This window comes from Actinoplanes sp. NPDC051851, assembly GCF_040681165.1.
GTDB lineage: Bacteria > Actinomycetota > Actinomycetes > Mycobacteriales > Micromonosporaceae > Actinoplanes.
Genome location: NZ_JBFAYF010000009.1, coordinates 115343 through 171552, shown reverse-complemented (window position 1 = coordinate 171552; position 56210 = coordinate 115343). Strand labels below are relative to the sequence as shown.

Annotated in this window: 52 protein-coding genes (2 of these 52 running past the window's edge); 30 read left to right on the top strand and 22 right to left on the bottom strand. The window is 71.7% G+C overall.

Translation table 11 applies throughout. The annotated features are described in order from the left end of the window. On the top strand, positions 1 to 103 hold the end of the coding sequence (locus tag AB0M08_RS12120) for a hypothetical protein (RefSeq protein WP_364491931.1). The gene continues 104 nt to the left of window position 1, outside the view; only the last 103 of its 207 coding nucleotides appear in the window; its start codon lies off the left edge, out of view; the stop codon is at positions 101 to 103. 221 nt (positions 104 to 324) lie between these two features. Further along, entirely contained in the window at positions 325 to 630 is a 306-nt protein-coding gene (locus AB0M08_RS12115) for a hypothetical protein (RefSeq protein WP_364491929.1), read from the top strand. 576 nt (positions 631 to 1206) lie between these two features. Here the strand turns inward: AB0M08_RS12115 and AB0M08_RS12110 are convergent. Then, the gene (locus tag AB0M08_RS12110) at positions 1207 to 2130 is read right to left on the bottom strand and encodes a glycoside hydrolase family 43 protein (protein ID WP_364491927.1); all 924 of its coding nucleotides are present in this window, start codon (positions 2128 to 2130) and stop codon (positions 1207 to 1209) included. Next, entirely contained in the window at positions 2127 to 2999 is an 873-nt protein-coding gene (locus AB0M08_RS12105; RefSeq protein WP_364491925.1) for a hypothetical protein, read from the bottom strand. The genes AB0M08_RS12110 and AB0M08_RS12105 overlap by 4 nt, the downstream gene beginning before the upstream one ends. Positions 3000 to 3340: 341 nt before the next feature. On the opposite strand from AB0M08_RS12105, the gene AB0M08_RS12100 reads away from it, so the two are divergent. The 4 genes from AB0M08_RS12100 (at position 3341) to AB0M08_RS12085 (ending at position 10523) form a co-directional block, all read left to right on the top strand. Beyond that, entirely contained in the window at positions 3341 to 6178 is a 2838-nt protein-coding gene (locus tag AB0M08_RS12100) for a GH92 family glycosyl hydrolase (protein WP_364491923.1), read from the top strand. 875 nt (positions 6179 to 7053) lie between these two features. Then, a complete protein-coding gene (locus tag AB0M08_RS12095; protein WP_364492122.1) occupies positions 7054 to 7419 on the top strand; it encodes a helix-turn-helix transcriptional regulator in 366 nt (121 codons plus the stop codon). Further along, the gene (locus tag AB0M08_RS12090) at positions 7416 to 8573 is read left to right on the top strand and encodes a hypothetical protein (protein ID WP_364491921.1); all 1158 of its coding nucleotides are present in this window, start codon (positions 7416 to 7418) and stop codon (positions 8571 to 8573) included. The genes AB0M08_RS12095 and AB0M08_RS12090 overlap by 4 nt, the downstream gene beginning before the upstream one ends. A gap of 543 nt (positions 8574 to 9116) precedes the next feature. Beyond that, complete coding sequence (locus AB0M08_RS12085) at positions 9117 to 10523, top strand: glucose-6-phosphate dehydrogenase (RefSeq protein ID WP_364491919.1); 1407 nt, start codon at positions 9117 to 9119, stop codon at positions 10521 to 10523. Between the two features lie 48 nt (positions 10524 to 10571). Here AB0M08_RS12085 and AB0M08_RS12080 read toward each other — a convergent pair whose 3' ends face one another. Further along, complete coding sequence (locus tag AB0M08_RS12080; RefSeq protein WP_364491917.1) at positions 10572 to 11189, bottom strand: class I SAM-dependent methyltransferase; 618 nt, start codon at positions 11187 to 11189, stop codon at positions 10572 to 10574. 122 nt (positions 11190 to 11311) lie between these two features. Between AB0M08_RS12080 and AB0M08_RS12075 the strand changes: the two genes are divergently transcribed. Continuing rightward, entirely contained in the window at positions 11312 to 12223 is a 912-nt protein-coding gene (locus AB0M08_RS12075; protein ID WP_364491915.1) for an ATP-binding protein, read from the top strand. On the opposite strand, the gene AB0M08_RS12070 is transcribed toward AB0M08_RS12075, so the two are convergent. Then, positions 12211 to 12690 (bottom strand): phosphoribosyltransferase, encoded by a 480-nt coding sequence (locus tag AB0M08_RS12070; RefSeq protein WP_364491913.1) that lies wholly within the window; start codon positions 12688 to 12690, stop codon positions 12211 to 12213. The two genes, AB0M08_RS12075 and AB0M08_RS12070, sit on opposite strands and share 13 nt — an antisense overlap. A gap of 63 nt (positions 12691 to 12753) precedes the next feature. On the opposite strand from AB0M08_RS12070, the gene AB0M08_RS12065 reads away from it, so the two are divergent. The 3 genes from AB0M08_RS12065 (at position 12754) to AB0M08_RS12055 (ending at position 15315) form a co-directional block, all read left to right on the top strand. Further along, positions 12754 to 13356, top strand: a complete 603-nt coding sequence (locus AB0M08_RS12065) for a hypothetical protein (RefSeq protein ID WP_364491911.1) — start codon at positions 12754 to 12756, stop codon at positions 13354 to 13356. Positions 13357 to 13437: 81 nt separating this feature from the next. Beyond that, positions 13438 to 14859: a WGR domain-containing protein gene (locus AB0M08_RS12060; RefSeq protein WP_364491909.1), complete on the top strand. Its 1422-nt coding sequence runs from the start codon at positions 13438 to 13440 to the stop codon at positions 14857 to 14859. A 150-nt stretch (positions 14860 to 15009) separates the two neighbouring features. Continuing rightward, positions 15010 to 15315, top strand: a complete 306-nt coding sequence (locus tag AB0M08_RS12055; RefSeq protein WP_364491907.1) for a hypothetical protein — start codon at positions 15010 to 15012, stop codon at positions 15313 to 15315. Between the two features lie 7 nt (positions 15316 to 15322). Here the strand turns inward: AB0M08_RS12055 and AB0M08_RS12050 are convergent, their stop codons facing one another. Continuing rightward, positions 15323 to 16093, bottom strand: coding sequence for an NYN domain-containing protein (locus tag AB0M08_RS12050; protein ID WP_364491905.1), 771 nt, complete (start codon positions 16091 to 16093; stop codon positions 15323 to 15325). A gap of 89 nt (positions 16094 to 16182) precedes the next feature. On the opposite strand from AB0M08_RS12050, the gene AB0M08_RS12045 reads away from it, so the two are divergent. Next, entirely contained in the window at positions 16183 to 17652 is a 1470-nt protein-coding gene (locus AB0M08_RS12045) for a GGDEF domain-containing protein (RefSeq protein WP_364491903.1), read from the top strand. A gap of 58 nt (positions 17653 to 17710) precedes the next feature. On the opposite strand, the gene AB0M08_RS12040 is transcribed toward AB0M08_RS12045, so the two are convergent. Then, a complete protein-coding gene (locus AB0M08_RS12040) occupies positions 17711 to 19432 on the bottom strand; it encodes a glycerol-3-phosphate dehydrogenase/oxidase (RefSeq protein ID WP_364491901.1) in 1722 nt (573 codons plus the stop codon). Between the two features lie 12 nt (positions 19433 to 19444). Beyond that, positions 19445 to 20905 (bottom strand): glycerol kinase GlpK, encoded by a 1461-nt coding sequence (gene glpK / locus AB0M08_RS12035; protein ID WP_364491899.1) that lies wholly within the window; start codon positions 20903 to 20905, stop codon positions 19445 to 19447. 83 nt (positions 20906 to 20988) lie between these two features. Here glpK (AB0M08_RS12035) and AB0M08_RS12030 point away from each other — a divergent pair, with 83 nt between their 5' ends. After that, complete coding sequence (locus AB0M08_RS12030; RefSeq protein ID WP_364491897.1) at positions 20989 to 21750, top strand: IclR family transcriptional regulator; 762 nt, start codon at positions 20989 to 20991, stop codon at positions 21748 to 21750. Next, positions 21747 to 23222, top strand: a complete 1476-nt coding sequence (gene glpK, locus AB0M08_RS12025; RefSeq protein WP_364491895.1) for a glycerol kinase GlpK — start codon at positions 21747 to 21749, stop codon at positions 23220 to 23222. The genes AB0M08_RS12030 and glpK (AB0M08_RS12025) overlap by 4 nt, the downstream gene beginning before the upstream one ends. Before the next feature lie 591 nt (positions 23223 to 23813). Here the strand turns inward: glpK (AB0M08_RS12025) and AB0M08_RS12020 are convergent. Then, positions 23814 to 25082, bottom strand: a complete 1269-nt coding sequence (locus AB0M08_RS12020; RefSeq protein ID WP_364491893.1) for a GDSL-type esterase/lipase family protein — start codon at positions 25080 to 25082, stop codon at positions 23814 to 23816. Positions 25083 to 25164: 82 nt separating this feature from the next. Between AB0M08_RS12020 and AB0M08_RS12015 the strand changes: the two genes are divergently transcribed. Next, positions 25165 to 25713, top strand: coding sequence for a hypothetical protein (locus AB0M08_RS12015; protein WP_364491891.1), 549 nt, complete (start codon positions 25165 to 25167; stop codon positions 25711 to 25713). 1034 nt (positions 25714 to 26747) lie between these two features. On the opposite strand, the gene AB0M08_RS12010 is transcribed toward AB0M08_RS12015, so the two are convergent. Together AB0M08_RS12010 and AB0M08_RS12005 are read right to left on the bottom strand one after the other, a co-directional pair. Next, positions 26748 to 28316, bottom strand: coding sequence for an AMP-binding protein (locus AB0M08_RS12010; protein ID WP_364491889.1), 1569 nt, complete (start codon positions 28314 to 28316; stop codon positions 26748 to 26750). Next, positions 28313 to 30418: an SRPBCC family protein gene (locus AB0M08_RS12005; RefSeq protein WP_364491887.1), complete on the bottom strand. Its 2106-nt coding sequence runs from the start codon at positions 30416 to 30418 to the stop codon at positions 28313 to 28315. The genes AB0M08_RS12010 and AB0M08_RS12005 overlap by 4 nt, the downstream gene beginning before the upstream one ends. 263 nt (positions 30419 to 30681) lie before the next feature. Here AB0M08_RS12005 and AB0M08_RS12000 point away from each other — a divergent pair, with 263 nt between their 5' ends. Further along, positions 30682 to 30909, top strand: a complete 228-nt coding sequence (locus AB0M08_RS12000; protein ID WP_364491886.1) for a hypothetical protein — start codon at positions 30682 to 30684, stop codon at positions 30907 to 30909. On the opposite strand, the gene AB0M08_RS11995 is transcribed toward AB0M08_RS12000, so the two are convergent. Beyond that, positions 30829 to 31926, bottom strand: a complete 1098-nt coding sequence (locus AB0M08_RS11995) for a hypothetical protein (RefSeq protein ID WP_364491884.1) — start codon at positions 31924 to 31926, stop codon at positions 30829 to 30831. The two genes, AB0M08_RS12000 and AB0M08_RS11995, sit on opposite strands and share 81 nt — an antisense overlap. 120 nt (positions 31927 to 32046) lie before the next feature. Here AB0M08_RS11995 and AB0M08_RS11990 point away from each other — a divergent pair, with 120 nt between their 5' ends. Beyond that, positions 32047 to 33327 carry a hypothetical protein gene (locus AB0M08_RS11990; protein WP_364491882.1) on the top strand — a complete coding sequence of 427 codons (1281 nt, stop codon included), beginning with the start codon at positions 32047 to 32049 and terminating at the stop codon, positions 33325 to 33327. A 3-nt stretch (positions 33328 to 33330) separates the two neighbouring features. Here AB0M08_RS11990 and AB0M08_RS11985 read toward each other — a convergent pair whose 3' ends face one another. Together AB0M08_RS11985 and AB0M08_RS11980 are read right to left on the bottom strand one after the other, a co-directional pair. Then, positions 33331 to 34029, bottom strand: coding sequence for a Crp/Fnr family transcriptional regulator (locus AB0M08_RS11985; protein WP_364491880.1), 699 nt, complete (start codon positions 34027 to 34029; stop codon positions 33331 to 33333). A 57-nt stretch (positions 34030 to 34086) separates the two neighbouring features. After that, entirely contained in the window at positions 34087 to 35226 is a 1140-nt protein-coding gene (locus AB0M08_RS11980; protein WP_364491878.1) for a hypothetical protein, read from the bottom strand. Between the two features lie 303 nt (positions 35227 to 35529). Here AB0M08_RS11980 and AB0M08_RS11975 point away from each other — a divergent pair, with 303 nt between their 5' ends. The 6 genes from AB0M08_RS11975 (at position 35530) to AB0M08_RS11950 (ending at position 41841) form a co-directional block, all read left to right on the top strand. Then, positions 35530 to 37455, top strand: coding sequence for a caspase family protein (locus AB0M08_RS11975; protein WP_364491876.1), 1926 nt, complete (start codon positions 35530 to 35532; stop codon positions 37453 to 37455). 110 nt (positions 37456 to 37565) lie between these two features. After that, a complete protein-coding gene (locus tag AB0M08_RS11970; RefSeq protein ID WP_364491874.1) occupies positions 37566 to 38801 on the top strand; it encodes a saccharopine dehydrogenase C-terminal domain-containing protein in 1236 nt (411 codons plus the stop codon). A gap of 76 nt (positions 38802 to 38877) precedes the next feature. Beyond that, positions 38878 to 39231: a hypothetical protein gene (locus AB0M08_RS11965; RefSeq protein ID WP_364491872.1), complete on the top strand. Its 354-nt coding sequence runs from the start codon at positions 38878 to 38880 to the stop codon at positions 39229 to 39231. A 77-nt stretch (positions 39232 to 39308) separates the two neighbouring features. After that, entirely contained in the window at positions 39309 to 40391 is a 1083-nt protein-coding gene (locus tag AB0M08_RS11960; RefSeq protein ID WP_364491870.1) for a DUF1996 domain-containing protein, read from the top strand. Positions 40392 to 40404: 13 nt separating this feature from the next. Next, on the top strand, positions 40405 to 40956 hold the full coding sequence (locus AB0M08_RS11955) for a DUF305 domain-containing protein (RefSeq protein ID WP_364491868.1): 552 nt from the start codon (positions 40405 to 40407) through the stop codon (positions 40954 to 40956). Positions 40957 to 41058: 102 nt separating this feature from the next. Continuing rightward, on the top strand, positions 41059 to 41841 hold the full coding sequence (locus AB0M08_RS11950; protein ID WP_364491866.1) for an enoyl-CoA hydratase-related protein: 783 nt from the start codon (positions 41059 to 41061) through the stop codon (positions 41839 to 41841). Between the two features lie 52 nt (positions 41842 to 41893). Here the strand turns inward: AB0M08_RS11950 and AB0M08_RS11945 are convergent, their stop codons facing one another. Then, positions 41894 to 42547, bottom strand: coding sequence for a hypothetical protein (locus AB0M08_RS11945; RefSeq protein ID WP_364491864.1), 654 nt, complete (start codon positions 42545 to 42547; stop codon positions 41894 to 41896). Between the two features lie 181 nt (positions 42548 to 42728). Between AB0M08_RS11945 and AB0M08_RS11940 the strand changes: the two genes are divergently transcribed. Together AB0M08_RS11940 and AB0M08_RS11935 are read left to right on the top strand one after the other, a co-directional pair. Further along, entirely contained in the window at positions 42729 to 43316 is a 588-nt protein-coding gene (locus AB0M08_RS11940) for a hypothetical protein (RefSeq protein WP_364491862.1), read from the top strand. Between the two features lie 153 nt (positions 43317 to 43469). Continuing rightward, complete coding sequence (locus AB0M08_RS11935) at positions 43470 to 44588, top strand: M15 family metallopeptidase (protein ID WP_364491860.1); 1119 nt, start codon at positions 43470 to 43472, stop codon at positions 44586 to 44588. Between the two features lie 49 nt (positions 44589 to 44637). On the opposite strand, the gene AB0M08_RS11930 is transcribed toward AB0M08_RS11935, so the two are convergent. Together AB0M08_RS11930 and AB0M08_RS11925 are read right to left on the bottom strand one after the other, a co-directional pair. Next, on the bottom strand, positions 44638 to 45561 hold the full coding sequence (locus AB0M08_RS11930; protein WP_364491858.1) for a serine hydrolase domain-containing protein: 924 nt from the start codon (positions 45559 to 45561) through the stop codon (positions 44638 to 44640). A 23-nt stretch (positions 45562 to 45584) separates the two neighbouring features. After that, positions 45585 to 46103: a hypothetical protein gene (locus tag AB0M08_RS11925; RefSeq protein WP_364491856.1), complete on the bottom strand. Its 519-nt coding sequence runs from the start codon at positions 46101 to 46103 to the stop codon at positions 45585 to 45587. Between the two features lie 154 nt (positions 46104 to 46257). Between AB0M08_RS11925 and AB0M08_RS11920 the strand changes: the two genes are divergently transcribed. After that, positions 46258 to 47283, top strand: a complete 1026-nt coding sequence (locus AB0M08_RS11920; RefSeq protein ID WP_364491854.1) for an LCP family protein — start codon at positions 46258 to 46260, stop codon at positions 47281 to 47283. A gap of 97 nt (positions 47284 to 47380) precedes the next feature. Continuing rightward, the gene (locus AB0M08_RS11915) at positions 47381 to 47845 is read left to right on the top strand and encodes an Asp23/Gls24 family envelope stress response protein (RefSeq protein ID WP_364491852.1); all 465 of its coding nucleotides are present in this window, start codon (positions 47381 to 47383) and stop codon (positions 47843 to 47845) included. A gap of 7 nt (positions 47846 to 47852) precedes the next feature. Here the strand turns inward: AB0M08_RS11915 and AB0M08_RS11910 are convergent, their stop codons facing one another. After that, on the bottom strand, positions 47853 to 48206 hold the full coding sequence (locus AB0M08_RS11910; RefSeq protein ID WP_364491850.1) for a DoxX family protein: 354 nt from the start codon (positions 48204 to 48206) through the stop codon (positions 47853 to 47855). A 73-nt stretch (positions 48207 to 48279) separates the two neighbouring features. On the opposite strand from AB0M08_RS11910, the gene AB0M08_RS11905 reads away from it, so the two are divergent. The 3 genes from AB0M08_RS11905 to AB0M08_RS11895 all read left to right on the top strand — a co-directional run bounded on the left by AB0M08_RS11905 (position 48280) and on the right by AB0M08_RS11895 (position 50134). Next, positions 48280 to 48651, top strand: coding sequence for a helix-turn-helix domain-containing protein (locus tag AB0M08_RS11905; RefSeq protein WP_364491848.1), 372 nt, complete (start codon positions 48280 to 48282; stop codon positions 48649 to 48651). Positions 48652 to 48674: 23 nt separating this feature from the next. Then, on the top strand, positions 48675 to 48977 hold the full coding sequence (locus AB0M08_RS11900; protein ID WP_364491846.1) for a hypothetical protein: 303 nt from the start codon (positions 48675 to 48677) through the stop codon (positions 48975 to 48977). A gap of 65 nt (positions 48978 to 49042) precedes the next feature. Next, entirely contained in the window at positions 49043 to 50134 is a 1092-nt protein-coding gene (locus AB0M08_RS11895) for a nucleotide disphospho-sugar-binding domain-containing protein (protein WP_364491844.1), read from the top strand. Here the strand turns inward: AB0M08_RS11895 and sigJ are convergent. Genes sigJ through AB0M08_RS11880 form a run of 3 tightly spaced genes read right to left on the bottom strand, consistent with a single transcriptional unit; the run spans position 50042 to position 52334 of the window. Next, positions 50042 to 50974 carry an RNA polymerase sigma factor SigJ gene (gene sigJ / locus AB0M08_RS11890; RefSeq protein WP_364491842.1) on the bottom strand — a complete coding sequence of 311 codons (933 nt, stop codon included), beginning with the start codon at positions 50972 to 50974 and terminating at the stop codon, positions 50042 to 50044. The genes AB0M08_RS11895 and sigJ overlap by 93 nt on opposite strands. Then, positions 50971 to 51411 (bottom strand): carboxymuconolactone decarboxylase family protein, encoded by a 441-nt coding sequence (locus AB0M08_RS11885; protein ID WP_364491840.1) that lies wholly within the window; start codon positions 51409 to 51411, stop codon positions 50971 to 50973. Before AB0M08_RS11885 ends, sigJ begins: the two co-directional genes overlap by 4 nt. A 38-nt stretch (positions 51412 to 51449) precedes the next feature. Further along, entirely contained in the window at positions 51450 to 52334 is an 885-nt protein-coding gene (locus AB0M08_RS11880) for a M20/M25/M40 family metallo-hydrolase (protein ID WP_364491838.1), read from the bottom strand. Positions 52335 to 52847: 513 nt separating this feature from the next. Here AB0M08_RS11880 and AB0M08_RS11875 point away from each other — a divergent pair. Beyond that, a complete protein-coding gene (locus AB0M08_RS11875) occupies positions 52848 to 54911 on the top strand; it encodes a serine/threonine-protein kinase (RefSeq protein ID WP_364491836.1) in 2064 nt (687 codons plus the stop codon). Here AB0M08_RS11875 and eutC read toward each other — a convergent pair. Both eutC and AB0M08_RS11865 read right to left on the bottom strand, forming a co-directional pair. Beyond that, entirely contained in the window at positions 54834 to 55613 is a 780-nt protein-coding gene (eutC, locus tag AB0M08_RS11870) for an ethanolamine ammonia-lyase subunit EutC (protein ID WP_364491834.1), read from the bottom strand. The two genes, AB0M08_RS11875 and eutC, sit on opposite strands and share 78 nt — an antisense overlap. Further along, positions 55610 to 56210: the 3' end of an ethanolamine ammonia-lyase subunit EutB gene (locus AB0M08_RS11865; protein WP_364491832.1), read on the bottom strand. The gene runs 812 nt beyond the window's last position; 601 of the gene's 1413 nt are visible here — the last part of the coding sequence; its start codon lies beyond the right edge, outside the window; the stop codon is at positions 55610 to 55612. Before AB0M08_RS11865 ends, eutC begins: the two co-directional genes overlap by 4 nt.

Sequence of the window (56210 nt, the reverse complement as noted above, 5' to 3'; positions counted from 1 at the left end):
GGGCGAAGAGGGCGACGGGTGGCGACACAAGCCGCTGGCCGAGCGGAAGATCTACCAGCTGCGCCGCGCTCGCGTACTACGAAAGGCCGGCCAGGGCGAATAGCGGCCCTTTTCGTCGCATTCGGAGGGCGTCGGCCCGTTTCGCATTCATCGCGCCTAGATCATTCGGTGGATCCGACCTCGGATTTTTCGTGGGTTAAGGGAGTCGATCGCCGGGGGTCCTTTTTAGTGATCCCCCCACTACAGTAGTGGGGGGATCGACGTAGATCCCCCCACTACAGTTGCCGGAGTCGCCGGTGTAGTGGGACCCCTTACGATCGCGGAATGGAGAACCCGATGGCCGGCATCGACGAGGTCGAACAGATCCAAGACCCGACCGAACGCGCCATCGAGGTCGGGAAGCGGATGGCCGCGATCCCCGAATTCCATGCCCGCCTCAAGCAGATCCGCCGGGACGCCGTCGTTCAGATGAAAGACGAGCACGGCATGAGCTTCGGCGAGATCGCCACTGCGCTCGGCCTCCACCGGGGCCGGGCCCAGCAGATCTACGAGGGGCGCAGCGGCGGTCGGCGCCGGAGCAAACCCGCCATCGGGGATGCCCCTGCGGACGATGATCAGCTGGCCGACTAGCCCAACACCACCTCATACCATCGGCTCACCTTTCGCGAAAGACTCAGTTCAGCCACGGTCCGCCAGAAGGTATCTAGAGATACCTGCGGGACCACCGGGGCATCAGGGGGCGTCGGTGACGCTGTCCGGCGACACCACCCGCCGCCGGTAGCCCCCTAGCGCAGATGGACGGCCACGGGAAGGATTCCCTGCACAGGCCCGTTCGGGTCGGCGAGATTCGTACGTATGTACTAACTACCGACGGATCTTGAATCGATACGATTTCGGTCACGGCCAGGGCACGGAAAGCAACAAAGGAGGCACCGACTCTCACTCCACGGAGAGCTGGAGCCGCAACACACGGAGGAACCATGACTCAGTCCGTTGGCCGCTCCAGCGCAGGGGCGACCACGATGTCACCGACCGACAAGCGTCAAGCTGGTCGCTTCGACCGGTTGCTCCAGGCCACCCATCTCGGCACCTTCCTCTCGGCAGTGTTCGGGGTGATCTGCCTTGCCGTTTCGTTCTGGCTCAGCGAGTGGCGTGCAGCCATCATCGGCTCCACGCTCATCATCGTCGCCTCCGTGGGAGCGTCGATCAGCCTCGCCGAACGGATGATCGCCGACCGGAGCGCCTACTACCTCCAGGGCGAACTCGACGGCTGGATGCGCGGCCAGCGAGGACAAAGCCCCCGGGTCGACGATCCGCTCGCACGCCGGCGCTGACCGCGCCACACGCCAGCGCCCCGGCGCCCCGCCCTACGATGAGGGCGGGGCGCTTTTTTATGCGTCCAGCAGGGCTGGATATCACCGTGCGTAGTCCGGTTATATTTGCCAAGACGCTCTCTACGCCACCGCGCCTGACCTGCATGGGAACAGTGCTCACGTTTCGAATATTCTTGTAGTACATGTAGTTGACGCCGCTGACCGTGACGAAGCTGCCGTCGATCGCGTCGTACCCCGGGTCGTAGAAGACCTGCGGGTCCCCGGCGCTGACGAAGTCGCTGGTGTAGTTGACCAGCAGCACGTTGTGCCCGCTGTCGTTCACCGCGGAGTAGACGATCGCGTACTTCCCGCGCCCCGCGTCCCAGTACGCCTCCGGCGCCCAGGCGTGGGTGGCCAGCGAGTGCACCTTGAGCAGGCGGTACCCGGTGAAGGTCCGCAGGTCGGTGGAGTCCCAGACGTGCAGGTACTGGCTCTGGTACGACCAGTCCGTCCCGTACAGGTCGGTCGCCAGCACCACGAACGTCCCGTCCTGCTTGCGCAGGATGAACGGGTCGCGCAGCCCGAGGCTCCCGCTGGTCGGGGTGGCCACCGCGGCGTTCTGGTTCAGCGGCGTCCAGTTCAGCCCGTCGGCGCTGACGGCCAGATGCAGTCCGTAGTTCGCCGCGGTCATCGACGGGGACTCGGTGAAGTACGCCATCGCGTACCCGGAATAGGTCGCCGCCCGGGCCGCCTCCGGAAGCAGGAACGCACCGGCGGCCGCGCCACCCGCAGCGATGATCAGATCACGTCTCTTCATTTGGCGATCGCCGTCCCGTGTCGGCAGCCCGAGCAGGTGATCGGGCTGAGGCTGGTCCAGGTGTTCAGGTCCGTGCTGGTCGCGGTGTAGATGCCGTCGCCCACGCTGTAGTGGTCCACGTACATCCGCCACGATCCGTCGTCGAGCTTGACCAGCGACGGCCCCTCGTACCCGGAAGCGAAGAGGGTGCCCTGGTTGACCCAGCCCTCGGTCAGGTTCGCCGTGGTGGTCCAGTGCTCGATGTACTTGGTCGTCTCGTTCTTGGTGAACGCGTGCCAGGTACTGCCGGACTTCACCACGAACGTGTCGATGTGGTTGGTGCCCAGACCCCACATCTGCGCCGGACCGCTCCAGCTGGTCAGCGAGCTGTTCTGCGCGGTGTAGACGTACGGCCGGAAGATGTAGGAGGCGGAGCTCGTCGCGACGCTGGTGATCAGCTTGACCGTGCCGTCACCGGTGTAGAACTCCGGCGCCCAGCTGTAGTTCGCGTTGGTGACCCCGGCCGGGATGCTCGCGATATTGGTCCAGCTGGTCAGATTCGTACTGGAAGCGATGTTGAAGTAGGTGGAGTTCGTGGTCCACGACTGCACGGTGTACGCCGCGTAGTAGACGCCGTTGTACTTCAGGATGCTCGGGTCGCGCAGCACCCCGGTCGGCCCGTGGAAGTTCGTGTCGACCAGCGTGCTGTAGCTGGTGCCGCCGTTGGTCGACTGGTAGATCCAGAGCTCCTCGTCGGCGGCCGAGTCACCCTTGAAGGTCGCGTAGATCAGTGTGGTGGCGGCCGACGCCGGTTGCGGCAGCACCAGCACGCCGGCGAGCACGGCCAGGACGGTGGCCAGCGCCCCCACCAGGCGGGAACGGGGTCTCATGCGGTCTCCAAGCACTGTGAGCGTTAACAACAACCCCCGTGCAGAAGGCGTTGATCACCGCAAAACACGAGATTGACAGGGATCAACGCCTCGAAGTTTCTGAATGATTGCGCTCAAGTTGCCACCCTGTCAAGAGCGCCGCGAGCCACCCCGGAGAGGCCGTGTCCCACGGTCGGATCGACATGGCCGGAACGCCACCGACGGGCGGGGTGGGTGTCGGTAGTGCCGGGTTCACCTTCGACACTCACCCCAGCGCTACTGCGCCGGCGGAAATGGACCCGCCAGTCCGGCTTTGATTCACGTCTACCCATGCGTCCCCTTCGGACACGAGGATTCACGGAATGATTGACCTTCCTTCCTTAAGCGCGGCTCTGCTGCTGATGGGGAGCCTGGTGGCGCCGGCCACGACCCTCACCCCCTACGACGCGGTCGACCAGTTCATCGGCACCGAGCTGGACACCACCCAGAACAAGAGCAACGACGCGTACGGGAACACGTACCCGGGCGCGGCGGTGCCGTTCGGGATGGTGCAGCCGAGCCCGACCACGTACGCGGAGGGGAACGAGAAGGGCGGCTACGAGTACACAGCCGGCCGGATCCGGGGTTTCGGGATGACCCGGTACTCGGGCACCGGGTGCACCGGGCGGTACGGCGGTTACGAGTTCCCGACCATCCCGTACCCGGGCGACACCCTGCCGGTGAACCCGTCCGCCGACGTCAAGGGCTACTTCCTGAGCTTCAGCCACGACAACGAGGTGTCCGAGCCGGGGTACTACCGGGTCGGACTGGACGACGGGATCACCGTGTCGTTGACCGCGACGGCGCGCACCGCCGTCGCGACATACGGCTTCACCGATGAATCCACCCTGATCCTCGACGTCTCCGGGCCGAACAACCGCACGTTCGGCAGCGAGGTGACCATCGATCCGGCCACCCGCACGGTGAGCGGCTGGATGTACGGCGTGGACGTCTGCGACAACGGCAACTACTACAGGGCGTACTTCTCCACCACCTACGACCAGCCGTTCGCGTCGTACGGGACCTGGAACGACGCCGACATGACGACCGGCTCGACGCACGCGATCAAGAGCGGCACCGACGTGGGCGTGGACTACCGCCACGACACCGGCGCGTGGATCACCTTCGCCGACGGTGCCACGGTGACCGCGAAGACCGGTTTCAGCTACACCAGCGTGACGAACGCCGCCGTGAACCGGGATCTCGAAGTCGGCACGGCGAGCTTCGACACCGTACGGAAGAGGGCTGCGAGGCTCTGGAGGGCCGCGCTCGGCACCATCGACGCCGGTGGCGGGACGGATGAGCAGCGCACGACGTTCTACACGGCGCTCTATCGCGCGTTCCTGCACCCGAACGTGCGCGACGACGTGAACGGCGAGTACCTCGGCTACGACGGCACCGTGCACACCGTGGCGAAGGGGCGGCACTTCTACAAGAACATCAATTTCGCGGGTACGGGCTGGGACGCGTACCGGAGCCAGGTGCAGTTGATCGCGCTGACCTTCCCCGAGGTGGCGAACGACATCAACCGGTCGATCGTGGCGCTGACCGAGCAGACCGGCGGATGGGCGCCCGGCGCGTCCCGGATGCAGGGCGACAATCTGCAGGTCATCCTCGCGACCCTGGACGACATGGGCGCGACCGATTACGACCGCCGGGCGGCGCTCGCCTCGATGGTCGCCACCCAGAGGCTCCCGGCGACCGCGTCGAAGCGGACCGACGCCTACCAGTTCGCGGCGACCGGCATGATCGAGAACCGCAAGGGCGACTTCGCCACATCCCGCACCCTCGAGTACTCGATCGACGACTTCGCGATCGCGCAGCTCGCCGGGCGGCTCGGCGCGACGGCCGAGCACGACTTCTTCATGGCACGGGCGCAGAGCTGGATGAACGTCTTCGACCCGGTCACCGGGCACATCCGGCCGCGCGAACGGACCGGTTTCGACCGCACGTTCGACCTGCGCGTCCGCGACGACGGCTCCGGGCGCGGCCAGTTCAACCAGTCCACCGGCTACCAGTACGGCTGGCTCGTCCCGCACAACCTCGGCACGCTGATCGCGAAGCGCGGCGGTGCCGAGACGGCGACCGCCCAGCTCGACACGCTGATGGCGCAGCTGGACGCGGGCGCGTACACGCAGACCGGCAACTACCTCTCCAACCAGCCGGCCTTCGGTACGCCGTGGGTCTACCACTGGCTGCGGGCGCCGTCGAAGACCACCGACGTGCTCTACCGCGCGGTCGCCGAGATGTACGACGCCACCCCGTCCGGCCTGCCCGGCAACGACGACCAGGGTTCGCTGAGCGCCTGGTACGTCTTCGCGAACATCGGCCTCTACCCGGCGATCTACGGCACCGGCGACCTGCTCGTGAGCAGCCCGATGTTCCGCACGATCACGATCGACCCGGTGGGCGGCCACTCCAAGATCAAGATCAAGGCGAGCCCGGGCCGGTACGTCACCGGCCTGCGCGTCAACGGCACCCGGCAGACCGCGAGCTGGATCGACGCGTCGTTCCTCGCCCGGGGCGGCACCCTCGGCCTCACCATGTCGGACACCCCGGGCACGTGGGGTACCGCCGCGACGGACGTACCGCCGTCCTACACCGGGGGCGCGGACGCGCGGAACAACACCGGCACCACCCCGGACGGTCAGGGCGACCTCGGATCGATGGACCTCAGCGACTGGTCACTCTCACGTACCCGGCTGGCGGCCGCCGGAGCCGCACCCGGCGCAAGCCTCCCGCTCACCGGCACCGGGATCACCTTCACCTGGCCGGACGCGGCGCCGGGCAACCCGGACAACTGGATCCCGCACGGCCAGCGCGTCGACCTGCCCGACACCGCCGCCACCAGCGTGTCCTTCCTCGGCCTCGCCACCAACGGCCCGTCCACCGGCACCGCCACCGTCCTCTACACCGACGGCACCTCCCAGCAGGTCGACGTCACCTTCGGCGACTGGGCGTCGGCAGCCCCGGCGGGCAACATCGAGGCCGTCTCGGTCTCCGGCCGCAACAACGCCTCCGGTACGACCGGAACCGGCACGTTCCGCGTCTTCGCCACGACACCGGCCACCCTGGACCCGTCCAGGACCGTCGACGCCGTCCTGCTCCCCGAGTCCACCGACAGGGGCATCATGCACATCTTCGACGTCGCCCTCGGCTGACCTCCCGGACCGGCGCTCAGGGACGAGCGGTCCGCCCCTCCCGACCGGCGCTCAGCGAGAAGAGACGAGCGGTCCGCCCCTCCCGACCGGCGCTCAGCGAGAAGGGACGAGCGGTCCGCTCGATGGCAGTAGGACCGCTCACCCCTCCCGGCCTGCACTCAGCGCCGGGTCGCCATCCACACTCCCGGGCTGGCGCCCGCGGGTGCCTGAAGGCGGGCGAGGCACCTCTGACCCTGCCGGTCACATCTGGACCACCTGGGCGGGCCGCCGGATCCCCGTGACAGGGTGCCCGCCCGGAAACTCGCCGCCCGCGGATCGCCGGCCCCGCCTGCCGGGATTCGTTCGCGGGCCCGCCGGACGGCGTGCCTGCAGGCGGTGAGCCGGCGGTCCGGGGTGCCTCGGCCACGGTCGGCTGGCGATCCGGGGTGCCTCGGGCCGGTCGGCTGGCGATCCGGGGTGCCTCAGGCGCTCCGAGAGACCCCTGACCACCAGCCGCGCCGGAAAAGCTGGCGCTCACGGGTCACTCCAGCCCGCCGACACACCCCAGAACGCCAGCCACCAAGATCCAACCCGCAGTTGATCATGGAATGTTGATCAAACCCGGCCAGTCGGGGCCCACCCCGACCGGGGGAAACCCCCATCCCTAACGGAACAGTGGCACAAAACGGCGATCTTGGCCCGGGACCCTGTGGACAAACCCCGGCTGTGGATAACCCCCAACCCGGACCATGACCGAGAACGCCCACCCCGCGACCCCGCCGGCGACGATCCCGCCGGAATCGACCAGCGGGGTCAGCTCTGGGTGCCAGCCGGGAGAGCGCGTCGCGGCAATAGATCGGTTGACGATATATAGCGTGGAACGTAGTGTCTTCGACATGCGGGAACCGACGTTTCTCATCCTCGCCTCGCTGGCGGCGCAGCCCCGGCACGGCTACGGGATCGTGCAGGCGGTCACGGAGCTCTCCTCCGGTGAGGTGAAGCTGCGGCCGGGCACGCTCTACGGGGCACTGGACCGGCTCGCCGATCAGGGGCTGATCGAGATGGATCACGAGGAGGCCGTCGAGGGGCGGCTCCGGCGGTACTACCGGCTCACCCCCGGCGGCACCTCCGCGCTGACCGCCGAGGTCGAGCGCCTCCAGCGCCGCGCCGAGGCGGCCCGCGACCAACTCCGCCGCGCGCCGGGCATCCTCCCCGGCCTGTCCCGCATCGCGATCGCGGCACCCACGGGGGGTGCCGCGTGACCAGCGAGACATGGCCGGAGAGCAGCCTGGACAGCAGTGCGAGCTGGCCCGCCGGTGACGCCCGGCTGGAACGGCACTATCGCCGGCTGACGCTGGCGTACTCGGGTCAGTACCGGCGACGGCACGGCGACGAGATCGTCACCACGCTGCTGGAGATGGCCGAGCCCGGCCGGGAACGGCCGTCGGCGAGCGAGGCCTGGCACCTGATCGCGAGCGGGGTGCGACAGCGCTTCCGGGTACCGAGGCGGCCGTTCGCACTGGTCGCGACGGTGCTGGTGACACTGGTGACAGGCGTCTTCGGCGCGGCGGCCGGCAGCTGGTTCGGCGAGAAGACCTTCACTGAGCTGCCGTCGAAGGCCGCCACCGTGGGAGTACTCGAGGCCGCGATGCCGGACGCCGCGGACGACGCCATGTGGATCATCCGAAACAGTGAGGCCGGCAACGCGGACTTCCTCACCCTCGGCACGTCGCCGGGTGAACGGGAATCCGCCTCGGCCTGGACCATCGAACAGGCCCGGGACGGCCTGGCCGCCGCCGGCTGGCGGACCAGCGACTTCCAGATCTTCGAGGTCACCACCGAGGACAAGGCGTGGGCCGAGGCGCAGTCGGTCGTCCTCAACGACCGCAGCGGGCACCTCACCGCGGAGCGGGACGGCCTGATCATGAACCTCAACATGACCGACGGAACAAACGGCGAACCCGGGAAGGCCTCGATCGGCGGCACGATGTTCGCGGCCCGCAGCACGGCCTATGTTCCGCTGGTCGCCGGCGGGGCGCTGCTCGGCGGGATCGCCGGGTGGTTGCTGGTGGCGGCGCTCGCCTACCGGATCCGCACGACACGGCCGGGGCGCGGCCAGGTGACCGGAGTGTTCGCCGGGATCGCGCTCGCCGCCTCGGTCCTGCCGGTCTGGGCCGTCGTGCTCAACGCGGTCCTGCTCGGCGAGACCTTCACCGACCGGGTCCGATCGGTGTTCACGCTCCACGCGGCGCTGATGCCCGGGTACGTCCAGGGCGCTCCGGCCTGGCTGATCCCGGGTTCGGCGCTGCTGGCCGTCGCCGCCGCCACGATCGCGATCACCATGGCCTGGGGAGACGACTCCGGCGAACCCCGGAACGCCGCCCCGGCCGACCTGCCCACGATCACCGAAGCCTGACCACCCCTCCACCCGGACCCCTCCGGCTGGAACTTCCGGCTGGATCTCAGGGTTGCCCCACGGCCTCCGAGACACCCCTAAATCCGGGGTCCCTCAGGCCGGTGGGCTGGCTATCCGGGGTACCTCGGAGCGGTGGGCTGGCTATCCGGGGTGCCACAGGGTGGTGGGCTGGCGATCCGGGGTGTCTGGGGCGCTCCGAGAGACCCGTGAACGCCAGCCACGCCGGGAAAGCCGGCGCTCGCGGGTCTCTCGAGCCCGCCGACACACCCGTGAACGCCAGCCACGAAGATCATCCCCCGCGGTTGATCATGAGAAGTCGATCAAGCCCGGCCGGTCGGGGCCCACCCCGGCGGGACGCCCACCCCGCGGCCCCGCCGGTGATGATCCCGCCGGAATCGACCGGCGGGGTCATGACGGGTGCGCATGGCGATGCAGATGCAGGGGGCGGATCAGGGCTTTTGATCCGACGTCTCCGTTAGCTGTGGTTTGTGCTGCCTTTGTGGCGTGGGAGTAAAGGGTGGGGTGGTGGGGCATCGAGCGCACATGACGAATGACGGTGTGCATGGTGGTGGGAGTGGCGAGCAGACGCTGGTGATTCTCGGGGCGGCGGGGGATCTGGCCGGGCGGTTGCTGTTGCCGGGGCTGGGGGCGCTGGTCGCTGCGGGAGGAGCGCCGAAGCTGACGCTGGTCGGAGCCGGGATGGACGACTGGGATGACGAGCGGTGGCGCAAGCGCGTCGTTGAAGCGTTCGGGGCGCACCGGGGGAAAGACGCGTCAGGGGGCAAGGGCGAGCGGGCTGTTGCGGATGTCGTGGGAGGGACTCGGTATGTGCGGGCGGATGTGACCCGGGCCGATGAGCTGCGGCGGGTCCTCGATGGGGTCGGCGGCGAGGTGGTGGTCTTCTTCGCGCTGCCGCCGGCGATCACGGGGAAGGCCTGTGAGGCGTTGCTCGATGTGGAGCTTCCGGAAGGGACGCGGCTCGTGCTGGAGAAGCCGTTCGGGAGCGGGGTGCGGTCGGCGGCGGCGCTGAACCGGGTGCTGACCAGGCTGGTGCCCGAGGAGCGGATTCATCGGGTCGACCACTTCCTCGGGAAGTCGACGGTGCTCAACATCGTGGGGCTGCGGTTCGCGAACCGGATCTTCGAGCCGTTGCTGAGCGCGGAGCACGTGGCCTCGGTCGATGTCGTGTTCGATGAGGAGCTGGCGCTGGAGGGGCGGGCGGGGTACTACGACAAGGCCGGCGCGCTCGCGGACATGATCCAGAGTCATCTGCTGCAGATCCTGGCGCTGCTCGCGATGGAGGCGCCGCTCTCGATGGACCCGCGCGAGTTCCGGGACGCCGTGGCGGAGGTGCTGCGGGCCACCCGGGTCTGGGGCGGTGACCCGAAGGCCTCCAGCCTGCGAGCCCGGTACGCGGACGGTGCTCAGCATTGCGCGTACACGAAGGAACCCGGTGTTGATCCTGAACGGGGGACCGAGACGCTCGCGGAACTGGTGCTCGCCGTGGACACCTGGCGGTGGGCGGGTGTGCCGTTCCGGCTGCGGTCGGGGAAGGCGGTCGGCGGCGGCCGGCAGGAGGCGATCATCACGTTCAAGGAGCCGCCGCGGATCCCGGGTGGGTTGCACGGGCCGCACCAGCCGGATCGGTTGAGGATCGGTTTCGGTCCCGACCGGGTGGCGCTCGACTTCAACATCAACGGGCCGGGCGATCCGTTCGTGATCGATCCGGTCACGCTGGCCGCCGATTTCGGGCCGGGAGAGCTGCCTCCCTACGGTGAGGTGCTCCACGGTGTCCTGCACGACGATCCGACCCTTTCGGTACGCGGAGACGTCGCCGAGGAGTGCTGGCGGATCGTGGAGCCGGTGACGGCCGCGTGGCGGGCCGGTGAGGTGCCGCTGCTGGAGTACCCGGCCGGAAGCGCGGGCCCGGAGGAATCCCTGCTCAGCTAAGGGCGAACGTGGACGGCGAACGTTAAGGGCGAACGTCGGCGGCGAACGTTAACGGCGAACGTCGGCGGCGAACGCGATGGCGGCGTGCGGCCGGTGGCCTTCCGAAGCGCCGCGCCGCACCCGCTCCACCTCGGTGAACCCGGCCCGCGCGGCCCGCTCGGCGAACGCGCCGGCCGGCCACCGGTAGGCGGTCGTGACCTTGTGGTCGAACGGGCCGATCGCGCCCCCGGGTGCGTCGAAGAACCCCGTGACGAGAGCGCCGCCCGGGGCGAGCGCCCGATGAAAACCGGACAGCACCGGATCGAGGTCGGCCGGCGGCAGATGGATCAGGGAGTACCAGGCCAGGATGCCGCCGACCGAGCCCGGCGCGACGTCCAGCGGGTGCAGGGTGCCGAGACGGTACGGCGTCCCCGGATGGGTGACCCGGGCGTGGTCGAGGAACTCGGGAACCACGTCGATCCCGGTCGCATCCGCGCCGAGCGAGCGCAGGTGCGCGGTGAGGTGCCCGGGCCCGCACCCGAGGTCGAGGACGGGCCCCGCCAGCCCGGTCAGATGCCGGTCGACCAGGGCGAGGTCGTCGGCGTGCACCGCGCCGGTGGTGCCGAAGAGGTCGATGTAGAGGCCCGCGACGGCCGAGTACGCCGTCCCCACCCGGTCTGCCCTCATCGGGTCACCGCCTTCCTCATCGGGTCACCGCCTTCCTCATCGGGTCACCGCTTTCCTCATCGGGTCACTGTATTCGGCGGTTCGGGTTGCGACGGCGGCCCGGGGTCACTACCTTCCTGGTAATGAAAATCGCTTTCACTGGCAAGGGCGGCAGTGGGAAGAGCACGCTGGCGGCGCTCTTCGTCGGGTATCTGCGGAGCGTGGGAGCCCGGGTGCTCGCGGTGGACGCCGACGTCAACGTGCACCTGGCGCCGTTGCTCGGCGTGCCGGGTGACGCCGCCTCGGCGCTGTCCCGGCCGTCGAACGCCGTCGCGATCCGGCGGCACCTGCTCGGCGCGAACGTGCTGATCGGCGGCGCCGACCGGTTCGTCGCGACCACGCCGCCGGGGCCCGGATCGAATCTGGTCACGCTCGACGAGACGGACCCGGTGCTGGCCGGGCATGCGGTGGCGCTCGACCCGCGGGCGCACGTCATGCACGTCGGGACGTACGAGGCGGAGAACATCGGCGCGGGCTGCTACCACGGGCACCTGTCGATCCTGGAGAACCTGCTCTCGCACCTGGCCACCGGCGACGACGACTGGGTGGTCTGCGACATGGTGGCGGGCACGGACGCGTTCGCGAACTCGCTGCACGCCCAGTTCGACGCGATCACGGTGGTGGTCGAGCCCACGCCGGAATCGGTCACGGTGGCGCAGCGCTACCTGGAGCTGGCGACCGCCGCGGGCGTCGGCGACCTCGTCACGCTGATCGGCAACAAGGTGATGGACGAGGCGGACCTGTCCTACCTGACGGCACAGCTCGACCGGGTGCCGATCGCCGTGGTGCCGATGCAGGGCGAGCTGCGGCGTGCCCGGCAGGCGGGTGCCACCCCGGAGCTGCCGGACACGAGCGCGCTACGAGCGCTGCATCAGCACGTCAAGCCCGCCGATCCGGTGCGCCGCGCGGCGATCCTGCGCGAACTGCACCTCAAGGTCGCCGAGAAGGATTGGGTACGCAGTAAGCACGGCGACGTCACGGGTCAACTGGTCTGAGACACGACCGGGGGCTCGGCCGACCAGGGGAAGGTGATCCACTTGTCGGTGCGAGCCCACACGTACTCGCACTTGACGACCGACCGCGGCTTCTCGTAGATCACCGCGCACCGGGCCTGCGCCACGTGCTCGGCACAGTACTCCCGGACCAGCCGCAGGGTCTCCCCGGTGTCCGCGACGTCGTCGACGATCAGCACGGTGGCGCCGGAGAGGTCCGCGCCGCGCGGCACCGGCGGCAGCATCACCGGCAGGTCGAGGCGCTCGTCCACGCCGGTGTAGAACTCGACGTTGACCAGGTGCAGGTTCTTGATGTCGAGGGCGTAGCTGACCGCGCCGGCCGGGACCAGGCCGCCCCGGGTGATCGCCAGGATCAGGTCGGGCTGGTACCCGTCGTCGGCGACGGCCTGTGCCAACTCCCGGCCCGCCCGGCCGAAGCCGTCCCAGGTCAACGTCTCCCGCTCGGTCATCGCGTCCCCCGTACCTCGCTGATCTCCGGGCAACCCTAGTGCGGTGCGGCTACCGTTCACGGAGTGGGTATCACGGTGGCGGCCGGCAGCACGTTCACCCTGCGCTGCCCGGACACCGAGCCGATCTCGCTGGTCTCGGTGGCCGAGGTGCGCGCCCCGTTCCTCGCCGAGCTGCCACCCATCCCGGTGCTCAGCCTCGACGACGGGCCGGGCGTACGCCGGATCGGCGTCTGCGAGCTGGTCAGCAGCGCCGGCCTGACCTGGGTCGACGCCGAGCTGCGGGACGGCCTGCTGACCGTGCTCGGCGACAGCCCGGCCCCGGTCGTCCAGCGGCGCGACTCGGTGCGCCGGGCCGGCCTCTACCCGGCGCACGGGACCGCCCTGGTCGTGACGCGATCGGAGCGTTCCCGAGTCCCGATCACCGGCGCGGTGCAGGACATCTCGATGAGCGGCCTGCTGCTGCGCGGCCGCGCGACCAACCGGACCGCGCCGCATCTGCCCACCGGCATCCTGCGGGTGATGCTGCACATCGCGATGCCGTGGGGCGAGATGACGGTCACCGTGGCCACCGTCGACCAGCGCTCCGACCGGCTCCGCGGCAGCTTCGAGTGGATCTCCCCGGAGAGCGAGGGCCCGCTCGCCAAGTACGTCGCGACCGGCACCTAGCCCGGGCCCGCAACCGGAAAGTGTCAGACCCCGGTTCTAGGGTTCGCCGCATCGATCGCCGATGACGGAAAGGGGCCCGGAATGCCGGCCGACACCACGTACCTCGAGCTCTCCGAGGACAGCGGGAGCGCGCACAAGTTCTACGAGGTGACCGTCGACGGCGCGGACCTGACCATCCGGTACGGGCGGATCGGCGACCGTGGCCAGGTCAAGCAGTCCAGCTTCAGCACGCCCGACAGGGCGCGGTCCGAGGCGGCCAAGAAGATCGGGGAGAAGGTCCGCAAGGGGTACGCCCCGGCCGTCGCCGGCGGGCGGCAGAAGCGGGCGATCTCCCGGCGGCAGATCGTCAGCACCCGGTCCACGGCCAAGCGCGCCCCGATCCTCTGGCGGTATTCGTCGGGCAGCCCGGCCTTCGGCATCTTCGTCGACGACGACGTCTGCATGGTCGGCAACGAGAGCGGCCTGATCACCACGCTCAGCCACGGCGCCGAGGTGGTGCAGCAGTTCCGGTTGCCCGACGGGGTCAAGTGCATCGTGGCCGACGACGGCTGGATCTACGCGGGTTGCGACGACGGCAACGTGTACGACCTCTCCGGCAAGGTGCCGCGCCTGGCGTACCGGATCGCCCCGGAGATCGACATCTACTGGCTGGACATCCACGACGGCGTGCTCGGCGTCTCCGACTCCGGCGGCGGCATCTCGGCGATCGACCACGAGGACGAGTTCCTCTGGCGGCGGCCGGGCCGGGGCAGCTCGGCGTGGATGGTCCGGTGCGACGCGCAGGCCGTGCACCACGGGCATTCGGCGGGCGTGACCAGCTACGACTGGCGTACCGGGAAGGAGCTCTGGCACACCGGGACCGGTGCGGTCCTCTTCGGATGGCAGGAGCGCGACACGGTGTACGCCGGGACGGCGACCCGCGAGGTGGCCGAGTTGGGCAAGGACGGGCGGCACCGGCAGACGTACCGCTGCGACGCCGCGGTGTACTCGTGCGCCACCGCCGAGGACGGGCGGTACGTGTTCGCCGGGGACAGCGCCTCCTCGATCTACTGCTTCGACGCGAACGGGACCCGGCTCTGGAAGCTCGGTACCGGCTGCGGCTCGGCGTTCTCGATGCAGTACCACCAGGACCGGCTCTACATCGTGACCACCGACGGGTCGCTGGCCTGCATCGACGCGAGCGAGACGGCGATCCGCGCGGCGATCGACGGCACGGTGCCGGAGGCGGTGGACGTGAAGGCCCCGCCACGGATGCCGGCCGTGGCCCCGTCGACCACCGTCGAGGTGGTGCACGATGTGGCCGACGGGGTGGTCGTCGAGTGTGTCGAGGACGGCGGGCGGCTGCGGGTCCGCGTGGTCTCCTCCGGGTACCGGGCGGACTGGCAGGTCCAGTTCCCCAAGGGCATCCGGGAGCGGGGCAGCCGTTACGTGGTCACCGGGGTGCGTGAGGCGGCCCGGGGCGGCTTCTACCGGACGTACGGGGAAGTTCGCCGCCTTCTTTAAAGATCTTGAGCTGGTATAAAGGCCGCCGTGCCGGGCAACAGTCCGGTGCGGCGGTTTTTTGTCGTTCGCTCAGCGAAGGCTCAGGCGTACGCGTCAAACTGCACCAAACGGGGAACCAACGGAACGGGGACGACCGGAAGAGGTGAGCTGGTGAACTGGCTGGAGTTCGCGATGTTGCACGCGCCCGCCCCGACGACGGTCCGCGTGACCGCCCGCCAGGGCGAGGAACCCATCGTCGTCGGCCCGTGCGTGGTCAACCACACGACCCGCCCGGTGCCCGCGGGCGAGGGCCTGGTGCTCTCCACCGTGATCGTCTTCTGCCCACCGGACACGGTCGCCCCACCCGGATCGCTGGTCACCCTGCCGGGCGGGAAGACCAGCCGGGTCCTGAACGCCTCGTTCCTGGACGCGCACGGGTTCCGCCTGCCCGGCCACTGGCAGCTCGACCTGGAATAGGAGCGTCCTACTTCGCGCGGCGGCGGCGGTCCTTCACGAACAGGACCGCGGCCTTGCCCTCGGCCGGGGCGCGGCGCTCCAGCTCGAACAGGCCGGTCGCCGTCAGCAGGTCGCTGAGCTTGGTGAAACCCCAGTTGCGGGCGTCGAAGTCCGGGCTCTGCTTGGTCAGGATGTGCCCGACCGAGGCGAGCGTCGCCCACCCCTCGTCGTCCGAGGCCGCCTCGACCGCGTTGCGCAGCTTGTTGACCAGGGCGCTGTCCGACTTCAGCTGGGCCGCCGCCACCTGCGGGCGGGGTCCCGCCGGAGCGTCGGCCGGCTCGGTCAGCGCGTGCGCCACCAGGTTCTCGGTGTAGATGAACTTGTCGCACGCCGCCACGAACGGCTTCGGGGTCTTCCGCTCGCCGAACCCGTACACGGTCAGCCCGGACTCGCGGATCCGCGCGGCCAGCCGGGTGAAGTCGCTGTCGCTGGAGACGATGCAGAACCCGTCGAGGCGCCCCGAGTAGAGCAGGTCCATCGCGTCGATCACCATCGCCGCGTCGGTCGCGTTCTTCCCGGTGGTGTACGCGAACTGCTGGATCGGCTGGATGCTGTACGCGAGCAGGTGCTCCTTCCAGCCGCGCAGGTTGGTGCCGGTCCAGTCGCCGTACGCCCGCTTGACGTGCGCGGTCCCGTACTTGGCCACCTCGGCGAGCAGCCCCTCGACGATCGCCGGCTGCGCGTTGTCCGCGTCGACCAGGACCGCCAGGCGCGCCGCGCTCTCACTGCTCACCGTCATGAATGCGGACCCTACCGGCTCCCGAACCGCACCCCGCCCGCACCCGGGGAAGCAACCGAACCGCAACCGGGCGACTCCATCGTGAGCGCATGTTGAGGGTCACGCTGCTCGGCGCGCTCATCGTCGCCGGCCACTTCGCCGCGCTGCGGTTGCTGCCCGAAGGTTCCCAGGCCGCGACCAACCTGAGCGTCGCCACGCTCATCCTCTCCGCGCTGCTCGCCGCGGCGAGCGCGGCCCGGACCGCCCGCCGCTGCGCCGGCCGGGCCCGGTACGGCTGGGCCGTCCTCGCCGTCGGCATGACCGGCTGGGCGTTCGGCGAGTCGGTGTGGGCGTTCTACGTGACGTTCCGCGAGGGCAACGCCCCGTTCCCGAACATCGGCGACCCCGGCTTCCTGATCATGGTGCCGTGCGCGGTGGCGGGCATGGTGGCGGTGCTCGGCGTGCGCCGCGGCCTGCTCCGGCTGATGCTGGACGGCCTGATCATCGCGGGTTCGCTGCTCTTCCTCGCCTGGATCTTCATCGGGCAGGACGTGTACGACGCGGGCAACCTGACGCCGGCGGCGAAGGCGATGTCGCTCGCCTACCCGCTCAGCGACGTGGTGCTCGCCGCGGTCGCGCTGATCCTGCTGCCCCGGGCGGCCCGCGGGCACCGGGCGACCGCCGGGCTGATCCTCGCGGCGGCCGGCGCGCTCAGCGTCGGCGACCTCGGGTTCGCGTATCTCAACCAGCACAGCACGTACACCTGCGGCGACCCGATCGACACGGGGTGGGTGGCCGGGTTCGTGCTGATGGGGCTCGCCGCGTGGCGGGCGCCCGCGGACCGGCGCGACGACGGCGAGCAGGACGTGCCGATCCTGGTCTGGCTGCCGTACGTACCGCTGGCGATCGCGATCCTGGCGGCCGTCGACCGGCTCGCCTCCGGGCACCGGCTCACCCCGTTCCTGTCGGTGCTCCTCGGTACCGTGATCCTGCTGGTGGTGGTCCGGCAGATGGTCGCGCTGCGGGACAACACCGCGCTCAGCCGCGACCTGCACCGGGTCGTCGCCGAGCTGCGCGAGCGCGAGGCCGAGCTGCACCACCTCGCGTACCACGACCCGCTCACCGGCCTGGCGAACCGGATGCTCTTCGTGGACAGCGCCGAGGCCGACCCGGACGGGCCGCTCGCCGTGCTCTACCTCGACCTGGACGGGTTCAAACCGGTCAACGACCGGCACGGGCACGCGGCCGGTGACGCGCTGCTGGTCGAGGTGGGCCGCCTGCTGCGAGCCGAGACCCGGGAGGGCGACCTGGTGGCGCGGCTCGGCGGCGACGAGTTCGCGGTGCTGATGCCGGGCGTCACCGACCGTACCGAGGCCGAGGACCTGAGCCGGCGGCTGACCGAGCGCCTCGCCCAGCCGTTCACCATCCTGGGGCACACCGTGCGGATCGGCGCGAGCGTCGGCGTGGGCGTCCGCGAGCCCGGCGACCTCAGCGTCGACACGTTGCTGCGCCGCGCCGACGAGTCGATGTACGCGGTGAAGTCCAGCCGCCCGAACCGCCGGATCCCGCAGCCGGTCTAGCGAGCGGTGGGCCGGCCGTCACCGGCCCACCGCTTTCTTCACAGGGCGGCGGCTCCCTTTAAAGGGTGGCGGCCAGCGGGGCCACGTCGCCGGCCGTGCGCCGGGTGGCGTCGGCGGTCGCGTCGTCCGGCTGTTCCTGCGCGTTGAGCTCGGCGACGACCCGCTCCTCGTAGAGCGCGATCTCCCGCTCGGTCTCCGCGCCGGTCCAGCCGAGCACCTCCGCGATCAGCTCGGCGGTCACCCGGGCCGCGGCGACGCCCCGGTCCGCGGTCTCGATACTGATCCGGGTACGGCGGGTGAGCACGTCCTCCAGGTGACGGGCGCCCTCGTGGCTCGCCGCGTAGACCACCTCGGCCTTGATGTAGTCGGTCGCGCCGGGGAGCGGCTGCCCGAGCGACGGGTCCGCCGCGACCAGCCCGAGCACCTCGTCGATCATGGTGCCGTACCGGCGCAGCAGGTGCTCGATCCGGGTCACGTGCAGGCCGGACTGCCGGGCCAGCACGCCCCGGCGGTTCCACGCCGCGCGGTAGCCGTTCGCGCCCAGCAGCGGCACCTGCTCGGTGCACGACTCCGGCACCCGGGTGTCCAGCCCTTGCACCGCCACGTCGACGGCGTCCTTCGCCATCACCCGGTACGTCGTGTACTTGCCACCGGCCACCACGACCAGGCCGGGCACCGGGTTGCCGACCGCGTGCTCCCGGGAGAGCTTCGCCGTGCTGTCCGCCTGCGCGGAGAGCAGCGGGCGCAGTCCGGCGTACACGCCCTGGACGTCCTCCCGGGTCAGCGGGGTGGCCAGGCTCTTGTTCACCTCGGCGAGCAGGTAGTCGACGTCCTTGCCGGAGGCGGCCGGGTGCGCCTTGCCCTGCTCGTACGGGGTGTCCGTGGTGCCGATGATCCAGTGCTGCTCCCACGGGATCACGAAGAGCACGCTGGTCGCGGTCCGCAGGATCATCCCGGTGTGGCCGGCCACCTTCTCGCGCGGCACCACGATGTGGATGCCCTTGCTCGCGGTGATCCGGAACTCGCCGCGCTCCCCGGCGAGCAGCGCCTGGCTCTCCCCGGTCCAGACGCCGGTCGCGTTGATCACGGTCCGGGCGCGGATGGTGAGCTCGGCGCCGGTCTCCGCGTCCCGGGCGGTGACGCCGACGACCCGGCGGCCCTCCCGCAGGAAGCCGGTCACCTCGGTCCGCGCGGCCACGTGCGCCCCGTACGCCATCGCGGTCCGGGCCAGGAACATGGTGTGCCGCGCGTCGTCGACCTGCGCGTCGGAGTAGCGGATCGCGCCGACCAGCGACTCCGGCCGCAGCCCCGGGAACGCCCGCAGCGCCTCGGTCCGGCTCAGGTGTTTGTGCAGCGGCAGGCCCGCGCCGAACTTGCCGGAGAGCGCGAGGGCGTCGTACAGCGCGATGCCGGCGCCGATGTAGAACCGCTCCCAGGCCCGGTGCTGCAGCGGGTAGAGGAAGGAGACCGGCCGGACCAGGTGCGGGGCGAGCCGCTGGATCAGCAGGCCGCGCTCCTTCAGCGCCTCCCGGACCAGCGAGAAGTCGAGCATCTCCAGGTAGCGCAGGCCACCGTGGATCAGCTTGCTGGACCGGCTGGAGGTGCCGCTGGCGAAGTCCCGCGCCTCCAGCAGGCCGACCGAGAGGCCACGGGTGGCGGCGTCCAGGGCCGCGCCCGCACCCACCACACCGGCCCCGACGACCAGCACGTCCAGTTCGTTCTCGGTCATGGCGGCCAGTGCGGCGGTCCGCGACCGCGGCGAGATCACTCCGGTGTTCATGTGTTTCCTTCCCTAGACCCAGTCGAGGGTGCGGTTGATCGCCGCGCTCCAGCGGGTGGTTCCTTCGGTACGCCGTTCCGCGGTCCAGGACGGCTCCCAGCGCCGGTCCTCGTGCCGGTTGGCGCGCAGCTCGTCGCGGTTCGTCCAGAAGCCGGTCGCCAGGCCCGCGGCGTACGCGGCGCCCAGCGCGGTGGTCTCGGCGACGGCCGGGCGGCTGACCGGGACGCCGAGGATGTCGGCCTGCAGCTGCATGCAGAGCGCGTTCGCGGTGATCCCGCCGTCCACCTGCAGGCAGTCCAGCGCCGTACCGGAGTCCTGCGCCATCGCCGCGACCACGTCCCGGGTCTGGTAGCAGATCGCCTCCAGCGCGGCCCGGGTGATGTGCGCGGCGGTGTGGAAGCGGGAGAGCCCGACGATCGCGGCCCGCGCGTCCGGCCGCCAGTACGGGGCGAACAGCCCGGAGAAGGCCGGCACGAAGCAGACCCCGGCGCTGTCCTCGACGGTGGCGGCCAGGGTCTCGCTGTCGGACGCGGACTCCAGGATGCCGAGCTGGTCGCGCAGCCACTGGATCGCCGAGCCGGTCGCCGCGACCGAACCCTCCAGCGCGAAGACCGGCGCCTCGTCCCCGAACCGGTACGCCACCGTGGTGAGCAGCCCGTGCGTCGACCGGACCGGCGTCGTCCCGGTGTTGAGCAGCACGAAGTTCCCGGTTCCGTACGTACACTTGGCGTCGCCCGGGTCGAAGCAGGTCTGCCCGAAGAGCGCCGCCTGCTGGTCCCCGATCGCCGCCGCGATCGGCACCCCGCCGAGCGCCGTGCCGTAGATCTCGGCCGACGACCGGATCTCCGGGAGCATGGCGGCCGGGATGTCGAAGATGTCGAGCAGGACGGGGTCCCAGTCCAGGGTGGACAGGTTCATCAGCTGGGTCCGGCTGGCGTTGGTGACATCGGTGATGTGCAGGCCGCCGGTCAGGTTCCAGATGAGCCAGCTCTCCATGGTGCCGAACTTGACATCCCCTTTTTCCGCTTTTCTGCGGATCTCAGGGTCCTGATCGAGGAGCCATTTGACCTTGGTCGCCGAGAAGTAGGTCGCGGGCGGCAGGCCGGTGCGCTCGCGCAGCACGGAGGCGTCCAGTTCCGGCAGCATGGACGCGGTCCGGGTGTCCTGCCAGACGATCGCGTTCCCGACCGGCTCACCGGTGACCCGGTCCCAGAGCACGACCGTCTCGCGCTGGTTCGCGATGCCGATCGCCGCCAGGTCGGTCGCGACGAGGCCGGCGTTCGCCAGCGCCCCGTCGATCACCTTGCGGGTGTTCTCCCAGATCTCCCGCGCGTCGTGCTCGACCTGCCCGGCCGCCGGCAGGATCTGCCGGTGTTCCAGCTGGTGACGCCCGATCTCCGCGCCCGACCGGTCGAAGATCATGAAGCGTGTGCTGGTGGTGCCCTGATCGATCGCGCCGACGAAGTCCGCCACTGTGCCTCCCGGTTGCCTGACATGCGCGACGCTAAGGATCGGAATCGGACGCGGCAACGGCGACTGTGCGACAATGTCGCACGATGCCCGGCCTGATCCAGTCCATCGAGCGCTCCTCGGCCGTCCTGCGCCTGCTCGCCGCGGGTCCCGACCGGCTGCGCGTCAAGGAGATCGCCGACGCGCTCGGCCTGCCCAAGTCGACCGCGCAGAGCATCCTGCGCACCCTGGCCCACGTCGGCTTCGTCGAGCAGGACCCGCAGACCGCCCGCTACCGCCTCGGCCGCGGGCTGCTGGAGATCGGCACCGGCGGGCTGGACGCCAACGAGCTGCGCGGACGGGCCCTGAACTGGGCGGACGCCCTCGCGGCCCGGAGCGGGGAGGAGGTGCACCTCGGCGCGCTGCGCGACGGGCGGGTGCTGGTCGTGCACCACGTGTTCCGCCCGGACGACTCGGCCCAGTCGATGGAGACCGGCACGGTGCAGCCGGCGCACGCCACCGCGCTCGGGCACGTCCTGCTGGCCTATCACCCGTCGGCCGTGGACGCGGCGGCGCGAGCGGGGCTGGAGGCGTACACCCGGAAGACGGTGACCGGACGTCGCGACCTGGACCGGCGACTGAGCGTGACGCGCGCCCGGGGGTGGGGACTCGAGGTCGAGGAGTGGCGGCCCGGGCGAGCCGGTGTCGCGGCGCCGATCCGCAGCTTCGGGGGCCTGGTGGTGGGCGCGGTAGGCGTCTCCGGGCCGGTCGAGCGGATCTGCGACACGCGCGGTCAGGCCCGCCCGTCGGTGGTCGACCACGTCACGGCGAGTGGCCGCGCCATCTCCCGGGAACTGGCCGGATCATGACCGACCGTTACATCCTGGCGATCGATCAGGGCACCCAGTCGACCCGGTGCATCCTCTTCGACCGGCGCGCGACCGTGGTGGCGATGGTGCGCACCGAGCATCCGCAGTCGTACCCGAAGCCGGGCTGGGTGGAGCACGACGCGGCCCGCATCTGGCGTGACGTGCGCAAGCTGATCGATCGCGCCCTCCGGCACGCGGGCATCGGGCCGGATCAGGTGGCCGCGATCGGCATCGCCAACCAGCGCGAGACGACGGTGCTCTGGGACCGGGCGACCGGCCGGCCGGTGGCGCCCGCGATCGTCTGGCAGGACACCCGGACCGCGCCGCTGCTCGCCGATCTGGACGGCGACCTGCTACGCGAGCGGACCGGCCTGCCCCCGGCCACCTACTTCTCCGCCGCCAAGATCCGCTGGCTGCTGGACAACACTCCGGGTCTTAGATCAAAAGCAGTCAAAGGCGACATCCTTTTCGGTACGATGGACAGCTGGCTGATCTGGAATCTGACCGGGGGACGCCACCTCACCGACGTCACCAACGCCAGCCGCACCCAGCTGATGAACCTGTCCACGCTGGAGTGGGACCCGGTCCTGCTGGACCTCTTCGACATCCCGGCCGCCATGCTCCCGGAGATCAGGTCCTCGTCCTCGATCTTCGGCACCGCGCTCGGGGGCGTCCCGATCGCCGCCGCCATCGGCGACCAGCAGGCGGCGCTCTTCGGGCAGACCTGCTTCGACCCCGGCGAGACCAAGTGCACCTACGGCACCGGCGGCTTCCTGGTGATGAACACCGGTCACGTGCCGGTCCGCTCCACCCACGGCCTGATCACCACGGTCGGCTACCGGATCGGCTCCGGCCCGCCGGTCTTCGCCCTCGAGGGCTCGATCGCGATCACCGGCTCGCTGGTGCAGTGGGTCCGCGACGGCCTCGGCCTGATCAGCACCGCCGCGGAGATCGAGACCCTGGCCGGTTCGGTACGCGACACCGGCGGCTGCTACATCGTGCCGGCGTTCTCCGGCCTGTTCGCCCCGTACTGGCGCAGCGAGGCCCGCGGCGTCATCGTCGGCCTGACCGGCTACATCACCAAGGCGCATCTGGCCCGCGCGGTCCTCGAGGCGACCGCCTGGCAGACCCGCGACGTGGTCGAGGCGATGAACGCCGACGCGGGCCTGGCCCTGACCACCCTGAACGTCGACGGCGGGATGACCGCGGACAACCTCCTGATGCAGATGGTCGCCGACTTCCTGGACGTGCCCGTGGTCCGCCCGATGGTCGCCGAGACGGTCTCCCTGGGCGCCGCCTACGCGGCCGGCCTGGCCGTCGGCTACTGGTCCGACCTGCGCGACCTGCGCGCGAACCGCCACCGCGCCGCCCGCTGGCTCCCCACCCTGAACCACCAGACCCGCGCCACCTCCTTCGCCCGCTGGCGCCGCGCCGTCGACTCCGCCATCTTCTTCAGCGATCCCCCCGACTGACCCCGCGCCCGCCCGGCGCCCCGCGCCCCGCCGCCCGGCACCCGCGCCCGGCGCCCGGCGCCCGGCGCCCGCGCCCCGCGCCCGCGCCCGCGCCTGCTTCTGGCTGGGGCTGGGGGGCGCCTCATGCCGCTCGACGCACCCCTCAGCCCCAGCCACCCGCCGACCGCCAGGATCCACGCTGACTGGTGACCTTCGACGTGCCGGGGTGCGGGACCGCAGGCGGCGAGGGTTCACGATCATGGTCTCTGGGGCGCTGGGGATCCACGATCGCGGTCCGTGCCGCTCCGGCGCCCCTTTGACGGCTGCACGCGCACACGATCACGGATGACGTGCGCCCCCGCCCTTGCTCCGGGTTGATCGTGTGTACCCGCGGCTCGGCCGGTGCTGTTCGTGTGCACCTGCGGCCCGGCCCGCGCCGTTTGTGTGCACCTGCGGCCCGGCCCGCGCCGTTTGTGTGCACGCGGCGCCCGGCCGGTGCTGTTCGTGTGCGTGCGCTGCCCGGCTGGCGCCGTATGTGTGCACGCGGCGCCCGGCCGGTGCTGTCTGTGCGCGCGTCGTTGCGGCCACGGGGCGGGAGGCCCGGCGAGGGTGTCAGGAGAACCAGCTCAGGTCGACCGCGTCGGCGATCGCCTGCATACCCTCGGCGTTCGGGTGCAGGTGGTCGCCGGAGTCGTATCTTCCCAGGTAACGTGTGGGTGCCGACGGGTCGTGGGTGGCGGTGTCCTGGTCGAGCACCGCATCGCAGCCGCTCGCCGCGCTCCGCAGGTAGGCATTGACCGCCGCGCGCCCCTGCTCGCCGTCGCTCGTCCAGTACCCCGAGCCCCGGAACGGCGTCAGCGTCGAGCAGATCACCGTGATGCCCGCGTCGTGACCGCGTTGGATCAGTTCACCGAGCGCGGCGGTCAGCTCCCCGGCGGACGCTCCGTTACCGAGATCGTTGATCGCGTCATCCGAGATGATCACCCAGCGCACGCCCGGCTGGTCGAGGACATCCCGTTGGAAGCGCTTGGCAGCGCTTTCTCCGTCACCGTCGGTGGTCAGTCTATTGCCGCTGATTCCGGCGTCGAGGCTTGCGATCGTACGATCGGAAGTGCGCAGCCGGTCGGCCAGAAGATTGGGCCAGCGGCGGTTGCGCCCGGTGCCGGAGTCGAGTCCATCGGTGATGGAGGCGCCGAAGGCGACGACCGCCCCCTGCGCATCGGGGTTCACCACGTCGAGCCCGGCGAGGAAGAAGTAAGAGGTCAGCGTGCTCGCGCCGGAGAGCGTCGCGGCGGTGCTCCGGTCGCCGGAGACGAGGTAGGCGGTCTGCAGGGCGAGTGCGTGCCGACTGGTCGCCCCGGTCCTCTCGGGCAGGTAGGCGGTGACCGCGATATCGCCGTCCGCCGGTACCGCGACCGTGATCGCGTCGCTGGCGAGCGTCTCCCCGGCCGGGATGGTGACGGACGTGGCGCCACCGAACGTGACGGGCTGGTCGGTGTCCGGATCGATCGTGCCACCCTTGACCCGGCGGGCTACAGAGACGTCCTCGAGCGTCAGCGGCGCGGTGCCGAACTCGTTGGAGAGCCGGAGCCGGGCGCTCTCCCCGCCGATGCTGGTGTGCACGATCTGCCGCAGTGTCTGTTTACGGAAGGTGCGCCCGCCGTCCTGCATCGCCGCCGACCAGGTACCGGTCCAGGCCTCCTCCCGGGCGTCCGACGAGCTCGGCGCGGCACTCGGCCCGCCACTCGAAACGCCGCTTGGGACGCCACTCCTCGCCGCGGTCCCGGCGGGTGCCGCGGTCCCGGCGGGTGCCGCGGTCGTCGAGCACCCCGCGAGAGCCGTCGCCAGCAGAGCGGCCGTGCTGATCCGTCGTAGTCCCATGGCGTACGGATGAAAGCACTTGATCTTGTGGGTTTGCTGTCCTCCATTGACGGGCGGCGCTGGTTGCCCTTCGCTGACAGCCATGACTGCGATTGTGGGCCTCGCACGGCGCGGCACCGTCCTGATCGGCGGCGACAGTGCCGGCGTCACCGGCATGGATCTCTCGGTCCGCGCCGACGCGAAGGTCTTCCGGAAGGACGGCTACGTGTTCGGGTTCACCTCGTCGTTCCGGATGGGCCAGCTGATCCGGTACTCGCTCAGCCCACCCGCGCCCGCCGCCGACCTGGACCGTTTCATGGCGACCACGTTCGTCGACGCGCTCCGTGACTGCCTCAAGTCCGGCGGCTTCGCCCGGAAGGAGGAGGAACAGGAGGTCGGCGGCACCTTCCTGGTCGGCGTCCGCGGGCGTCTCTACACTCTGTACGACGACTACCAGGTGGCCCAGTCCGCCGACGGGTACGCCGCGGTGGGCTGCGGTGACCGGGCGGCGCTGGGTGCCCTCTACGCGACCGCCGGCACCGGGATGAAGCCGCGCAAGCGGGTCCGGCTGGCCCTGGGTGCCGCGGAGCGCTTCAGCGCCGGGGTGCGGGGCCCGTTCACGGTGGTCGCCCTGCGCCCGAAGCACGCCTGACCGGTCTCTGCGCTCCCGGTGTAAAAACCCGGGCGTTATTTCATTGACGTTCCCGAATTGTTGCCGTAGGTTACCCGGGAAAGCGCATTCCCCCTGTTGGGGACTGCCGCTGCCGAGCCCTGTCGCGTCGTGTCTCCCCGGTTCTCGCGAACGACTCTCTACCCGAGGTGCTCCGAGCGCGCCGATCCGGCGTGAGACCGACCGCTCCGGCGATCGCCCGCACCAAAGCCCTAGTCGCCAGGGCGCGGGCGATCGCCGGACGCAGCTCCTCAGATCCCCACACTCGCCACCTTCCCTCGGTTGCCACCTTCCCCCGGTTACCGGTTCCCCCGGTGGCCGGTTCCCCCGGTTACCGGTTCCCCCGGTTACCGGTTCCCCCGGTGGCCGGTTCCCCCGGTGGCCGGTTCCCCCGGTGGCCGGTTCCCTTACCGGCGGCCTTCCCGCGGGGCGGGCCCTGGCCGGCCGAGCTTGGTCGACTTTCATGATCAACCGCGGGAATGATCTTCGCGGCTGGTGGTCACGGGTGTGTCGGCAGGCTCGAGAGACCCGTGAGCGCCAGCTTTCCCGGCGTGGCTGGTGTTCACGGGTCACTCGGGGTGCCCGAGGCACCCCGGATCGCCAGCCCGCCGCCCGCGGGGTACCGCTCGGCCGTCCATGATCGAACGCTGGCCGAGGGTCCGTCATGCCGACCCAACGGGCACAGCACCGCCTACCGCTTCCGCCGCGTACCCCGCGCCAACACCCACACCGTCAGCGCCGTCGCAATCGCCGACAGCAGAATGACCACACCCACCACAACGTGCCACCACGGCAGGGCTGCCCCATCCCCCGACGACGCCGCCACCGTTACCGGCCCCGCCACAATCTCCATAGCCGCACGTTAGCCCCCATGATCACGGGCAAGGGCGGGGCAGGACGGGCAAGGGGCAGGGCGGGCCGGGGGCGGCTGGGGGCGAAGCGGGGGGCGGCTGGGGGCGGCTGGGGGCGGCTGGGGGCGAAGCGGGGGCGGGTGGGGGCGGGTGGGGCGGGGTGAGTCAGAGGGGGTCGGTGGGGAGGGAGCGGCGGAGGAGTTTGCCGGTGGCGTTTCGGGGGAGGTCGTCCAGGAAGAGGACGTCGCGGGGGACCTTGTAGCGGGCCAGGTTGGAGCGGACGTAGTCGCGGATGGCCTCGGGGTTCTGGGGGGAGGACGGGGTGGGGACGATGAAAGCGCGCAAGCGGGTGCCGAACTCCGGGTCCGGGACGCCGATGACGGCGGCGTCGAGGACGTCGGGGTGGGTCATCAGGAGGTTCTCGACCTCGACCGGGTAGACGTTCTCGGCGCCTGAGATGATCATGTCGTCGTCGCGGCCGTCGATGAAGAGGAGGCCGGTGTCGTCGAAGTGGCCGCGGTCGCCGGTGGCCATGAAGCCGTCGATGATCTGTTTGTGCTGACCGTCGGTGTAGCCCTCGAACGGGATGCCGGTGCGGACGAAGACGCGGCCGGTGACGTCCGGAGTGGTGAAACGTCTGCCCTCGTCGTCGAAGAGCGCGACGTGCACCGTGACCGGCGGCTTTCCGACGGTGCCGGGAGCGCGGCGGGACTCGGCGGGCTGGGCGACCGCGGCGATGGCGACCTCGGTGGAGCCGTAGACGTTGTAGATCACGTCGCCGAACGTCTCCTGGAAACGGGCCGTCAGCTCCGGCGCGAGCGGGGATCCGGCGACGAAGACCGTACGCAAGCTGGAAGTGTCGTATTTTGCGATGGTCGAGGGACCCAGCGCGAGGATGCGCGTCAGCATGGTCGGGACGGCGACCAGCATGGCGGCACGGTGGTCGGCGATGGCCCGCAGGATGCTCTCGGCGTCGAAGCGGCGCAGCAGGACGGCATGGTTGGCGAGGGAGAGGCCGACGGTCCACGCGCCGAATCCGGTGGTGTGGAAGAGCGGCGAGGCGATCACCGCGGCACCCTGGCGCGGGAACGGGATCCGGTCCGCGATCATGGCGCTCGCCAGTGGGGAGACCTTGGTACGCGGTGCGCCCTTGGGCAGTCCGGTGGTGCCGCTGGTCAGGATGATGAACCCGGCGGGGCGGTCGGGCAGGGGCAGCGGCGTGACCGGCTGCCCGGCGGTGAGCGCGTCGAGGTCCGCGAACCGGTGGACGTCCGGTTCCAGCGCGCCGACCACGCCGGCGAACTCGCTGTCGTGGATCACCGCGCGGACCTTCTCGCGGGCCACCACCTCGACCAGCTGCTGCGGGGCGAGGCCGGTGTTCATCAGCACCAGGCGGAGCCGGGCCCGGGCCGCGGCGCTGATCGTCAGCGGCAGAACCCGGTCGTCGCGGGCGAGGACGCCGATCACCGAGCGTTCCGGCAGGCCGAGCGCGGTGAGCGCGTGCGCCAGCGCGTTGCTCTGCTCGTCCAGCTCGCGGTAGGTGAGGGTGCCCCGGTCGTCGGTGACGGCGGGCGCGTCGGGATGCTCGGCGGCGGCCTTCATGATCAGGGCGGCCTGCGGGCCGAGCCGGGCGTTGTGCACGGCGGCGCGGACCAGGTGATCGGGGCGCAGCAGGTTCACGATGCCGATCTGGTGCATGCGGAGCACCGCCTGTAGCGACTCGAGGATGCTCATGGCCGTCCCTTTCCGGGGTCACCGGCGAGGAGCCGGTCGATGAGTGCGCGGTCGGTGGTGCGGTGCACGAGGCGCGTGCCGTCGGGGGTGAGCGCGGTGAGGACGGCCGCCTCGGGTTCGCCGTCGCGCCGGTAGGTCACGGTGAAGGCCTCGACGTCGTCCGGGGGTTCCGCCGTGAGCCGGGCCGTGCGGGTCGCGGCGACCACCGGCACGTCGATGTCGCGGAACGGCGAGCGGGGCGGCCGCGCGGAGAGGATCGTGGCGGCGTGCTTGGTCAGATACCAGCCGACCGCGGTGACCAGGCCGTACTCGTCCGGCGTGGCGCGCAGCAGCGAGACCAGGTTGGCGACCGCGTGACTCGCGTAGTTGTTGCCCGGGCCGCCCGCGAAGGTCAGCCCGCCGGTCACGGTCAGCGGGCGCTCCGGATCGTCGGCCGGCAGTCCCAGCTCGGCGGCGGCGATCTGCACGGCCGACGGGAAACACCCGTACAGGTCGAGGTGCTCGATGTCCCCGATGGACAGTCCGGTGTGATCGAGAACGGTCTCGCCGATCGCACGGAGGGCCGGTGAGGTGGCCAGGTCGGCACGCTCGGTCACGAACCACTCGTCCTCGGCGTGCGCCCCGGCGTGCACGAAGATCCACCGGTCCTGCGGGATGCCGGCGTCGTGGGCCGCGGCCGCGCTGCACAGGATCAGGCCGGTGCCCTGATCGACCCGCAGGTCGGCGGTGAGCAACTTCGGGTAGGGCCACGCGACCGGGCGGTTGGTCACGCTCACCGCGGCCAGTTCCGCCGCGTTCCGCGCTTGCGGCCGCCAGGCGTACGGGTTCTCGGCCGCCACCTCCGAGAACCGGGCCCAGAGACGGGTGATCCGCTCCCGGTGCCGCTCGGCGGTCAGCCCGGTGGCCGTGCGGATCGCCGACTCGATCAGGGCGTACAGGTAGATCGGGGCGATCAGGCCGGCCGCCGTCTCCACGTCGTTGTTCGGCTCCCGGTCGGCGCCGAGGACCCGGGAGGGCGCGATGCCGTCGGGCTGTCGCGGCCAGTCGAGCGGCCGGCCGGCACGTTCGGCCGCGGCGGCGGTGGCGGCGGCCTCGGCACCGCAGAGCAGGGCGATCCCGATCTCGCCCGCCGCGATCCGGGCGGCGACGTCGTTGACCAGCCGGAGCGGCCCGTCCCCGCCGAAGAGCCCGGTCTGCACGGTCTCCGCGGGCGCGGCGCCGACCGCCTCGGCGATGAGCGCGGCGGCGTCGGCGTACTGCCAGGAGACGCTCGCCACCCAGCCCACAGTGTCCGCATTTTTCAGGATCTCGGCGCTGAGCCCGGCCTCACGCAGCGCTCGAACCGCCAGCGAGACCGGGTCGCCCTCGCTCGCGCGATCGGTGACCTGACCGGCGCCGACGATGACCGGCGCCCAGGGATCGATCTCCGCCCCGCTGCGGAGATGCCGGATGGGGGCGGGCTTGGGCCCGGCGGAAGGAACCGGCCGGGCGGAGGCAGGCCGGGCAGAGGCTGGCGCGAGCGGCGGCTCGGCGCGGGCAGGGCCGGTACGGGCAGGGTCGGTACGGGCGGAGGCCGGGGTGGGGCCGGCGAGCCGGTTCAGGGACTTCTGGATCGCGTCGGCGAGGTTGCGGGCGACCATCGGCCCGAGCGGCCCGTCCGTCGGCCCGCCCTGGACGCCGCCGTCGCAGCGCACGATCGTCCCGCTCCCGGACGGCGTCAGGGAGAGGTAGAAGCCGACCTCGATCCCCAGCGGCCCGGTCCCGTCGAGCCACACGGCCCGCGACGGCTCCACCCCGGCGACCGTCCAGCGCACCTCGGTCGGCGTGCCCATCAGCCGTACCCGCTGCCGGAACGCGGACCCGTACGTGAGCACAGCGGGCGGAGCGGACGGCCAGGCGGCGTGCATGACCAGCCAGTCGGCCATCCGGGCCGGAACGGCCAGGATGGCGAAGACCTCCGTGGGCGGCAGCGGCACCTCGGCGACGGCGACCACCGGATGGGCGAGCCGGCGGGGTGGTTCGATCGCGGGTGGCACGGCCGGTGCGGGCGGCCGCCGGGTCAGATGAGTCCGGGCGACCGTGAGGATCCGACGGAGCGGCATCGACGACTCCCTAACAGTCTGGCGTGACCGTAGGGCAGTGAGCTGGGTCACGGCAAGATCTTCGGAGCCGGATGACCGCGGAAAAATGCACAGGAAACATTCCAAACAGGAACGAACCGAGGCGCGCAACCCGAGAGGCCGTCGCTTTAGCGGCAGCTCAGGGGCCGCCGTCCGCCAGATAATGGGTGACCATGTCTCGTGCCGGACTAGGAGGTGCCGTGCACAATCAACGCATGATCATCATAGGTAGGCGGCTCTGACGGATGGAGCTGACACCGGAACAGAGTGAGCGACTGCGGCGGCTCCTGGAGGACGAGCTGCGGTCGGCCTATCAGGCCGCGCGGGAACGCGGCGTACCGGCGGCCGCCCTGGACGCGGATCTGGCCGGCCGCCGGAGCCTGCTGGAGGAGCTAGCCGGCGGCGTCGCGGACGATCCGCAGGACGCGGAGGGTCAGGAGGTCCCGCGCGGCGGGGTCGGCGAACAGCGCTGAGATGCGCTCGTCCACGCCGGCACCGGTGCGCGGGGGCCGGTCCAGCTCGTCGGCGCCGGTGCCGTCGACGAAGTAGTCACGGAGCACGGTTTCCACCGTACGGGTGACGTCGAAGCCACGCGCCAGACGATCGGCGATGGCCTCGACCGCCGCGGCGGCGGCCGCCCGGATGTGGGCCTCGGCCTGCTCGCCGGGCTCGACGGGACCGAGGGGCCGCAGGTCACCGGGGTTGTCGCCGGGGTTTCCGGCCACCGGCGTGGTCTTGTGTCCCAGTGGGCGTTCCACGTGCGCTTCGTACCATGCCGGCCGTTGACGCATGACACCGAGGACCACATCGATGTCGTGCTGCACCCGGGTGGTGGTGCTGCCCTGGTGGTCGCCGGTGAGCACGGCGCGGTCGCGGGCCCAGCTGTCGACCGGCCAGACGCCGGTACCGGCGCCGGTGGGCAGGCCGACCCAGACCAGGATCTTCAGGGCCAGCTCGCGGTGCCAGGGGTCGGGGAGCGCATCGGCCAGGGCCCGGCTCATCCGGGGCCGCTGCAGGGCACCGCGCTCGCCCCGGCGGCGGCGGTGACCGTCGATCGTCGCGTGGAGCGCACGGCTGGCGAGCCAGCCCTCCAGGTCGTCGATCGGCACGGTGGCGGCGAGGAGGTGCTCGACGACGGCCTCGACGTCGTCGTAGAACGCGTCGAGACAGGGCCCGTCCAGATTGCGCAGACTGCGGGCGCAGTGCGGGTGCCCGCGGCGCTGCTCGACGCGGCGAGTGACCACGTCGAACACGATCGGGTGAGCCACCGCGTACGCCGCCCGGTAGAGGCGGCGCCGGTCGGCGGGTGACACGGTGCCGAGCCCGCCGGTCGCGGCGAGGCGCCGCAGCCAGGCCTGGTCGTCCGGGACCGGGCGCTGATTACGGGGCCGGGGAATGCCCGGCGGCCGTGCGTCCGCTGGTCGTGCGCCGGCCGGGCCCGCACTGTGCCGTGCGCCGTGAGGTGCCCCCCACCCATCAAGCGCCGTCATTCTTTCCTCACTCTAAGTGATTTCGCTTTTCGGACAACCCCGCGTGATGGCATATTGGAGCATCGAGATTCCGGTGACTTTCCGTTATATGCCGGGGTTCCCTGTCCGCCAGGGGTGAATGTGTGGACACAGCAGAGACTGGGCGAGGACGAGGTGCTCGCCCACCGCGAACTACGACCCGCGACGGGCCGGGGCGTGCCGCCGTCCGGCGACACGACGAGGACGGCCGTACGCTGCGGCCGCCCGCTGATCTATCCGGTCTCCGCCGCCGAGCTGCCGCCGCCGCTGCGGGCCCGCGCCGACCGGGTCGGCACCCGGTACGCGGGCGCCCTCTTCGCCTTCGACCTGGAGCCGCCCGCCGCCGGCCGCCGCTACACGGGCGCCCGTTTCGAGGTCGCGCTGACCGCACCGGCGTCCCGCGCGGTCCGGCTGGCCGCCGGCGGTGACGAGCTCGGCCTGGTGCAGGACCCGGAAGAGACCGGGGCCGCGTCGCCGCTCGCCGCCCGTACGGTGGCCGCCGCCCGGACCCGCCCCGGCTGGCTGCGGCGGCTGGCCGGGCGCCGGGACACCCCACGGGCGTGGACCAGCGGGGTGAACACCCCGTCGTTCGGGTGGCTCTACGACGACCCGGGCGGCCGCCTGCTGATCCCGGACACCCACGCCGTGCACGCACTGCTGGAGCTGCCGACGTGGGCGGTGAAGGTGCCCGGCGCACTGACCGTCCAGGTGGAGATCAGCGGCCCGGACGGGCGGGAGAAGGCGGTGCTCGGCGAGGCGGTCACCTTCGACGAGCCGCTCACCGGGGCCGGTCTCGAGGCCGGGGCGGCGGTACGGCTGTGCATGGCCGCGGACGTGGTCGGCTACAGCGGACGGCGTACCGAGGAGACCGCGCGGCTGCAGCACGACCTGGTGACCGTGCTGGGCGACGCACGGCGGGCGGCCGGGATCAACGAGGGCATGGTCGACCCGCAGCCGCAGGGCGACGGCCAGTTCACCGTGCTCCCGGTCGGCATCGACGAGTCGGTGGTCATCCCGGCGCTGCTGCGGGAGCTGGGCGCCGGGCTGGCCGCGCGGAACCGGGGAGTGCCCCTGGAGCGGCGGATGCGGCTCCGGGTGGCGCTGCACCGCGGGCTGATCCGGCAGGGCGCGAACGGCTGGGTGGGCACCCCGGCGATCGCGGTGCACCGGCTGCTGGACAGCCCACCGCTGCGCGCCGCGGTCCGGGACCATCCGGCGGCCGGGTACGCCCTCGCCATCCCCGACGTGCTCTACCGCGACGTGCTGGTGCACGCCGAGGAGCCGCCGGCCGCGGGCGACTTCCAGCCGATGACGGTGGACCTGCCGGAGAAGGGCTTCACCGAGCAGTCCTGGATCCACGTCGGCCCGTACCTCGGGGAGTAGCCCTCAGGTCCACTCCGCGCTCTCCACCAGCGCCCGCATCCCGGCCTCGTCCAGGACCACGATCCGCCGGTACCCGGTCCGCAGCAGGCCCTCGGCACGCAGCTGCCGCAGGGCCCGCTGCACGGTGTCCTCCTTGGCGCCGATGAGGTACGCCAGCTCGGTCTGGCTCAGCTCGACGGTGATCTGCACGCCGTCCGCCACCGCCTCACCGCAGCTGGTCGCGATCTCCAAGAGTATCCGGGCCAGCCGGACGTGTGCCGGGAACGCCGAGAACTCCGACCGGCGCTCGTTGGCCCAGCGCAGCCGGCGCCCGACCGTGGCGGTGATCTGCAGGGCCACGTTCGGGTGCCGGTTCACGAAGTCGACGAAGTCCGGCTGGCGGATCACCGTGGAGACGACCTGCCCGCAGGTGGTCACGGTGGCCGTCCGGCCGTTCCCGGTGAACGCGGCGAACTCGCCGACCAGGTCGCCGGGGAGCCGGATGGCCAGCAGCCGGGGCACGCCGCCGACCGCGGTGGTCACCTTCACCTGTCCCTCGCGGATCACCTCGACCTGGGTGTCGAGCCGCCCCTCCACCAGCAGGGTCCGGCCGCCCGGCAGGCGACGGGTGATCCCCAGGCCGAGGAGCTCCTCGCGCTCCACGGCCGACAACTGGTCGAGGAAGGAGCCCGGCGCCCAGGCCGGTTCGCCACCTTCGGTCATGACAGCCATTGCACACAGCAACCCGCCTGCCACGCAACCGCACAGTCCCGATAGGGGTTAGGACTTTTCATCTCCCACGATGGACAGCACCTCGCTCACGATCCGCCGCAGCCGATCCTGCTCGCTCAGCGCCGCGGTCACCCCGCCGACCGGGTCGGCGCCGCTGTGCGGGGCGCGGTCGAGGGTGCTGGTCAGGCCGCCGCCGAAGACCGAGCGGATCACCTCCACCACGGCCCGTTCGGCCTGCTCGCCGCGGGCCAGCCGCTGCCGCAGCGCCGCGACGGCGTCACCGGCCAGCCGGTGCATCTCGCTCTCCACCTGCTGGTCGGGCTCGCCGAGGGCGAGCGGGGTGACCGGTTCCCCGTACGGGTCGACCGCCGCCGCGGCGACCGGTGCCTGCTTGGCACCGAGCGGGCGCTCCACGAAGGACTCGTACCAGCCCGGCCTCGTGCGCATCGCGTCCAGGGTCAGCTCGACCTCGCGCTCCACGGTGGCCGGGTTGCTGCCGGCCCAGTCGCCGGTGTACTCCGCGCGCTGCTGCGCCCAGGACTCCAGCGGCCAGGTGCCGGTCCCGGCGGTGCCCCGGACGCCGACCCAGACCAGGATGTCGACCGCGAGGGCGGTGAGCCACCGGTCCTCGCCGAGCGCGAGGGCGAGCCAGCCGGGCAGGCGGGGCCGCTGCAGGGCACCGCGGCTGCCCCGGCGGCGCCGGTGGCCGTTGACCGTGGCGGCGCCGAGCCGGGCGGCGATCCACGCCTCCAGCCTGTCGATCGGGCGGCGCGCGTGGGTGAGCAGGTCGTCGACGACCGACTCGACGTCGTCGTGGAAACGGTCCAGGCAGTCGTCGGCGAGCCCGTCGACACCGGCGGCGCAGGCGAAGTGGCCGCGCTGCTGCTCCAGCCGCCGGGTGAGCCGGCTGAACACGATCGGCCAGACCAGGTCGTACGCGGCGCTGGTCAGCTCGGCGCGGTCCGGGCCCTCGGCGGCGGCCGCGAGGGCGCCCGCGGTGGCGAGCCGGCGCAGCAGGTCCGCACTCTCCCCGGCACCCCCTGGCCGTATCGGTGGCACGGGTGTCACTGGCACGGCGGTGCGCGAGGCGTAGACGTGCCCGCTGGACGACTGGTTCGCCGCCACACGACGGGACGCGGTGCGGAGGCCGGGCTCCAGCCTCCGGGTTCGCACGCTCGAATCGGCCACCGAGGGCTCCTTCCGATGGTCGGCCGCGATCGGTGGTTGCAGCTTTCTCGGTTCGGAATCGGACGGCGAGCCCGGCACGTCGGAAACACCGTTTCGAGTGTGGAATCGGTACCAACAGTCGCATCCGGCCGGTCGAACGTCGCATGATCCGGGCGATCTTCGGCGCCGCGATCCACCGTCCCGGGGGATGTCGCGAAGCCCCGGGATGTGGATGGAGATCAATTTATGGGAGCGTGTCCGTCAGGACCCCGGTGCCCCTGCCGCGGACCACCGCGGCGGCCTTCACTCGGGAGGGTGACACCGGTGCCCGCTCTCTACGCACTCCTGGTCGGCATCGACCACTACGACTCGCCCACCGTCCAGGACCTGGGTGGATGCGTCAACGACGCCCGGGCCGCGGCCGCCCACCTGGCCGCCACCACGGCGCCCGGCGTCGCCCTGCACACCCGGCTGCTGATCGATGGCGAGGCCACCTACCAGGCGGTCACCGAGGCGGTCCGGAAGCACCTCGGACAGGCCGGACCGGAGGACACCGCACTGCTCTGGTTCTCCGGTCACGGCTCGGACGCGGCGGTGCCCGGGTGGGCCTGGTTCCGCGAGCCGACCGGCCGGGTGCAGACCCTCGTCTGCGCGGACAGCCGCCTGCCGGGCGTACCGGATCTGTGGGACAAGGAGCTGTCGGCTCTGCTCGACGGGGTGGCCGACCGGGCCGGGCACGTGGCGGCGATCCTGGACAGCTGCCACTCCGACGGGGCCACCCGCAATCTGGTGAACCAGGAGCCGGAGGTGCGGACCCGGTCGCTCGAACCGGGCCCGCCGCGCGCCGTGGAGTCCCTGGTCCCCGAGGTACGCGAGCGGTGGGGGCTGACCTCCCGCGAACACGTCACGCTGGCCGCGTGCCGCTCGTTCGAGACCGCGCAGGAGATGCTCTTCGGCGCGGACCGGCGCGGGGTGTTCAGCTGGGCCCTGCTGTCCGCGATGAGCCGTCTCGATCCGGGGTTCACGTACCGGGAGCTGCTCGCCGCCGTACGCCCGGAGGTGGAGGAGCGCGCCATGCGGCAGACGCCGCGGCTGCGGCCGGCCGGTGAGGGACCGGCCGACGGGGTCTTCCTGGACGGCACCATCCGCCGCCCGGTCACCGGGATGCTGATGTACCGCGGCGACGGGGGCTGGCGGATCGACGCCGGGAGCGTGCACGGCCTGCCCTCCGGCGGCGGCGTCCGGGTCGCGGTCCGCGGCGACGGCGTGGCCCGGGAGGCCGCGGTCACCGAGGTCCAGGCGCTGACCAGCCTGGTCACCCCGGAGGGCGGCTGGGAGCCGGCCCGGGACCGGCAGTTCCCGGTGGTGGTGACCGGGCTGCCGCTGCCCCCGGCGACCGTCGCGATCGGCGGGAGCGACCCGGAGGCGGTCCGGCGGATCACCGGGGCGCTGGCCGGCTCCCCGCACGCCCGGGAGGCGGAGCCGGGCACGCTCCCGGACCTGCGGGTGCAGGCCGGCGGCAGCGGGCGGGTGCTCGTCACCGAGCTCGGCGTACGGGTGGCGGACCTGACGATGCTCGGCGCGAACGGGCCGTACGAGGTGGTCGGGGCGATCGAGCACCTGGCCCGGTTCCGGCTGCTGAGCAGGCTGCGGAACCCGGCCACCGCACTCGGCGACCCGGTCCGCATCGAGGTGCTGGCCCCCGAGCCGGGCCAGGACCGGGTCGGCGCGACGGACGGGGAGCTCCTCACCCCCGAGGACGGCGTGTACCGGCTGCGCTACCGCTGGACCGGTGCCGGCTGGGCGCCACCGGGGGTCTTCATCCGGCTGCACAACACCACCGGGCGCCGCCTCTACTGCGTGCTGCTCGACCTGGCGCCCCGGTTCCGGGTGCACGCCCAGCTCTTCCCGGGTGATTTCATCGGCCCCGGGCTGCGCGCCGCCGCGTTCGACGGCCGCCGGGTCCGGGCGAGCCTGCCTGCCGGGATGCTCGCGGAGCCGGGCGCCGCGGCCGACGACCGGCTGAAGCTGATCGTCGCCGAGGAGCAGTTCAGCGACCTGCCGTTCCTGATGCCGTCGCTGGGCACGCCGGTCCTCACCGACCGGGGCCTCGGCCGGTCCGGTCTCCTGGAACGCCTGGCCGGGCGGCTGGTCCACCGCGACCTCGACCTCGCCGACGACGGCACCGCCTACGACTGGACCACCGCGACGGCCGTCCTCCGCGTCGAGGTGCCCGGACCCGGTGCCTGAGCCTTATGTCAACACGTTGACGTTGAGCGGATCGCGCGCGTTTGATCAGGAACGAGGTCGTGAACGTCGTTGCGGGCAGGGCTTCGTCGTCGGATGGAAGGAACCTCCTCATGCGCGTCCTGCTTGTCGGTGCGGGCGGTGTCGGCACCGCGATCACCCGGATCGCCGCCCGGCGCCGGTTCTTCGACGGGATGGTGGTGGCCGACTACGACCTCGCCAGGGCCGAGGCGGCGGTCGCGGCCGTCGGCGACGACCGGTTCAGCGCGGCGCGCGTCGACGCCGCCGACCGGGCCGCGGTGGTGGCGCTGCTCGGGCGTACCGGGTGCGACGTGCTGCTCAACGCCACCGACCCGCGGTTCGTGATGCCGCTCTTCGAGGCCGCGCACGCGACCGGCGCCACCTACCTCGACATGGCGATGTCGATGTCGAGGCCGCACCCGGCCGACCCGTACCGGGAGTGCGGGGTGAAGCTCGGCGACGAGCAGTTCGCCCAGGCCGGGGCGTGGGAGAAGGCCGGGCGGCTGGCGCTGGTCGGGATGGGTGTCGAGCCGGGACTCTCCGACGTCTTCGCCCGGTACGCCGCCGACGAGCTCTTCGACGAGATCGACGAGATCGGCGTCCGGGACGGCGCGAACCTGACCGTGGACGGCTACGACTTCGCGCCCTCGTTCAGCATCTGGACCTGCATCGAGGAGTGCCTCAACCCGCCGGTGATCTGGGAGCGGGACCGGGGCTGGTTCACCACCGAGCCGTTCAGCGAGCCGGAGGTCTTCGAGTTCCCCGAGGGGATCGGGCCGGTCGAGTGCGTGAACGTGGAGCACGAGGAGGTGCTGCTGGTGCCCCGCTGGATCGGGGCGAACCGGGTCACCTTCAAGTACGGGCTGGGCGAGGACTTCATCCGTACCCTCAAGACCCTGCACCAGCTCGGCCTGGACCGGACCGAGGGTGTGGTGGTGCCCGGCCCGGACGGCCCGGTGAGCGTCTCGCCGCGCGACGTGGTCGCCGCCTCGCTGCCCGACCCGGCGACGCTGGGCGACAAGATGCGCGGCAAGACCTGTGCCGGGACCTGGGTCCGCGGCACCCGCGACGGCGCGCCCCGCGAGGTCTACCTCTACCACGTGGTCGACAACGAGTGGTCGATGGCCGAGTACGGCTCGCAGGCCGTGGTCTGGCAGACCGCGATCAACCCGGTGGTCGCGCTGGAGCTGGTGGCGACCGGCGTGTGGACCGGCGCCGGGGTGCTCGGCCCCGAGGCGTTCCCACCGAAGCCGTTCCTCGACCTGCTCGTCGAGTACGGATCGCCGTGGGGGATGCGTTCCTCTTATGAAAAAGCTGTGTCGGCTTGAACAATTCGGCCGTGTGGATCGTCAATGTCAATGACAGCGACTCTGACGGGCAAGGCCGATCCATCTGAAGGTCGACATGACGAGACGTGTTAATCGGGTACGCGTCTGGGGCTGGCTCGCCACTCCCCGGCGCGTGCACCTTCCCATAGCGACGGCGGTCCCACGGACCGTCACCACCAAGCAGATGCCGGGCTACAACGCGGCCGTTCCGGTCCCCCGGGCGCGCGGTGCCGCCGGCTACCAGTACTGGAAGAACACCGTGGCGCCGCTCGACCGGTTCCTGCACCGGTTCCCCGGCGCCCTGACCTCGCACCGGTCGGCGTTCGCCGTGGCGACCGACGTCAACTCGGCCGGCTTCCCGATCCGGGGGCGGTATCGGGGCAGCGTGTGCGGATACACCCGGCGGCGCGGGCTCACGCCGGAGAACTGACTCCCGAAAAAGTGTTATCGGCCGGTCCGACGCATTATTCCTCTCCCCCATTCTCACCAACGTGAGGACATTTCGTCATGCGCCGTGGGATGTTCCTGATCCTGATCGGTGCCGCCGCGGCGGTATTGCTCGCCGCGGTCGGCGTCTATATAGCCACCGATCCGGGCACCGCCGCCTCGGTGGCCTCGCCCCTTCTCCCCTCCTCCCCCAGCCTGTCGCCGTCAGTGGAACCGTCGGTACAGCCATCGGTGGAATCGTCAGCGAAGCCGTCGGCGAGCCCCTCGGCCGTCACGAAGCTCGCCCCGGCCAAGGGCAGCTGGGTCGCCGTGGACGCGGCGGCGTGGAAGGCCGAGCTGGCCCTCTTCGACGCGGTCCAGCCCAAGACGGTCCCGGCCGGGACGACCATGGTCCCCGAGTTCCACACCGACTGCGAGGTCACCGGGCGGGCACCCGACGACCCGATCGTCTTCCCGAACCTGCCGGGCGCGTCGCACCTGCACACCTTCTTCGGGCAGGACGTGGACGCGCACACCACGACCGCGGAACTGCGTACCCGGAAAGGGACCTGCGACGCGAAGGGTGACCGGAGCGCCTACTGGGCCCCGACGCTGCTGCACAACGGCAAGCCGGTGGCGATGAAGGGCTTCCGGGCCTACTACGGCGCCAAGATCGAGGACTCGTCGACGGTCAAGCCGTTCCCGCCCGGTCTGATGATGGTGGTCGGCGACCCGAAGAAGCAGGTGGCGACCCCGGCCGGCGCCAGCGGGCAGTTCTGGTGCGCGGGCAGCGCGGAGACCGGCCGGAGCAAGGACGGCAACTGGCCGAAGTGCGCCAAGGGCGGCAACCTGATCTACCAGCTCACCTTCGAGGACTGCTGGGACGGCAAGCACATCGACTCGCCGGACCACAAGTCGCACATGGGGCCCGCCGTCAACGGCGAGTGCACCGGGAAGTACCCGGTGGCGATCCCCAGCGTCTCGCTGATGCTCGGCTACGACTCGCTCGGCGGCGACGGGCTCGCGCTCTCCTCCGGGATGGCCTCGTCGATCCACGGCGACTTCATGAACGGGTGGGATCCCGCAAAGCTGAGCGCGCTGGTCAAGGTCTGCATCAACGCCCACGCCAAGTGCGGCACCACGCCGTCCTTCACCGGCGGCTGAGTCGTTGGTCAGCGTGTCCCTTCCTCCCCTCGCGCGGCTCCTGCCGTTCCTCCTCGGCGTCCTGCTCACCGGGTGCGGCTCGGCCGCCGCCGCACCCGTCCCGGCCCCCGCCCCGTCCTCGTCCGCGCCGGCACCGGCGGCCTCCTTCGGCGGCACCGATCTGGCCTGGATCGAGCTCGTCCTGGCCATGGACGAGCAGGTCCTCCCGTTGCTCGACATCGTTCCGGCGCACGCGCACGGCGCTTCAGTTCAAGATCTCGCTTCCCGCGTACGCACGGTGACGCTCGCCGAGTTGCCTGAGTTGCGAGCGCTGCACGACGAGGCGGGACTCCCGGCGGAGAACCCGCACGAGGGGATGCCGATGCCCGGCATGGTGACCGCGCGGGACGTGACGGCGATGGCGGCCCTCTCCGGGGAGGAGTTCGACACCGCCGTCACGGCGAAGCTGCGGGAGGGCATCGAGCAGGCGGCCGACCTCGCCCGCAGCGAAGGGCTCTACGGCGCGGAGCCACGGACGAAGGCTCTCGCCGCGCGCATCCTCACCAGCCGCACCGGCCTGTCGTAGCTCTCGCCGCCCCTCCCGATCAGGCCGTCCCCCGGGCGCCACGAACGGGAAAACCGACGGCGGCGTATATACCTGGCGGTGATCACCTGATATCCAGGGATCGTGACGGCTGACAGGGAACCGGATGTCGTGCTGGCGGACCACGGCACGGTCGCGGAGATCCGGCTCAACCGGGTGGCGGCCCGGAACGCGCTCAGCACCGCGCTGGCCGAGGAGCTGATCGGGGCGGCGGAGGGCGTACGGGAGCTCGGGGCCCGGGCCGTCGTGCTCAGCTCGGCGGCGCCCGGGGCGTTCTGCGTCGGGGCCGACCTGAAGGAACGCGGGCGGCTCAGCGACGCCGGGTTCGGCGCCCAGCGCCTGGTCTTCCGCCGGGCCTTCGGCAGCCTCCGCGACCTGCACGTCCCGGTGGTCGCCGCGGTACACGGACACGCGCTCGGCGGCGGTTTCGAACTGGCCCTCTGCTGCGACCTGATCGTCGCCGACGAGACGGCGGTCGTCGGGCTCCCCGAGGTACGCCTGGGCATCGTCCCGGGTGGCGGCGGGACCCAGCTGCTCCCGCGCCGCGCGGGCTACGGCACGGCGGCCGACCTGATCCTGACCGGCCGCCACGTGCCGGCCATCGAGGCGGCGAAGCTCGGGCTGATCGACCGCCTGGTCCCGGCCGGCCACGACCTCGCCACGGCCCTGGAGATCGCCGGGCAGATCGCGGCGAACTCGCCGGTGGCGGTGACGAACGCGCGGAACGCGCTACGGCGGGCGCTCGACACCGACCTGGCTTCGGGACTGGACATCGAGGACGCGGCCTGGCGGGCCACGGTGTTCTCGGCGGACCGCCGGGAGGGGGTCCGGGCGTTCCTCGAACGACGGTCACCCATCTGGCCGTAGTCCCTCCCCCGGCGCTCCTCCCCCGGCGTTCCTCCCCGGCTGCGGAGAGAACTCAGCGAACCGGCTGAGCGGGCGCACTCCCGGCAGCGGCGCCCGGTGGCACCGGCCGGGAACGCGGGAGCAACGGATCCGTCTCCCTCGGTGGCCGGGTGGTCGCCGCGATCATCGCACTCTGCGGCGACTGATGCATCGGCAGCGCCGGCGGAAGGCGCCCCGGAACCTGGCCCGCCCGGTAGAAGGCGGCCGCCCCCTGGACCAGCGCCGCCAGCCCACCCGTCTCGTGATGCCGTCCGATCGCGTTGTACCACCCGTACGTGCAGGCCGCGACCACCTCGGCGGTCCCCGCGAGAACGCGCCGGAGGTTCGGGGTCCCGCCCCGCAGCGCGACGGACGCCTCCTCCAGGACGGCCAGTGTGGCGGGGATGCCGCCCAGCGCGACCCCGCCCCCGTACAACAGCTCCCCGGTCACACTCTCCGGAAAGTAGTACTTGGCCAGCAGCCCGGCGCCCTGCCCGACGAACGGGGCGAGGTCGATGCCGCGCTGACTGACGGCGGGTTCGTCCACAGGCCGGGCGGTGGTGGCCGACGGCGCGGCGATCAGCGCGTTCGTGGACGTACGCGAGACCACGGCCGCCGCGGCGGCGACACGGTTCGGGTTCGGGGTGGACGGCGCGGGGGCGCGGCGTGGATCGCGGGCTGGCGGCATGACCGCATGACGCGGGCCGGGGTACGCCGGTTCACCGGAAGGCGCCCTCGGTGCATCGACAGTGATGACTACTTAGAGAGCGGTCGAATCGTGGCCGGTTGACGTCGCATCAATGCTTGAAACTCCCTCGATACGCGCATGCCCCCTGCTTGATACGCTCACGGCCTTGAATGGAGGGGCCATGGGGGATTTCCTGGATCGCTTCCGCAGACGGGCGGCGCCGACGGACTCGGAGACCGCCGCGTACATGCTCGAGCTGGCCGAGGTCTTCCAGAACGGGATGGCCGCGGCGGGCACCCCGTTCGGCTGGGGCTCGGGCGAGGCGACCCGGCTCGACGGCGCGTGCGACACGGTGCTCGCGGCCGGCCCCTCGGCCGAGGTCCTCCACAGCACGGTGATGAACATGGGCGCCTACCTGGGCGAGCTGCTGGTCCGGCACGGAGGCGGCCGCTGGGTCTTCGACGTCCCGGCCGGCGCCGCGGTGGTCGAGCTGCCGAACGGGCTCCGCGCCTTCCCGCACAACAAGGTCGCGAAGCGCCTCAGCCCCGAGGGCGGCGCGCACCACCTCTTCACCTTCTACTGGTACGGCCTGACCGGCGAGGTCCCGCCGGGCGCCGAGGCGACGGAGTCGCTGGGTGACGGTTCGGTGGGTGACGGTTCGGTGGGTGACGGGTCGGTGGGTGACGGGTCGGTGGGTGACGGGTCGGTGGGTGACGGGTCGGTGGGTGACGGGTCGCTGGCCGAGGAGCCCCCCGCCGAACACGGCTGATTCCGCGCCGTCCGGAGCCGGCGGGAACCGTTCCGCTCCGGACGGCACCCGGATGGATACCGGAGAATTCGTCAATTCCGCTGCTCCCGCTCCGATCTGGCTCTGACCGGCGGGCGAACGGCACCCGCCATCGTGGTGAGGAGCCGGCGCGCAGTGACCCAGAACAACACCCTTCGTCAGCGCGGTCTGCGAATCGTGGGTTCGGCCCTGCCGCTGATGCTGGCCGTGACGGCGTTCGGCGCCGCCCCCGCCGCGGCCGCCACCTCGTCCGCGGCGCCCGCCAGGACCACCGCCACCGCCACGACCGCCACCGCCGGGGCCAGCTGGTCGAGCCTGATGCGGCGCAGGCTGAACCTGGACGCCGAGGGCGCCCGGCTCACCGCCTCACTGCCCGGGTTGCGGGCGGCGATCACCGCGAAGCGGGCCGAGCTGACCGCCGCGCAGAAGGCCGTGCCGGTCGCGCAGGCCGCGCTGACCACGGCGGCCGCCGCCGATCAGGGCGCCCGGAAGCGGCACGCGACCGCCAAGGCAACGGTCGCGGCCGCACGCAAGGCGGTCACCGACGCGCAGCGGCTCCGGCCGCGCAACACCGCCAACGCCGCCCGGGTCACCACCGCGAAACAGGCGCTGACCACCGCGACCAGCACGCTGAAGACCCGGTCGCTGGCGGTCCGGACGACCACGGCGAACCTGGCGGCGGCGCGGCGCGCGAACACCGCGGCCGAGCGCGCGGTACCGGCGGCGACCACCGCGCACGACGCCGCGGTGACGGCGCTGAGCACCGCGCAGACCCGGATCGCGGCGCTGCCGAAGCTCCGGACCGACCTGGCGGCGCGGGCCTCGGTACTCGGCCCGGACGTGGTGAACCAGACCCGGGCGAGCTTCACCACGGCGCAGACCACCCGGGTGTACGGCGTCACCGTCAACCGGATCGTCGCGTTCCCGTTCCAGCGCATGATCGACGACGCCGCGAAGGCCGGGGTGCCGCTCTCCGGAGGCGGCTTCCGTACCAGGGAACAGCAGATCGCCCTCCGCAAGGCGAACGGCTGCCCGGACGTCTGGACCGCGCCGTCCTCGTCCTGCCGGGTACCGACCGCGATCCCGGGCCGCTCCCTGCACGAGATCGGCCTGGCCGTCGACATGACCTCCGGCGGCCGGAGCATCACCGACCGCAAGGGCAAGGCCTTCACGTGGATGGCCGCCAACGCGGGCAGGTACGGCTTCGTCAACTACCCCGCCGAGGCCTGGCACTGGTCCATCACCGGCAACTGACCACCGGCCGTCAGGGGGTGCTCCGGCACCCCCTGGCGGGAGCACGGGTTCAGGCGAGGAGTTCCAGGACCGTCTGGGGTGTACGCCCCTGGTCCGGGGAGTCGTAGTCGCCGGCGGTGACCGCGATGACCTGGGCCGTGTCCGGGAGCAGGAAGAGGCGCTGGCCGCCGTTCCCGGTGGCGTAGTGGAGGGTGCGGCCGTCGAGATCGCCGGTGTACCAGTGGTAGCCGTACCGGGCGCCCGTCCGGGTCGTCACGCGGGGGCGGAGCATGGCGCCGATCCAGCTCGCGGGGATGACGCCGTGGCCGCCGGCGAGGATCGCCGCGCCGATCCGGGCCAGGTCGCGCGGGGTGAGCCGCAGACCGGAGGCGGCCGACGCGACGCCGTCCGCGCCGCCGGACCAGGCGACGTCGGTGATGCCCAGCGGGGTGAAGAGCACCTCGCGGGCGTAGTCCGGAAGCGACCGGCCGGTGCCCGCGGCGATCAGGCCGCCGAGCAGGGCCGTGGCGCCGCCACAGTAGGACCACTCGCCCGGCGGCGCGACGATCGGGCGTTCCAGGACGTACCGGTACCGGTCCGGCGCCATCTCCATGGCGATCTCGGCGTTGGCCGGGCTGTCGTAGGGTGGCTCCTCTCGCCACTCCAGCCCCAGCGACATGGTCAGCACGTGCTCCACCGTGAGCCTCGCCCGCGCCGGGTCGGCCGCCAGATCCGGATAGTCCGGGAACTGTTCCAGCAGGGGCGCCGCGGGCGGTGGCACGGATCCGGCGTCGAGCGCGATGCCGTACAGGAGCGCGGTGATGCTCTTGGAACAGGACCGGAGATCGTGCAGCGTCCCGGGGCCGAAGGTGACCGGCCCGAGCGGCTCACCCCAGGCGAAGTCCTCGCCGGCGCCGTAGTGCTCCAGCACGATCTCGCCGTCCCGGATCACCACGACGCCGTGCAGGCCCTTGAGATCCATATCCGCCAACATGGATCCCTTTATAGCGGAGAACGTCAGGGGCAGGTGACCTTCGGGTTCAGGGTGGTCAGCTCGCCGTCCGGGTTCGGGAGGTAGAGCCAGACGTGCAGGTCGTAGTGGACCGGCATCGGGGGCACGCCCTTCGGCACCGGGTGGCCGGCCATCGGGCCGTCGAACGGGTGGCCGAAGAGCGTGGGACGGTCGACGTCGGTGCGCAGGTCACCGTCCGCGTCGGGGCGGAAGAACTCCAGGCCGGCCAGCCGCAGCCCGCCGTGCGGCACCGGCACGTAGAGCAGGATCTCCGGCAGCACCGGGTCGACGTCGCCGTTCTCCGAGTTCCGCGGGCTGCTGTAGTGGTAGCCCATCCCCGGCACGCAGTCCTCGGTCGGCAGGTACCCGGCTGCCTTCGCCTTCCGTACGTCCTTGAACCGGCTGGTCGCGTCCACCAGCACCCGCCGCTGGGCGCCGGTGAGACCCGATGCCGCCTGCGCCGGGACACCGGCCCCGCCGATCACCGCGGCCACCACCATGACCAGTGCACTGCTCCGCAACATCCGCCACCGCTCCTTCGCTCCGGCATGTGAAAAGACCGCGGTCCAGCCTGCCCCCTATAGGTGCTTTTATCCGGATTTCTGGATTCTTGTCACTCTCGCGCCGCGCCGATGACATCATCCGCGCAACGGCATGAAACAGGAGGTAGAAGGTTATATGGCCCACTGGAAACGACTGGTCCTCGCACTCGGGTGCTGCCTCCTGCTGATCCCGGCGGGAGCGGTCCAGGCATCGGTGCAGAAAGCGCTCGGCGGGCCGCTGAACCTGCTGCTCGTCGGGATCGACCCGCGGGACGACCACACCGCGCCGCTGGCCGACTCGATCATCGTGGCGCACATCCCGGCCGACCGGCGGACCGTGTACCTCTTCTCGATCCCGCGCGACCTGGTGACGTGGATCCCGGCGTTCCCGAGAGCGGGCTCGGCCGGGCAGCGCTCGAAGATCAACGCGGCGATGGCGCTGGGCAGCCGGATCGGGAACCGGCGGTACGACCCGGCGCAGGGCTTCCGGCTGCTCTCCCGGACGGTCCGCAAGGTCACCGGGATCACCCGGTTCGACGGCGGCGCGGTGATCGATTTCGGCGGCTTCAAGCGGCTGATCACCGCGATGGGCGGCGTCGACATGGTGATCGACCAGGACGTGGTCTCCGAACACCACAAGCCGGACGGCACGTCGCGCGACCGGCTGCCCGCGTGCCCGGGACACGACGACTGCCACCGGCCGTACATCGGACCGCAGAAGACGTACCGGAAGAGCGACACCCCGCAGCACCTCAGCGGGTGGGAGGCCCTCGACTACGCCCGGCAGCGTTACGGGCTGCCGCACGTGGACTACGACCGCCAGCGGCACCAGCGGCAGATGCTCAAGGCGCTCGCCACCCGGATGAGCAGCGCGGTGGCCGCCGAGCCGGGACGGCTGCCGGAGATCGTCCGGCAGGTGGAGCAGACGATGACCTTCGTCGGCGGCGGGCACACCATGCTGGACTGGGCCACCTTCCTCGCGGTGCTGAACGCCCGGGACATCACCTCGATCAGCCTGCACGGGATGCCGCTCTTCGAGGGTGGCGCCTACCGTGGCGAGCAGCTCGACCGGAGGTCCACCGCGTTCTTCGCCGCGGTCGTACAGGACCGGGTCCCGTCCTATCTGCAGTCCCGCCCCGGACTGCTCCCGGACAGCCGGTGAGCACATGGGAACGTGAACATTTCTAGTAGGCTCGCTCGGTGCACGCCGGGTCACGGCGTGTGCAGCGCTGGTTCGGGCATCGGGTAGAGGGACGAGAATGAGTGACGACGCCGGGTTCCACGCGGACCGTACCCAGGAGATCTTCCTGCCCGCCGTGGCCGAGGCCGTGCCGCCGAGCCACGGCGGCGCCGGGGTGATCGAGGTCGCCGCCTACCGCGGGGACACCGAGTTCGACCGCGAGGTGATCGAGAAGCTGGCCTCCGCGGCCGCCCGGTCGGTGCCCGGGGTCGCCGAGCTCGGCGGCGACGTGGCCCGCTTCTTCAACTCCGTTCTCGACCGGGTCGGCCTGGACAAGGTGGGCGACGCGACCCGGGGCGTCACGGCCAAGGTGGACGGCATCGACGTGGACATCACCGTGGTGCTCTGCCTCAAGGCCGGCGAGGTGGTCTCCGAGGTGACCGCCGCGGTGCGGACCAAGGTGATCGAGGCGGTCGAGCACTACGGCGTCCACGTCAACAACTGCAAGGTCAAGGTCGACGACATCCTGATGCCGGAGGCCTGATCCGCTTTCAATAGAGCAGGATCGCAGCGCCCGCGGCGACCAGCAGCACGACGTTGAGGCCGATCAGCCTCGCCTCGCCGCGGGACAGGTGCAGGGCGACGGCCCCGATCTGGATCAGCAGAAGCCCCGCCGCCGCAGCGATCGCGAGCCGGGTCGCCACGCCGGTGAGCGGCGGCAGGATCAGCCCGATCGCGCCGAGGATCTCCAGGATCCCGAGCGCCCGGATCGCCGGCAGCGGTATCTGATCGACCCAGCCCATCATCGGCCGCAGCCGGTCCCTGCTCTGGGTGGCCTTCCTGCCGCCGGAGAAGAGATAGAGCAGGGCCATCAGGCCGGCGACGATCCAGTACGCGATGTGCATGCGGACGATGGTCACCGATTTTCGGGGGCCCTACAAAAGGCACATCCGTGTGCCTCAGGCACAGGGGGATGTCATGCCCGACTACGGTCACACCTGCATGATCCGCGGCGACGGCGGGAAGACGCTCCGGGCGATCCTCGACCAGATCTGCAACAAGTGGACGCTGCTCATCGTGGCCACGCTGGAGCAGGGCACGCTGCGCTTCACCGACCTGCGCCAGCAGATCCCCGGCATCTCCCAGCGGATGCTCACCCTGACCCTGCGTAACCTGGAACGGGACGGCCTTGTGTCACGGAGCGTGTTCGCCGAGGTGCCGCCCCGCGTGGAGTACGCGCTGACCCCGACCGGGCAGAGCCTCATCCCGCCGGCGCTGGCGCTGGCCGGCTGGGCGATCGAGCACGTGCCGCAGATCGAGGCGAGCCGGGCGAGATGGGCGGATCGCTGAGCCGCCGGGTGTAGGTTCGCCGCATGCCTCTTCCCACCGCAGCGATCACCGCAGGTTCCCTCATCGGCGGCTGGCAGGTCGCGCGCCGCACCGGTGTCCGGCCACTCGGCGGCGTCGTCCTCGCCGCCGGCGGAGCGGTCGCGGCACGCGAGTGGCGCCGCCGCACCAGCCCGGCGGTCACGGCCGGCCTGGTCGCCACCTACGTCGCGGCCTTCGGCCTCTCGCACCCTCTCGCCAAGCGCATCGGCGCCTGGCCGTCCGTCCTCGCCGTCTCCGCGATCACCGCGGCCGCTGCCTACGTCGCGTCCGATCGTCACTCTGGGTGATTTTTTTATGGTACGGTCGGTGAAGGGGTCCATCGTGGACCCCCGATCCGTGGTACAACGCGGTCATGCGCATCGTCTTCGTCGCCGCGCCGCTGCAGGGGCATCTGCTGCCGTTGATCCCGCTCGCCGCGGCCTGCCGGGACGCCGGGCACGACGTGCTCCTGGCCTCCGGCGACTTCCCGCCCGACGTGCTCGGCCTGCGCACCGCCGCCATCGACCGGCGATTCAGCCTGCAGCGCTCCGCCTTCCGCGCGGTCCTGAGCAATCTCCGGCTGGCCCGCCGTGAGCTGCGCGGCGAGGCCGGCCTCTCGATGGTCGGCGAGATCTTCAGCCGGGCCAACCTGCCGCTGATCGCGCCGTTGCGGGAGCTCGCCGAGCGGGAACGCCCCGACCTGATCGTCTTCGAACCGCTGACCGAGGCCGGCGCCGTGGTCGCGGGCCTCCTCGGCATCCCGTCGGTGCTGCAGGAGAACACCCTCTGGCCCGCGCCCGACCTGTTCCGGGCGGTGACAGGCTGCTCGGTCTTCGCCGGGTACGCCGCCCCCGACCCGGCCCTAACCATCGCCGTGGTCCCGCCCAGCCTCCGCACCGCCCCGATCGAGGGCGCGATCCCGATGCGCCCGGTCCCCTGGTCCGGCGGCGGCACGCTCCCGCCGTGGCTCCGCGAGCCCGGCGACCGGCCACGCGTCCTGGTCAGCCACAGCACCCTTCGGGGCCCGGACACCGGCGACCCCACCCGGGCCGTGCTCGCCGCCGCGCCCTCCGTCGACGCCGAGTTCGTCCTGGTCCGCGGCCCGCGACGGGGCACCCTGCCGCCGAACGTCCGGGTGGTCGACCGCATCCCGCTGAACGAGGCCCTCCCGCACGCCGCGGGCTTCGTCCACCACGCGGGCGCCGGCAGCATGCTCGGCGGCCTGGCCGCGGGCGTCCCCCAGCTGACCACCCCGGGCGCCGGCGACCGCACCCACAACTCCGGCGTGCTGGCCGCCCGCGGCGCGGGCTTCGCCGTCCCGGCCCGGTCCATCACCGCCGATCACCTGACCCGCCTGCTCACCGACCCGGCGCTACGCACCGCGGCCCAGCAGGTCGCCGCCGAGATCGCCGCCATGCCGGACCCCGCCACCGTCGTCCCGGAGCTGGAGAAACTGGTCCACTGACGGCCGGAGGGCGCCGAGCTTGTCCGGGTTGGAGACGACGTAGAGGCGGCAGATCACGTCCGCCTCGACGGCGAGCATCAGCACGTGGTGGGAGCGGGGATAGGTGATCCGCAGGGCCGGGGCGCCGTTCAGCTCCAGCGGCGCGACCTCCATCACCGGGGCACGGCCGTAGACGGCGGCGAAGAAACGGCCCACCTTGGCGGCCGAGCGGATCGGGCGCCGCGCGGAGCGGGTCCTGCCACCGCCGTCGGACCAGGCGATCACGTCGGCGTGCAGCAGGCGGTGCAGGCGGGTGAGGTCGCCCTCGCGAGCCGCCGCCACGAAGCCGGTCAGCAGCCGGCGGTGCTGGTCCGCGGGCGCCGCGAACCGGGTACGGCCGTCGTGCAGCGCCCGCTCCGCCCGGTGGAACAGCTGGCGGCAGTCGTCCTCCGCGCGGTCGACGATCCCGGCGATCTCGCCGTAGGGCAGGTCGAAGGCGGTACGCAGCACGAAGACCGCCCGCTGCGGCGGCGTCAGCCGCTCCATCAGGTGCAGCACCGCGATCGACAGGTCCGAGGTGTCGACCGCCCCGAACGGCGAGGCGCCGGTGGCGACCGGCTCGGGCAGCCACTCGCCGACGTAGCTCTCCCGCCGTGCCTGCCGGGCCCGCAACTGGTCGACGGCGAGCCGCGCCACCACCCGGGTCAGGTACCGGCGCGGCTGCGCCACCGCGCTCCGGTCCGCCGCCACCCACCGCAGATACGCCTCCTGCAGCACGTCGTCCGTGTCGTGCACGGTCCCCACCAGCCGATACGCGAGCCCGCGCAGCATCGGCCGATGCCGGACGAACTCCGCGCTCACTCCGTCGGGGGTTGCTTGCGGGTCGTGATGACGATGCGGTTCCACACGTTGATGGTGCCGATCGCCAGGATCATGTTGGCTGTCCCCTCCTCTCCCCAGCGGGCGACCGCCTCGTCGTAGACGTCGTCCGGGACGCCGTGGTCGCCGAGCCTGGTCACCGCGTCGGTGAGGGCGAGCGCGGCACGCTCCGGCTCGTCGAAGAAGGGCGCCTCCCGCCACGCCGCCACCGCGAAGAGGCGGCGCTGGTCGTCGCCGTCGGCGAGCGCCTCCCGGACGTGCATGTCCAGGCAGAACGCGCACCCGTTGAGCACCGAGGCGCGGATCTTGATCAGGTGGAGCACGATCGGGTCGACCGTCGCGCGGGTGTACTTCTCCAGCTGGGCCATGGCGGCGTAGCCGTCGGGCACCACATCGGTCCAGGACATGCGTTGCGTCATGCGGCAACGACGGATGCGGGCATGCCCGGCGTGACAGTTCAGCGCGTGATGCCGGTCATAGCGGCCCGGTGCGTCAGCCAGCTCGTCATCGCCCGGACGCCGTGGCCGATCGCGCGCTCGTCCGGGTCGAACGTCGCGAAGTGCGGATAGCTCGTCTCGATCGGGGCGCCCGGCCGGCGTACCCCGAGGAAGGTGTACGTCCCGGGCATCTCGTTCAGGAAGAGCGCGAAGTCCTCGCCACTGAACGGGATGGATCCGTACGCGGGAAGGGCGTTGAGGAAACGCTGCAGAGCGTGACCCTCGCGCTCGGGGGTGACCATCGCGGGGAAGGGGTCGCTCGGGAAGACCACGGTCGGGGCGAGGGCGCGGATGGACTCGCGGACGTCGCGGTAGCGCTCCTCCGGCCAGCAGCGGAAGGTGACCTGCACCTGGGAGTCGGCCGCGCGGGCCTGCACGAAGACGAACCGCTCCAGCGGGCCGTGCGGCGTCAGGACGTCGTTGACCAGGCGTTCCAGATCGGCGGGCGTCGCCGGACGGGCCACCGTGCTCAGCCCGTTCAGCGCGGCGGCGACCGCGGCGGCCTCCTCGTCACTCCCGGTGACGGCGACGCCGCGATCCCGGCCGGGCAGGCCGAAACCGGCGGTGGTGACGAACCGGCCCACCGGCATCGCGAAGCAGTGCAGGGCGTGGATCTCGGACGGCCGGATCGTGGCGAAGACGCCGTCGGCGAACATCGCGGCGGCGCCGGAGAGCGTCTCCTCGGCGGGCTGGAAGACGAACATCACCCGCCCGCTGAGCCGCCGCCGCCCCCGGGCCAGGCTCTCCGCGACCCCGATCCCGATGGTGGTGTGCAGGTCGTGCCCGCAGAGGTGGGCCGGCGCCGTGCCGCCGCCGATCTGGTCGTCCGGCGGCACCGCGTCCATGTCCGCGCGGTAGGCGACCGTCCGCCCCCGCCGCGCGCCGGGCCAGCTCCGCGGCGGCGGCCAGCTCGGGCGATCCGAGCAGGGGGCCGAGCAGCGTGCGCAGCGCCCGGTCGACGGCCACGAGACGCCGTTCCACCAGCACCTCCGGCGGGCGGACCGCCCACGCGGACGGCACGTGTGCTCCGACCGTACCCAAGGAGAAGCTGTAGAAAGCCGAACCGACTGCCGCGACCCCCGCCGGGCCGAGCGGAGCGGCCCGCCAGGCGAAGTAACTCGGCCAGCGGGTGGCCGTGTCATAGCCGAGAGCGGCGGCCTCGGCGGTGACCTCGGGCGCGTAGTAGAGGACCGCGTGGAACGGCTCGATCAGCTGCCACAGCCACCGCGCCGGCGGCACATCAGGTGACGACATTCCGACATCCCGGCACGGCAGATCGTGATCAAGCTCGATGAATGCACCGAGTGTGATCAGCGCTTGATTTGATCCGGAGCCGGGTCACGGTAGTTTCCTACGTCGTGGCAGATCCCCTGCGATCCACCGATCCCCCGTTCATCGGCCGATACCGGACACTCTCCCGGCTCGGCCAGGGCGGCATGGGCGCGGTCTACCTCGCGGAGGCGCCCGGCGGGCGGCTGGTCGCCATCAAGGTCATCCGGCCGGAGTACGCCCACGAGGAGCACTTCCGGGCCCGTTTCCGCAGCGAGGTCAACCGGGCGCGGCAGGTCCCGCCGTTCTGCACCGCCGAGGTGCTCGACGCCGACCCGGACCACCAGACGCCGTACCTGGTCGTCGAGTACGTGGACGGCCCCACGCTCAACGAGGTCGTCGAGGAGCAGGGCTCGCTGACCGGCGGCAACCTGCACGGCGTCGCCGTCGGGGTGGCCGCCGCGCTCGCCGCCATCCACGGCGCCGGGGTGATCCACCGCGACCTGAAGCCGCGCAACGTGCTCTTCGCGCTGGGCACCCCGAAGGTGATCGATTTCGGTATCGCCCGGCCCCTCGAACCGACCAGCTTCCACACCCGTGCCGAGGAGATGGTCGGCACGCTGGCGTACATGGCGCCGGAGCGGTTCGACCCGGAGACCGACCGGCTGCTCACCCCGGCCGCGGACGTGTTCGCCTGGGGTGCCGTGGTCACGTACGCCGGCACCGGCCGGACCCCGTTCGGCGGGGACAGCCCGGCCGCCACCGCCGCGCGGATCCTCACCCAGCCGCCCCGGCTCACCGACCTGCCGCCGTACCTGACCGCGCTGGTCTCGGCGGCGCTGGAGAAGGACCCGGCCGACCGGCCCACCGCCCCGGAACTGCTCGACCGGCTGCTCGTCACCGGGTCGGGGCCCTCCGCTCCCCCGCTGCCCGTGGAGATCAAGCGGGAGGCGGAGGCGGCCCAGCAGTCCGGCCGGTACCGGACCAGCGGAACCCGCACGCGCCCGGGCCGGCGGCGTACCGCGATGGTCGCCACCGCGACCGCCGTGGTGGCCGCGACCGCGCTCGCCGTGGTGGGCGCCGCCGCGCTGCGGAGCCACGCGGAGCCGGCGGCGCAGGGCAGCGTGGCCGAACCGTCCGCGTCCGCGTCGGCACCCGCGGCCGCCGCCACCGTCGCCGGCCCGTCGGTCTTCGACGCGCTGCGGGCGAAGGACGGCGCCTTCGAGGCGAAGACCGGGGACAGCGGGGCGTGCGCGCACCAGAACGGCCTGCGGGTGACCGCCAAGGCCGGCGACGTGATGCCGTGCGGCTCGTGGCTCGGCACCGTCTTCCCGAGCAGCCAGAACGCCACCGTCGACGCCACCCTGGCCAACTCCCGCTCCTGCGCGGCGATCTGGTTCCGGGCCTCCAGCGACGTCGAGGACGACTACTTCGCGGACGCGTACCGGGTCGCCCTCTGCCCGGACACGGTGACGCTGATCAGCACGATCGACGGCTTCGAGAACGTCATCGCCACCGAGAGGCTGGCCACCACGATCGGGGAGGCGCACCGGATCCAGGTGGTCACCGCGGACCAGAGGGCCACGGTCGCGGTCGACGGCACGGCCGTCCTGGAGGGTGAGCTGACCGAGTCCTCACTGATCAGCGGCCGGGTCCTGCTCGGCGCGGTGGCACCGGAGAGCGGCAGGGCCGTCGTCACCTTCACCGACGCCGAGCTGCGGTCCGGCGGCGACACCGGCACGCCGGGGACTCCGGCGTTCCTGACCGGGGACGCCCAGTTCACCGCGGGTTTCTACTACCTGCACGACGCCCACCGCGTCGGCATCCTGGAGCCGTCCGCGTTCTACACCGGGGCCGAGTACTGCGCGAAGTATGCGCTTGCGGACACCTCGCCGCAGTGCACGAAGAGCTACGTGCCGGTCGCCAGCGCCACCCGGGTGGTGTTGCCCACGGTCGCGAAGGTCGAGTACCTCGACTTCCGCAACCAGCCGAAGAAGTGCCTGGACGCCACCACCCACACCGGTCTCTGCCCGGTCACCGCGGAGGAGTTCCGGACCTTCAGCGGCGCCGAGCCGTCACCCTGGCCGGCCCTGGTGACCATCCGCGACGGCGAGATCGTCTCGGTCGCGATGCTCGACTACAGCGTCGAGTGAGGTGTCCTTGAGCCGGACCCCGGTCGCGCCGAGCCGCCGGGCCCCGGTGATCAGCGCGGTGATCGTCCGGGTCGCGGTCGCGTAGTCCAGGCCGTGCGGCGGGCGGATGTTGGAGACGCAGTTGCGGGCCGAGTCCGGCACGCCCGGCCGGGGATCCCAGGTCAGGTACGCGCCGAGGCTGTCCGCCGAGGAGAGCCCGGGACGCTCGCCGATCAGCACCAGCACCATCCGGGCCCGCAGCGCCGCGCCGATGTGATCGCCGAGAGCCACCCGGGCCTGCGTCGCGATGACGGGCGTGCCCACCACGACGTCGGCGGGCAGTGCGTCCCGCAGAGATCTCCACAGCGGAAGAGCATGCTTCTGTACGGCCGTCGCCGACAGCCCGTCCGCGAGCACCACCACGAGATCGGCCGGCTCGTCCACGGTGGGCGGCGGCGTCGCCGGGTCCGGACGGCGCCCCAGGTCGGGCCGGGTCAGGTAGGTGGCGCGGTCCGGCGCGGCCGAGGCGACCCGCAGGCACTCCCCGCCGAGCTCCGCGGCGAGCGCGTCCACGTCCAGGGGCAGGTGTACCGCGTCGCGGGCCAGCGCGTGTGCCGCGCCCGCTTCGAGGACCGCCCGGGTGGAGAGGCCGTTCCCGGCCCGCCCGATCCCGATCCGCGCCGGGGTCAGCGCCCGCAGCGGCTGCCAGAAGTCCGCGCTCACGCCGCTACCCCGGTGATCGCGCGCAGCGGTGACGAGGTCGGGTCGATCGCCAGCACCGAGCCGTCGTTCCCGAGCAGGCCCACCCCGTTCAGCCACGCCTCGAACTCCGGCGCCGGCTTCTTACCGAGCACCTTCCGTACGTAGAGGGCGTCATGGAACGACGTCGACTGATACCCGAGCATCACGTCGTCCGCGCCGGGCACCGCGATCACGAACGTGCACCCGGCCACCCCGAGCAGGGTGAGCAGGGTGTCCATGTCGTCCTGGTCGGCCTCGGCGTGGTTGGTGTAACAGACGTCCACGCCCATCGGCAGCCCGAGCAGCTTGCCGCAGAGGTGGTCCTCCAGCCCGGCCCGGACGATCTGCTTGCCGTCGTAGAGGTACTCCGGCCCGATGAACCCGACCACCGTATTGACCAGCAGCGGGTCGAACGCCCGGGCCACCCCGTAGGCGCGCGCCTCCAGGGTCTGCTGGTCGACCGGGCGCCCGCCCACGCCGAGGTGGGCGTCCGCGGAGAGCGCCGAGCCCTGCCCGGTTTCGAAGTACATGACGTTCTGCCCCACGGTGCCGCGCCCGAGGGACTCCGCGGCGGCCTTC

What these genes read in the sequence shown, in the direction of transcription:
- AB0M08_RS12085 (WP_364491919.1), top strand. Translation starts at nt 9,117, where the DNA reads ATGACGAATGACGGTGTGCATGGTGGTGGGAGTGGCGAGCAGACGCTG.
- AB0M08_RS11970 (WP_364491874.1), top strand. Translation starts at nt 37,566, where the DNA reads ATGCGCGTCCTGCTTGTCGGTGCGGGCGGTGTCGGCACCGCGATCACC.
- AB0M08_RS12115 (WP_364491929.1), top strand. Translation starts at nt 325, where the DNA reads ATGGAGAACCCGATGGCCGGCATCGACGAGGTCGAACAGATCCAAGAC.
- AB0M08_RS12040 (WP_364491901.1), bottom strand. Translation starts at nt 19,432, where the DNA reads ATGAACACCGGAGTGATCTCGCCGCGGTCGCGGACCGCCGCACTGGCC.
- AB0M08_RS11880 (WP_364491838.1), bottom strand. Translation starts at nt 52,334, where the DNA reads ATGGACGCGGTGCCGCCGGACGACCAGATCGGCGGCGGCACGGCGCCG.
- AB0M08_RS12080 (WP_364491917.1), bottom strand. Translation starts at nt 11,189, where the DNA reads ATGAGGGCAGACCGGGTGGGGACGGCGTACTCGGCCGTCGCGGGCCTC.
- AB0M08_RS11940 (WP_364491862.1), top strand. Translation starts at nt 42,729, where the DNA reads ATGGGGGATTTCCTGGATCGCTTCCGCAGACGGGCGGCGCCGACGGAC.
- AB0M08_RS11985 (WP_364491880.1), bottom strand. Translation starts at nt 34,029, where the DNA reads ATGACCGAAGGTGGCGAACCGGCCTGGGCGCCGGGCTCCTTCCTCGAC.
- AB0M08_RS12000 (WP_364491886.1), top strand. Translation starts at nt 30,682, where the DNA reads ATGGAGCTGACACCGGAACAGAGTGAGCGACTGCGGCGGCTCCTGGAG.
- AB0M08_RS12010 (WP_364491889.1), bottom strand. Translation starts at nt 28,316, where the DNA reads ATGAGCATCCTCGAGTCGCTACAGGCGGTGCTCCGCATGCACCAGATC.
- AB0M08_RS11910 (WP_364491850.1), bottom strand. Translation starts at nt 48,206, where the DNA reads ATGCACATCGCGTACTGGATCGTCGCCGGCCTGATGGCCCTGCTCTAT.
- AB0M08_RS11995 (WP_364491884.1), bottom strand. Translation starts at nt 31,926, where the DNA reads ATGACGGCGCTTGATGGGTGGGGGGCACCTCACGGCGCACGGCACAGT.
- AB0M08_RS12020 (WP_364491893.1), bottom strand. Translation starts at nt 25,082, where the DNA reads ATGGGACTACGACGGATCAGCACGGCCGCTCTGCTGGCGACGGCTCTC.
- AB0M08_RS11905 (WP_364491848.1), top strand. Translation starts at nt 48,280, where the DNA reads ATGCCCGACTACGGTCACACCTGCATGATCCGCGGCGACGGCGGGAAG.
- AB0M08_RS12005 (WP_364491887.1), bottom strand. Translation starts at nt 30,418, where the DNA reads ATGCCGCTCCGTCGGATCCTCACGGTCGCCCGGACTCATCTGACCCGG.
- AB0M08_RS12105 (WP_364491925.1), bottom strand. Translation starts at nt 2,999, where the DNA reads ATGAGACCCCGTTCCCGCCTGGTGGGGGCGCTGGCCACCGTCCTGGCC.
- AB0M08_RS12030 (WP_364491897.1), top strand. Translation starts at nt 20,989, where the DNA reads ATGCCCGGCCTGATCCAGTCCATCGAGCGCTCCTCGGCCGTCCTGCGC.
- AB0M08_RS12100 (WP_364491923.1), top strand. Translation starts at nt 3,341, where the DNA reads ATGATTGACCTTCCTTCCTTAAGCGCGGCTCTGCTGCTGATGGGGAGC.
- AB0M08_RS11920 (WP_364491854.1), top strand. Translation starts at nt 46,258, where the DNA reads ATGGCCCACTGGAAACGACTGGTCCTCGCACTCGGGTGCTGCCTCCTG.
- AB0M08_RS12060 (WP_364491909.1), top strand. Translation starts at nt 13,438, where the DNA reads ATGCCGGCCGACACCACGTACCTCGAGCTCTCCGAGGACAGCGGGAGC.
- AB0M08_RS11925 (WP_364491856.1), bottom strand. Translation starts at nt 46,103, where the DNA reads ATGTTGCGGAGCAGTGCACTGGTCATGGTGGTGGCCGCGGTGATCGGC.
- AB0M08_RS11895 (WP_364491844.1), top strand. Translation starts at nt 49,043, where the DNA reads ATGCGCATCGTCTTCGTCGCCGCGCCGCTGCAGGGGCATCTGCTGCCG.
- AB0M08_RS12110 (WP_364491927.1), bottom strand. Translation starts at nt 2,130, where the DNA reads ATGAAGAGACGTGATCTGATCATCGCTGCGGGTGGCGCGGCCGCCGGT.
- glpK (WP_364491895.1), top strand. Translation starts at nt 21,747, where the DNA reads ATGACCGACCGTTACATCCTGGCGATCGATCAGGGCACCCAGTCGACC.
- AB0M08_RS12095 (WP_364492122.1), top strand. Translation starts at nt 7,054, where the DNA reads ATGCGGGAACCGACGTTTCTCATCCTCGCCTCGCTGGCGGCGCAGCCC.
- AB0M08_RS11900 (WP_364491846.1), top strand. Translation starts at nt 48,675, where the DNA reads ATGCCTCTTCCCACCGCAGCGATCACCGCAGGTTCCCTCATCGGCGGC.
- AB0M08_RS11930 (WP_364491858.1), bottom strand. Translation starts at nt 45,561, where the DNA reads ATGTTGGCGGATATGGATCTCAAGGGCCTGCACGGCGTCGTGGTGATC.
- AB0M08_RS12045 (WP_364491903.1), top strand. Translation starts at nt 16,183, where the DNA reads ATGTTGAGGGTCACGCTGCTCGGCGCGCTCATCGTCGCCGGCCACTTC.
- AB0M08_RS11915 (WP_364491852.1), top strand. Translation starts at nt 47,381, where the DNA reads ATGAGTGACGACGCCGGGTTCCACGCGGACCGTACCCAGGAGATCTTC.
- AB0M08_RS11945 (WP_364491864.1), bottom strand. Translation starts at nt 42,547, where the DNA reads ATGCCGCCAGCCCGCGATCCACGCCGCGCCCCCGCGCCGTCCACCCCG.
- AB0M08_RS12050 (WP_364491905.1), bottom strand. Translation starts at nt 16,093, where the DNA reads ATGACGGTGAGCAGTGAGAGCGCGGCGCGCCTGGCGGTCCTGGTCGAC.
- AB0M08_RS12070 (WP_364491913.1), bottom strand. Translation starts at nt 12,690, where the DNA reads ATGACCGAGCGGGAGACGTTGACCTGGGACGGCTTCGGCCGGGCGGGC.
- AB0M08_RS12015 (WP_364491891.1), top strand. Translation starts at nt 25,165, where the DNA reads ATGACTGCGATTGTGGGCCTCGCACGGCGCGGCACCGTCCTGATCGGC.
- AB0M08_RS11965 (WP_364491872.1), top strand. Translation starts at nt 38,878, where the DNA reads ATGACGAGACGTGTTAATCGGGTACGCGTCTGGGGCTGGCTCGCCACT.
- AB0M08_RS11960 (WP_364491870.1), top strand. Translation starts at nt 39,309, where the DNA reads ATGCGCCGTGGGATGTTCCTGATCCTGATCGGTGCCGCCGCGGCGGTA.
- AB0M08_RS11885 (WP_364491840.1), bottom strand. Translation starts at nt 51,411, where the DNA reads ATGACGCAACGCATGTCCTGGACCGATGTGGTGCCCGACGGCTACGCC.
- AB0M08_RS12075 (WP_364491915.1), top strand. Translation starts at nt 11,312, where the DNA reads ATGAAAATCGCTTTCACTGGCAAGGGCGGCAGTGGGAAGAGCACGCTG.